Raw genomic sequence first — 56,217 nt, 5'->3', positions numbered from 1 at the left:
CGCTGCGCCGCCGGTGACGCGGAACCGCGCCCCGCGCGCGCGTACGAGGGCCTCGTCGCCGTCCCCCTCGACGGACGGGCGAGCACGGTCGGCTGCTCCTTCCGGCCGCCGGGGCTCCGGCTCGGCGGCGCGGTCGGCGCGGCGGCGCTCCTCGCGCTCGCCGCGACGGGCTTCCTGCACCGCCGACGGCACCGTCGGGGGGCCCGCCGGTGACGGGCTTCGCACCGGATACGACAAGAGTTCACCCGGAGTGCACGCGCGGATCGTTCACCCGGAAAAGTCGCTCGTTACTGTGCCCGCCGTAACGGCGTTAAATTGTTCGATTCAGCGTGGGGATCCCGAGTGCCGAAACTGTCCGTCGTCGTACCGTTCCACAATGTCGGGGCCTACGCGCCCGACACCTTGCGCAGTCTCGCGAACAACGCGGACCCGGAATTCGAGTTCCTGCTGATCGACGACTGCTCGACGGACGACACCCCGGAGATCCTCGACCGCTGGCAGGGCCGCCTGCCGAACGCCACCGTCATCCGGCACGAGACGAACCAGGGCGTGGCCCAGGCCCGCAACACCGGAATCGACGCGGCGCGCGGCGACTACCTCACCTTTCTCGACGGCGACGACTGGTACGCGCCCGGCCACCTGAGCGCCGCCGTGGCCGGAATCTCCCGCCTGGACTGCGATTTCGCCCGGACCGACCACGTCCTGTCGGAAGGCCGGAAGCGACAGATCCGCTATGCCCCGGCCAAGCGCCGCGACACCGTCATGGACCCCAGGGACGGAATCTCGCCGGCCAGCATGGTCACGATGGTCGACTATCCCTTCGTGCCCTTCGGCATTTACAGCGGACGCCTTTTCGAGAACGGCGAATCCCGCTTCGAGACGTCTCTCAGAACCGCCGAGGACCGGCTCTGGATCTGGCGGCTCCACCTCAAGGCGCGCACCTTCGCGGCGCTTTCCCTGCACGGCGTCTTCTACCGGCGGGGCGTCACCACCTCGCTCACCCAGATCACCGACAACCGGCAGCTGGACTTCATTCCCTCGTACGACCTCCTGCTCGACGACGTCTCCCGGGACGCGGAGGCCGACCGCTTCCTCCCGAAGGCGGTCCGCACCTACTGCGCGATGATCGCCTTCCACATGGGGAAGGCGGCCACGTACGAACCCGCCGTCGCCGCGCGGCTGCGCGCCGACGTCCGCGACGCCCTGCACCGCATGCCGCAGGAGGTCCTCGACGAGACCCTCGCCACCATGGACACCCCGCGCAGCACCCTTCTCCGGAGCCTGCGCGACACCGGAAGGATCGCCTGACCCATGGCCACCGCCCCCGAGAAGGCGCCCGCCCCCGACCTGCCGGTCCAGATCTTCCAGGTGTCCACCCTGTACGGCGCGGCCACCCTGGCCGCCGCACTCGACGCCGGACAGTTCGGCCCCCGCGACTCCGCCCGCAGGCTCCTGCTGCTCTCGCACAACGCCGAGATCCCGGAGACCGCGCTGCGCCTGGAGACCATGACCGGGTACGAGCGGATCGCCGCCCGCTTCGACGGCACCCTCGACTGGAACGAGACGATCCACCCGTACCACCCCGCCGCCTGGGCCCCCCGCCCCGAGGAGGCCCCGCTCTGGCAGCGCGTCCTGCGCACCGCCTGGGACCTCGGCGCCGGCCCGGTCGAGCTGATCGTCGAATCCATCCAGGTCAACCCGGCCAAGGCGCTCGCCGGAACCTTCCCCGAGAGCACCGTGCACGTCTATGCCGACGGCCTGATGAGCTACGGCCCGACCCGCTCCGACCTCGCGCAGTCGATCGCCTGCCGCGTCCGCCGGGTCCTCCACCTCGACCTGGTGCCGGGCCTGCGCCCGCTGCTCCTGAGCGAGTACGGGGTCGAGCCCGAACTCGTCCCCGACACCGCCTTCCGCGCCGTCCTCGCCGAGATCGCCGAGGAGGCGGCCGACGACCCGGAGATCGCCCGGGCGGCCGCCGCCGAGCCGACGGCCCTGCTGCTCGGCCAGTACCTCGCCGCCCTCTCCCTGCTCACCGCAGAGGAGGAAGAGGAGCTGCACGTACGGATGCTGCGCGGGGCCGCCGCGGCCGGGCACCGCTCGATCGTCTTCAAGCCGCACCCGACCGCGCCCGCCCGCTACTCCCAGGCGCTGGACGAGGAGGCCGCGCGGAGCGGCGTACGGCTCACGGTCCTGGACGGGCCGCTGCTCGCCGAGACCTTCTACGAGCGCTGCCGGCCCGGGCTCGTCGTCGGCTGCTTCTCCACGGCGATGCTCACCGCCGCCGTCTACTACGGCGTCCCCATCGCGCGCGTGGGCACGGACGAGGTCCTCGAACGGCTCACCCCCTTCGAGAACAGCAACCGGATCCCGCTCACCGTCGTCGACCACCTCGTCGCGGACCTGGAGGCCGGCGAGGAGCCGGCCGTCCCCGGCACGGCCCCGGCCTCGCTCACGCCGCTCGTCCGGGCCGTCGGCTACTGCATGCGGCACAAGGTCCACCCGGGGCTCCGCGAGGAGGCCGCCGCCTTCCTGGCGGAGCACCACGCCGACCCCGGCACCGCGCACCACTTCACCGCCGAACGGCTGACCGAACTCGGCCTGCCGGGCGGCGGGGCCGTCCCGCGGCGCTCGGGCACGTCCCGGCTGCGCCGCGGCCTGGCCCGGAGCCGCCGGGGTTGAGCAGCGGGGATCAACGCCCGGCGGACCTGACCAGGGTGAAGACCGCGCCCTCCGGGTCCGCCACCAGGGCCAGCCGGCCCGCCTTGCCCTCGCGCGGCGGGCGCAGCACCTGACCGCCGAGCTCCCCGACGAGCCGCGCGGCCTCGTCCGTGTCGGCGACCTCGAAGTACGTCATCCAGTGCGGGCCCCGGTCCCGGGGCAGCGCGTTGCCGACGCCGTGCAGCGAGGCCACCGGGGCCCCGGCCACGTAGAGCGTCGCGTAGTCGTGGTCGGCGGAGACGATCGGCTCGACCTCGAAGCCGAAGACCGTCCGGTAGAACTTGCTCGTCGAGGACGTCTCGTACGTCAGGAGCTCGTTCCACACCGGGGTCCCCGGCGGTCCCGCCGTCGCCGTGCCGTGGTGCGCCTCCGCCTGCCAGACCCCGAAGACCGCGCCGGCCGGGTCGGAACAGATCGCCATGCGGCCCGCCTCGCCCGCGTCCAGCGGGCCGACGGCGACGGTGCCGCCGCAGCAGCGGATGTTCTCGGCGGTCTCGTCGGCGTCCTCGGCGGCCAGATAGGGGGTCCAGGCGATGCGCAGGTTCCGGTCGGGCGGCAGCTGGCCGATGCCCGCCACCTCCTTGCCCCCGAGCAGCGCGCGCACGTACGGGCCGAGCTGCTGCGGACCGGGGACGAACTCCCAGTCGAAGAGCGCGTTGTAGAACTCCTGCGTGGCGTCAATCCCGTGCACCATCAAGCTCACCCAGCAGGGTGTGCCGGGGGATCGGGGAGTCGCCTCGGTCATCGTCACTCTCTCCTCGGACCATCGTCGTGGCCGTGCCCTGTCCGATGGTGACACCGACTGCGGCGCGGCGCGCCCCAGCCGCACCGGACGTGGCGCGATCCGGTCGGAGGTCTCCGGGTCAGCCCCACGCGGCCGTGCGGCTGCGCGAGGATGGCTTTATGAAGCCCATCATCTCCGCAAGCGAACTGTTGAGCGAGTCGGCCGGGGCGCGGCCGCCGGTCCTCCTGGACGTCCGCTGGACGCTCGGCGGCCCGCCCGGACGGCCCGCGTACGAGGCCGGCCACCTTCCCGGCGCCGTCTACGTCGATCTGGACGCGGAACTCGCGGGACCGCCCGGGAGCGGCGGCCGCCACCCGCTGCCCGATCCGGAGGCCTTCGGGGCCGCGATGCGCCGGGCGGGAGTCTCGGCGGACCGGCCGGTCGTCGTCTACGACGGCGGTCTCGGCTGGGGTGCCGCCCGCGCCTGGTGGCTGCTGCGCTGGGCGGGCCACCCGGACGTGCGGGTCCTGGACGGGGGCCTCGCGGCCTGGACGGGCGAGCTGACCGAGAAGGTCCCCGACCCGGAGCCGGGCGACTTCCGGCCGGAGCCGGGCGCCCTCGGACTGCTCGACGCCGACGCGGCGGCGGCGCTGGCCGATACGGGGCTGCTCCTCGACGCGCGGGCGGCGGAGCGCTACCGGGGCGACGTGGAGCCGATCGACCGGGTCGGCGGGCACATCCCGGGCGCCGTCTCGGCCCCGACGACCGAGAACGTCGACGCCGAGGGCCTCTTCCTGGCCGCCGACGTCCTGCGGGACCGCTTCACCGCGCTCGGTGCGGCCGAGGGGACCCCGGTGGCCGTCTACTGCGGCTCGGGTGTCTCGGGCGCCCACGAGGTCCTCGCCCTGGAGATCGCGGGGATCCCCGCGGGCCTCTACGCCGGTTCCTGGTCGGAGTGGTCCTCGGACCCCGCCCGCCCGGTCGCCACGGGCCCGGACCCGCGGTAGTACCCCTGTGTACGGGAAGGGCCCGCGCCGCTCGACGGCGCGGGCCCTTCCCGTACAGACGGTCAGTCCTGCTTCTTCCTGCGGGTGCCGAAGACGATCTCGTCCCAGCTCGGCACGGCGGCGCGACGGCCCGGACGGACGCCGTCCGCCTCGGCCTGCCGGTCGGTGGCGCCGTGCAGACGGTCCCGGTGGCCCGACACCGCGCGCGGCATCAGGACGTCGGCGTAGGCCGAACCCGCGCCCGCCGAGGCGGCCGGGGCCGGCGGCTCCTCCGCCTCCGCCTCCTCCGAGGGCTCGGTGTCCGGCGGCTCGGGCACGACCATGTCGCCGCGGAAGCTCGGCACGGCCTCCAGGAGGCTCGTCAGCGAGTCCCGCTCCTCCTCCGGCTCGACGGGCGCGGGCGCCCGCTCCAGCTGGCGGTCGGACCGGTCGATCTGGCGGTCCAGGGCGCGGTCGAGCGGCCTGTCCCGGGGTAGCCGGGCGATGCGCGGCACGAAGGGGAAGCTCGGCTCCGGCGCGGCGGCGATCGTGTCGTCCGTCTCGCCGATCAGCGCCCGCGCCTCGTCGTCGACGGCCTGGACGAGCCGCCGCGGCGGGTCGTAGGTCCAGCTGGCCGTGTGGACCTCGCCCGCGACGCGGTAGACGAGCAGCACTTCCCATGTGCCGTCGTCGCGCCGCCAGGAGTCCCACTGGACGGTGTCCTTCTCGGCGCCGCGCAGCAGCAGCCGCTCCTGCACCGCCTCGCCGAGCTGCGGGCCGCTGTTCTCCCCGGGCCTGCGGACCGGGGTCTTGCGGGCCCGCTCGGCCATGAAGGCACGCTCGGCGAGCACGGGGCCCTCGAAGCGGCGTACGCGGTCGACGGGGATGCCGGCGAGCTGGGCGACCTCCTCGGCGGAGGCACCGGCCCTTATACGGGCCTGGATGTCACGGGGGCGGAGGTGGCTCTCCACCTCGATCTCGATCTGGCCGAGGCGCGCGCGGTCGTTGCGCACGGCGGCACGGAGCCGCTCGTCGATCGGAAGCGTGTACTCCGTGCTGTCAGCAGCCTTCAGCACCAGTCGTGTGCCGTCGTTGGAGACGGCCACGACACGCAGTTCGGGCATGGGGACCTCCCGGGTGGTGCCTGCCGACGTCACGTGCGTCGCTGCTTCCGCTAGTCGAGTGTGGCCTGCCCGGGTGCAGCCTGCCACTACCTTGCCGAGTTGCCCGGCGTGTCGGGCATGGACCCTGGAACGCCGTTATGGCACGGTTACCTGTTCACTACTCGGAGTGACTGGCGGTCACTCTGTGCAGCCGGTTTCCATGCGATGCCGAGGCGCCGCCGGTTCGAGCGCCGTGTCCGGCCCCCTCCCCGTGGTCGCGGGCACCCGTGAGGGCGTCCCGGACCCAGGGTTTGTCAATGTACTCCATTCGGGCCACCTGGGTGGACCGGCGCGCCGCTCAACTTCTCGGGCGGTACGGGAGTTGAGTCTCCGTGATCTTCCCCCGTACGTGTCGCTCTTCACAGAAACAGCAGAAACGGAACTAATCGCTTCTCCTGTTTGTCCCTTCTGGGTGCAAGGCGAACGGATGAACCACACCAGGGGTCGGAGATGCGTCACAGGCCGGAAACCGACGGGGACGAGCCGGAGAAGGGCGGGAAGAGCGACAGGAGAAGGATCGACCTGAGTGTGGCTCAGGTCTCCGGCAGCGCCCTGGCCGCGGTCATCGCCGCCAAACTCGCCTCGACCCTCGGTGTGTACGGCACGATCCTCGGCGCCGGTGTGATCAGTGTCATCGCGACCTGCGGCGGTCCGCTCTTCCAGCACCTCTTCAAGCGCACCGGCGAACAGGTCCGCGACGTGACCGCGGCGGCCAAGCCGAAGGCGCGTCAGGTCCCGGTCCCCGCCGGGCCGCAGGGCGACCGCACCCTCCTGCTCACCACGGTCCCGGCCGCGCCGACGTCCGACGAGGAGTTCGGCGAGGCGACGACCCACGGCACCCGCGTCCGGGGCTGGAAGCGCCCGGCGATCGCCGCCGCCCTGGTCTTCGGCGTCACCATGGGCGGCATCACCGCCTACGAACTGGTCGCCGGGCAGGACTTCAGCGGCAAGCAGGGCACCACCACCTTCGGCTCCGTCGTCCGCGGCGGCGGGAGCACGGGCCAGGACGCGCCCGACCGGGACCGGCAGCCCACGCCCGCCCCGTCGGGGTCCGCCGACGGCACCGGGAAGCAGGGGGACGGCGCCGGCACCCCCACGACGGGAGCCACGCCGACCCGGGAGCCGGTCACCGGGAGCCCGTCGGCGGAGCCGACCCCCTCGGGCTCCGCCGGTGGCGGGACGACCCCCGCCCCGACGCCGACCGGGCCGACGACGGACCCGACCGCGCCGAGCCAGGAACCGACCGGCGGGACGGGGCAGCCCGAGGCCCCGTCCACCGAGGCCCCGGCACCGGCCGCGGCCGACGCCGGAGCCGAGTGACCGTCAGTCGCCCAGGACCCGGCGCAGATAGTCGTTGGCGAACAGCCGGTCCGGGTCGAGCCGGTCGCGCAGCGCCGTGAACTCGGCGAAGCGCGGATAGACCTCGGAGAGGTAGGCGGCGTCGCGGGTGTGGACCTTGCCCCAGTGGGGCCGGCCCCCGTGCGCCGTCATGATGCGCTCCACCGCGGTGAAGTACCCGTGGTGGGGCGTTCCCTTGTAGAGGTGGACGGCGATGTACACGGTCTCCCGCCCCGAGGCCGTGGAGAGCGCGATGTCGTCCGCCGGGGCCGTGCGGACCTCCACCGGGAAGCTCACCTTGAGCGGCGAGCCCTCGATCATCGCCTTGAGCTCGCGCAGCGCGGCGACCGCCGCCTCACGCGGAAGCGCGTACTCCATCTCCAGGAAGCGGACCCGGCGCGGAGAGGTGAAGACCTTGTACGGGATGTCGGTGTACGTACGGGCCGACAGCGCGCGGCTGGAGACCTTGGCGATCGACGGGATGACCGGCGGCACCGCCCGGCCCAGCGAGCAGGCGAGCTGGAAGATCCCGTTGGAGAGGAGCTCGTCCTCGATCCAGCCGCTGATCCGTCCGGGGGGAGCGGCGGGGCCCGCGCTGCGGTTGTTGCGCTTGGTGTTGCAGTTGTCCGTGTGGGGGAACCAGTAGAACTCGAAGTGCTCGTTCTCCGCGTGCAGCGCGTCGAAGTCCGAGGTGACCCGGTCGAAGGTCATCGGCTCCTCGCGCGCGGTGAGCAGGAAGACGGGCTCCACCGCGAAGGTGATGGCCGTGATCACACCGAGGGCGCCGAGCCCGATCCGGGCGGCCGCGAAGACCTCCGGATTCTCCTTCTCCGAGCAGGTGAGGAGCTGCCCGTCCGCCGTCACCAGCTCCAGCTCGCGGATCTGCGCGGCGATGGAGGCCGACTCGCGGCCCGTGCCGTGCGTGCCGGTGGAGGTGGCGCCGGCGACGGTCTGCTCCATGATGTCGCCCATGTTCGTGAGCGACAGGCCCTCCCGGGCCAGCGCCACGTTGAGCCGCTTCAGCGGAGTGCCGGACTCGACCGTCACCGTCATCGCCTCACGGTCGATCCGCCGGATCCCGGTCAGCAGGCCCGGCCGGATCAGCACGCCGTCGGTGGCCGCGATCGAGGTGAAGGAGTGGCCGGTGCCGACGGTCTTGACCCGCAGCCCGTCCTCGGCCGCGCGGCGCACCGCCTCGGCAAGCTCCTCGGCGGAGGCCGGGCTGACCTCCCGTACGGGGCGGGAGGTGACGTTCCCCGCCCAGTTACGCCACGGGCTGCTCGTCCTGGCGCTCCCCGACCCCGCTGTCCCCGCTGCTGTCGTCCCGCCCACGCTGCCCCTCCCGGTTCGGCGCCGGCCTGCGCAGCCGGCGGTGTCCGAGGAGACCCACCGCGACCGCGAGCGCGCCCGAGACGACGGGCACCACGTACCCCGCCTTCGCCCCCGACGCGTCGACCACCCAGCCGGCGGCCGAGGAGCCCAGCGCCACGCCGACCGCGAGGCCGGTACCCGTCCAGGTCATGCCCTCGGTCAGCTTGGTGCGCGGTACGTGCGCTTCGACGAGGGCCATGGTGGTCACCATCGTCGGTGCGATGGACAGGCCCGCGACAAAGAGCGCCACGGCCAGCAACGGCAGGTTCCCGGCCAGTAGGAGGGGGATCATACTCACGGCCATCGCGCAGATGCCCAGGAGCCAGCGGCGGGACGCCTCGCCCTTGAGATGGAGCAGTCCGAAGACGGCACCGGCCAGGCCGGAACCCAGCGCGTAGACGGCCAGGACGAGGCTTGCGGCGGCCTTCTGGCCCCGCTCCTCGGCGAAGGCCACGGTCACCACGTCCACCGAGCCGAAGATGGCGCCGGTGGCGACGAAGGCGAGGGTGAGCACCTGGAGGCCGCGGGAGCGGAGCGCGGAGGCGCCCCGGGCGCCCTGCTGGGGATGGGGTACCGGCTCCGTGGCACGCTGCGAGGTCAGCCAGAAGACGCCGGCGGCGAGGAACGCGCCGGCGAACATCGGACCGGCCTCGGGGAACCAGGCCGTGGACAGGCCGATGGAGAGGATCGGGCCGAAGATGAAGCACACCTCGTCGACGATCGACTCCCAGGAGTACGCCGTGTGCAGGCGCCGCTCCTCGCCCCGGTAGATCTCCGCCCAGCGGGCGCGGGTCATCGCGCCGACGCTCGGCACGCAGCCGATCACGGCCGTGAAGACGAAGAGGGTCCAGTCCGGGGCCTTCTGCTGCACGCAGAGGAGCAGGCCGGTGGCCGCGGCGAGCGAGACCAGCGTGACCGGGCGGAGCACCTTGCGCTGTCCGTGCCGGTCGACCAGGCGCGAGACCAGGGGGCCGAGGACCGCTGCGGACATCGCGAGCGTCGCCGAGAGGGCGCCGGCCAGGCCGTATCGGCCGGTGACCTGCGAAATCATGGTCACGATGCCGATGCCCATCATGGACAGCGGCATCCGGCCGAGGAATCCCGCGACGGAGAACGAGGCGGTTCCGGGCGCCGCGAAGATCGCGCGGTAGGGACTGGGCAAGAGAGGTCCTTGGTCAACACGTGTAATTAACGTCTAAAGCCTACGGTGTTGAAGTCGATCGGTCATCCCCACTTTTTTGGACAAGTACTTCCGGACCGACGCCCCCCGACGGGCCGCGCCCTCCGCCGTCAGTGGCGAGTGGGAGGATCGGTGCCATGTCCGATCAGCACGATCCCGCCCCGTACGACGCCCTGCTGCTGCTCTCGTTCGGCGGCCCCGAGGGCCCGGACGACGTGGTCCCGTTCCTGGAGAACGTGACGCGCGGCCGCGGCATCCCGAAGGAACGGCTCAAGGAAGTGGGGCAGCACTACTTCCTGTTCGGCGGCGTCTCCCCGATCAACGACCAGAACCGCGCGCTCCTCGACGCGCTGCGGACGGACTTCGCGCAGGCCGGGCTCGGTCTGCCGGTCTACTGGGGAAACCGGAACTGGGCGCCGTACCTCACCGACACCCTCCGCGAGATGATCACCGACGGGCGGCGCCACATCGCCGTCCTCACCACCAGCGCGTACGCCTCCTACTCCGGCTGCCGCCAGTACCGCGAGAACCTCGCCGACGCGCTCGCCACCCTCGAGGCGGAGGGGCTCCCGCTGCCCCGGGTCGACAAGCTCCGGCACTACTTCAACCACCCCGGCTTCGTCCAGCCCATGGTCGAGGGGGTCCTCGCCTCCCTCGCCGAGCTCGACCCGTCCGTACGGGACGGCGCCCACCTCGCCTTCACCACCCACTCCATCCCCGACTCCGCCGCCGACAGCTCCGGTCCGGTCACCGAGCACGGCGAGGGCGGGGCCTATGTGCGCCAGCACCTCGACGTGGCCCGGCTCGTCGCCGACGCCGTCCGCGAGGAGACCGGCATCGACCACCCCTGGAAGCTCGTCTACCAGTCCCGCAGCGGCGCCCCCCACATCCCGTGGCTGGAGCCCGACATCTGCGACCACCTGGAGGAGCTGCACGGAGCCGGCGTGCCCGCGGCCGTCATGGTCCCCATCGGCTTCGTCTCCGACCACATGGAGGTCCTCTACGACCTCGACACCGAGGCCACGGCCAAGGCGGCCGAGCTCGGCCTGCCCGTCCGGCGCTCGGCGACCGTCGGGGCCGACCCGCGCTTCGCCGCCGCCGTCCGCGAGCTCGTCCTGGAGCGCGCCGCGAGCGAGCGGGGGACCAGGGTCGAGCGGTGCGCCCTCGGAGCCCTCGGACCCTCCCACGACCTCTGCCCGATCGGCTGCTGCCCGGCCAGGGCGGAGCGGCCCGCCGCGGCCGGCGCCGACAGCCCGTACGCGTAAGGAGCCCGCGTGACCGACGTATCCGATCCCCTGCTCGGCGAACTGCTCGACCTCGCCCTGGAGGCCGCACAGCGGGCCGGAGCGCTGCTCCGCGACGGCCGGCCCGACGACCTGGCCGTCGCGAAGACCAAGTCGAGCCCCATCGACGTGGTCACCGAGATGGACATCGCCGCCGAGAAGCTGATCACCGGCTTCCTCTCCGAGCGGCGCCCGCAGGACGGCTTCCTCGGCGAGGAGGGCGCGTCGAGCCCCGGGACCAGCGGGATCCGCTGGGTGATCGACCCGCTCGACGGCACCGTGAACTACCTGTACGGCCTGCCCACCTGGGCCGTCTCGATCGCCGCCGAACGGGACGGCGAGACCGTCGTCGGCGTCGTCGAGGCCCCGATGCGCGGCGAGACCTACCGCGCCGTCCTCGGCGGCGGCGCGTACGCGGGGGAGCGGCGCCTCGCCGTCCGCCCCTCGCCCGCGCTCGACCAGGCCCTGCTCGGCACCGGTTTCGGCTACATCCAGTCCCGCCGCGCCCACCAGGCGGACGTGGCCCAGCGGATCATCCCGCGCGTCCGCGACATCCGCCGCGGCGGCTCGGCCGCCATCGACCTCTGCGACGTCGCCGCCGGCCGCCTCGACGCGTACTACGAGCGCGGCCTCAACCCCTGGGACCTCGCGGCGGGCGCGCTCATCGCCCGCGAGGCGGGCGGCCTCACCGGCGGGCGCCCCGGTGAGCCGGAGTCCGGCGAGCTGACGCTCGCCGCCTCCCCGGGCCTCTTCGGGCCCCTCCAGGAGCTCCTGGAGGGGCTGGGGGCCTGGCACGACTAGCACGGCCGGCGGGCCGGGAGACGGACGCACGAGGGCCCCGGCGCCGGGAAACGGCGCCGGGGCCCACGCGTACGCGTACCGGTGGGACGGGTCAGGTGCCCGACGTGGCTAGACCTCCACGCCGTGCTCGGCGGCCAGGCGGTGCAGGTCGTCAAGCTCCGCCTGCTCCACCTCCGCCAGGTAGTCGTCGCCCGTCTCACGGGCCCGCGTGAGGTCCGTCTGCGTGGTCCTGATGCGGTGCAGCAGTCCTGCGGTGAAAGCGTCCATCGTGCGCCCCCTCCTCGTGGGTCCGGTGGCACGGGGGTGTGCCGAGGGTGGGTGGATCACACACTGCGAACTCTGGGGGACAGAGAGCGGTAGGTTGCGCGCCACATACAGGGCGTGATCACGGGGTGTGCAGACGTCCTCCCCAGCCCTTTCCTCAGAGAAACCTCAACTGGCCCGAGAATCCGGTGAATTCTTCGTTCCGGGCCGCGCGCCCCCCCGCTCACCACCCGCCTGCCCCGGGCCCCGCACCCCCGTCTTACAGCCGGTTTACGCGCGTACGGGGCAGGATGGACACGCACAGTCAGTGCTTGGATTTCAGCCGGTCCCCACCCCGGACAGCGGCTCAAACGGGAAGGATGTACGACGTGCGCGTACTCGTCGTCGAGGACGAGCAGCTGCTCGCCGATGCGGTGGCCACCGGACTGCGCCGGGAGGCCATGGCCGTCGACGTCGTGTACGACGGCGCCGCGGCCCTGGAGCGCGTCGGGGTCAACGACTACGACGTCGTCGTCCTGGACCGCGACCTCCCGCTCGTCCACGGCGACGACGTCTGCCGCAAGATCGTCGAGCTCGGCATGCCCACCCGCATCCTGATGCTCACCGCCTCCGGCGACGTCAGCGACCGCGTCGAGGGCCTGGAGCTCGGGGCGGACGACTACCTCCCCAAGCCCTTCGCCTTCACCGAGCTCACCGCGCGCGTGCGCGCCCTCGGCCGCCGCACCACCGTCCCGCTCCCGCCCGTCCTGGAGCGCGCCGGGATCAAGCTCGACCCGAACCGCCGCGAGGTCTTCCGCGAGGGCAAGGAGGTCCAGCTCGCGCCGAAGGAGTTCGCCGTCCTGGAGGTCCTCATGCGCAGCGAGGGCGCCGTCGTCTCGGCCGAGCAGCTCCTGGAGAAGGCCTGGGACGAGAACACGGACCCCTTCACCAACGTCGTGCGCGTCACCGTCATGACCCTGCGGCGCAAGCTCGGCGAGCCGCCGGTCATCGTCACCGTCCCCGGCTCCGGGTACCGGATCTGACGCGATGGCCACGACCCCCGCGCCTCACCCCCAGGCGCCCCCGAAACCGACCTGGGACCCCCGGGACCCCGTGCGGCCGCTGCTGCGTCCGACCATCCGGATACGGCTCACGCTGCTGTACGGCGGGATGTTCCTGATCGCCGGCATCCTGCTGCTGTCGATCATCTACCTCTTCACCGCCCAGGCGCTCAGCGACAGCACCTCCCAGCTGCCGTTCAAGGTCGTCAACGGCACGGTCCAGCCCACCACCTCCTGGTGCCGGCTGCCCGAGTCGCCCACCGGCGACCAGCTCAACGACGCCGTCACGCTCTGCCTGCGGCACCAGAGCGACCTCGCCCTGGACGACCTGCTGCGCCGGTCCCTCTTCGCCCTGCTCGGCCTCAGCATCATCGCCTTCGCCTTCGGCTACGCCATGGCGGGACGGGTGCTCTCCCCGCTCGGCCGGATCACCCGGACCGCCCGCCAGGTGGCCGGTTCCGACCTGTCCCGGCGGATCGAGCTGGACGGCCCGGACGACGAGCTCAAGGAGCTCGCCGACACCTTCGACGAGATGCTGGACCGCCTGGAGCGGGCCTTCACGGCCCAGCAGCGGTTCGTCGCGAACGCCTCGCACGAGCTGCGGACCCCGCTCGCGATCAACCGCACGCTCCTGGAGGTCCACCTCTCGGACCCCGGGGCACCGGTGGAGCTCCATCAGCTCGGCAAGACCCTGCTCGCCACCAACGAGCGCAGCGAGCAGCTCGTCGAGGGCCTGCTGCTGCTCGCCCGGAGCGACAACCAGATCATCGAGCGCAAGCCCGTCGACCTGGCCGAGGTCGCCGAGCGGGGCGTCGACCAGGTGCACGCCGAGGCGGAGGCCAAGGGCGTGGAGATCCGCGGCGAGCGCGCGCCGGCCGTCGTCCAGGGCAACGGCGTGCTCCTCGAACGGATCGCGCTGAACCTGCTCCAGAACGCCGTGCGGTACAACGTGCCGGAGGGCGGCTGGGTGGAGGTCACCACCGAGGCCAAGGACGGCCAGGCGGTCCTGGTCGTCTCGAACACGGGACCGGTGGTCCCCGCGTACGAGATCGACAACCTCTTCGAGCCGTTCAGAAGGCTCCGGCAGGAGCGGACCGGCAGCGACAAGGGGGTCGGTCTCGGCCTGTCGATCGCCCGTTCCGTGGCCCGGGCCCACGGCGGCCGTATCATCGCGGAGCCGCGCGAGGGCGGTGGACTCGTGATGCGCGTCACTCTGCCGATCTGACACACTGCACGAGCCGACCGGTTCCGTTCGCTTTGCGCGGAATTCCGGAGCCCCGATTCTGAGACGCTCATGTGTGATCGATCACAGGAGAGGGTGTTCGGCCCTCCACTCTCCGTGACCGGGAAATCCCTCGGAAAACCAGGAAAAGTCCGGGTTTCCGGGGCCCGGAATGACGGGAAGTACACGGGGTGGCGCCCGTGAGGGCCGCCCGGAGGACCGTGTACGGTCCGGTTCGCCACCCGAAGCCGATCACTCGCGAGAGTGCGCGACGGGTGTCGATTGAGTAACAGACCTTGATGTGAGGCAAAATCTCCGCCTCAGGTCGGGCACAAGTCCGACCTCTCACGCGTTACGTGCGCTGGAGACACCGCAACCACCCAGAGGGGGAGAGCGACATGGCAACGGATTACGACACCCCACGCAAGACCGACGACGACGTCGACTCGGACAGCCTTGAAGAACTGAAGGCCCGCCGGAACGACAAGTCGACCTCGACCGTCGACGTCGACGAGTTCGAGGCCGCCGAAGGCCTGGAGCTTCCCGGCGCCGACCTCTCGAACGAGGAGCTGGCCGTCCGGGTCCTGCCCAAGCAGGCCGACGAGTTCACCTGCATGAGCTGCTTCCTCGTGCACCACCGCAGCCAGCTGGCCCGGGAGAAGAACGGCCAGCCGATCTGCCGCGACTGCGACTGAGAACGCTCGGCCGTGGCAGGCGACACACCGTCCCGGAAGCGGCGTCTGCGGCTCCCAGGGAGCCCGGAGACGCACAAGGGCGGCTCGGGCCCGGCAGAGGGCGCCCAGGAGGCACCCGAAGCCGAGCGCAGCGCCTCCCTGCCCTCCCTCGGCGCACGTGACGACGAGCGAGGCCTCCCGGCCTCGCTCGAAGCGGTCATCGAGATCGCCGAGACGGATCCGGCACGCCTGCCGGCGCAGCCGGAACAGGCGGAGCCGGGCGAAGCACGGCAGGGCGGACGACTCGGTGCCGTCCGGCGGCTGGCCAACCCCGCGCGGGCCCAGCTCGACCGGATCAGGATCGACTCCGGTCGGATCGACGCCGTCCGGCGCGGCGTCACGCAGGGCGTCCGGCAGGGCGTGAAGCGTGGCGGAGACAGCGCCAAGGCCGGCCTCGGCCACCTGGCCGACCGGCTGATCGATCTCGCCCCGCGGATCCCCGTCCGCGACCTGGCGACCCTGAGAAAACAGTTCCCCGGGCTCGGCCCCGAGGAGCTCGCCGACAAACTCGTCACCGGCGCGGCGAACGCGAGTTCGACCGTGGGTGCGGGCGTCGGCGCCGCCGCCATGCTCCCGGTACCCCCGGCGCTGCCGGCCGAGCTGGCGGCAGAGATCACCGGCGTCGCCGCCGTGGAGCTCAAACTCATCGCCGAACTGCACGAGGTCTACGGGCTGCGGCCCCCCGGCCGGCTCACCCAGCGTTCGGCGGCCTATCTGACCTCCTGGGCCGAGGAGCGGGGCATCGACCCCACCAAGCCCACCACGGTCAACGCCGCACTCGGCGGTCAGCTCAAGCGCGAACTGCGCCAGCAGATCATGAAACGCATGGTGCGCAACCTGCCGAACCTCATGCCCTTCATGGTGGGCGCCGCCGTCGGCGCCGTCATGAACCGCCGCGACACCAAGAAACTCGCCGGGCACATCCGCAAGGACCTCCGCGCCCGCCAGATCCCCTGGGACGTCCTCCCGGAGCTGCCCCCGCTGGAGCAGCCCGAGAACCCCAAGGAACTGGACTTCTAGCCACCCCGGAGCCGGGTCGGGCCCGGAGCGGGCCCTAGGCCCGCTCCGCCTCCAGGGCCGCGACCAGCGCCTCCGGCTCGCGGCTGGACAGGTACACGTACGGCGTCGGGTCCGCCGGGTCCGTCACCTCGACCCGAACCGCCCCCGGCACGTAGCTGCGCATCAGCATGAAGGCGCGCGGGTCCGCCTTGTGGGTGCGCCAGGCGCGCGCCTCCTCCTCGTCCAGCGCCTCGGCCGCCCCGAGCGCCGAGACCGGGATCCGCGCGTCGCCCGCCACCAGCGAACCGGCCACCACCCGGATCCGGGCGGAGCCGTACGAGGAGACCGCCACCCCGGCGAGCACCGCGGCCACGATCAGGCCGCCCAGCGTCGGGACCGTGCCCAGCGGGAACATGATCAGACCGCCGGAGAGGCCGAGCAGACCCACGATCACCCACCACGAGCGCGGCGCCGTGAGCCGCTCGTCGAAGCGCGGCGCGGCGGCGGGCGCGGGGGAGGAGGCCTGGGACGGTACGGAAGGCTGCATGCGACCAAGCTTGGCACGGCGCGAGCCGGGCCCGTCCGCGTGGGTCGGCAGCGCGTGGGCCGGGCTTGTCCGTGTGGGTCGGCGCCGCGTGAGCCGGGCCTGTCCGCGCGGGTCGGCACCGGGCGAGCCGGGCCTGTCCGTGTGGGTCCGCACCGCGTGAGCCGGGCCCGTCCGCGCGGGTCGGCAGCGGGCGAGCCGGGCCTGTCCGCGTGGGTCGGCACCGGGCGAGCCGGGCCTGTCCGTGTGGGTCCGCACCGCGTGAGCCGGGGCCGTCCGCGTGGGTCCCGGCACGGCGCACCCCTGTCCCTCCGCGTGGTGCCCGGCGCGGCGCGGCCCACCCCCGCCCGCGCGGGGCCCGGCACGGCGCGACCTGCGGGCATCCGCGCGGGTAAGGTCTGCGGCTGTGACTGCAACATCTGCCGCCCTCACCCCGCCGGCCGACGCCATACCGCCGGTACGCCACCCCGACGCGCCGGCCCCCGGCGAGCTGCTCGGTGCGCACTACGAGTACTGCTTCGGGTGCGGCGGCGGGCAGCCCCACGGCCTCCACCTGGAAGCGCGCGCGGGCGAGGGCGTGACCGTCACCGCCGAGTTCACGGTGACCCCCGACCACCAGGGCGCCCCCGGCCTCGCGCACGGCGGCGTGCTCGCCACCGCGCTCGACGAGACCCTCGGCTCCCTGAACTGGCTGCTGCGGGTCATCGCCGTGACCGGACGCCTGGAGACCGACTTCGCCCGGCCCGTCCCGGTCGGCACCGTCCTCCACCTGGAGGCCGCCGTCACCGCCGTCCACGGCCGCAAGATCTACTCGACCGCCGTCGGCCGGATCGGCGGGCCCGAGGGCCCCGTCGCCGTCCGTGCCGACGCCCTCTTCATCGAGGTCAAGGTCGACCACTTCATCGACAACGGCCGCCCGGAGGAGATCCAGGCCGCCATGTCCGACCCCGACCAGGTCCGGCGCGCCCGCGCCTTCGAGGTGAACCCCTGATGCGCAACCCTGTCGACGTACTGATCCGGCGAGTGGACCCGGAGGTGCCGATCCCGGCCTACGGGCATCCCGGCGACGCCGGGGCCGACCTGGTGACCACCGAGGCCGTCGTGCTGGCCCCCGGGGAGCGCGCCGTGCTGCCCACCGGGGTCTCCATCGCCCTCCCGGACGGGTACGCGGCCTTCGTGCACCCGCGTTCCGGTCTCGCCGCCCGCTGTGGAGTGGCGCTCGTGAATGCCCCGGGGACGGTGGATGCCGGGTACCGTGGAGAGATCAAGGTGATCGTGGTCAATCTCGACCCGCGCGAGGACGTGCGGTTCGAACGATTCGATCGGATTGCCCAACTTGTCGTCCAGCAGGTCGAGAAGGTGCGCTTCCACGAGGTGGCGGAGCTTCCCGGTTCGGCGCGGGCCGAGGGGGGCTTCGGTTCCACCGGCGGTCATGCCGCCGTGGACGGCACAACGGGTGGGAATCGATACGCTTCGGTCGTATCCGACCGGGAAGGACAGTGACGTGTTCGGACGTCGCAAGAAGAGCGGTGCCGCCGAGGACGCGGCGAGCGAGGCCGAGCAGGTCGTCGACGCGGTGGAGGGCGAGGACGCGGCCGAGCCGCGCCGAGTGAACCTTCCGCCGGCGCCCCGGCCCGACGGGCCCTGGGACATCTCCGAGGTCGCCAAGCCCGACGAGGGCCGCGTGGACCTCGGCGGGATCTTCGTGCCCGGAGTCGAGGGCATGGAGCTGCGGGTGGAGGTGGCGGGCGACGCGATCGTCGCGGCCACCGTCGTGCTGCGTGACAGCGCCGTGCAGCTGCAGGCCTTCGCCGCCCCCAAGAACGAGGGCATCTGGGGCGAGGTCCGCGATGAGATCGCCACCGGCATCGTCCAGCAGGGCGGTGCCATCGACGAGGTCGAGGGCCCGCTCGGCTGGGAGCTGCGGGCGCAGGTCCCGGTGCAGCTGCCGGACGGCAACCGCGGCGTGCAGCTGGTGCGCTTCGTGGGCGTCGACGGACCCCGCTGGTTCCTGCGCGGAGTGATCTCCGGGCAGGGCGCGGTCCAGCCGGAGGCCGCCGGCCTCCTGGAGCAGATCGTCCGGGACACCGTGGTCGTCCGCGGCGAGGGCCCGATGGCTCCGCGCGACCCGATCGTCCTCAAGCTGCCGAACGACGCGCAGATGGTGCCGGACGGCGTGCAGCAGGAGGAGCAGGAGGGCTCCCGCTTCTCGGGCGGCATGGGTCAGCTTCAGCGCGGCCCGGAGATCTCCGAGATCCGCTGAACCCCGTCGGACCGCTGCGGCGGCCCGGCATGATCGAGACACGGCCGGTGGGCCGCTTCCCGTACCTCTCGTACGGGAAGCGGCCCACCGGCCGTTTTCCATGGGCCGGGAAGGAGACCACCAGCCCTTCTCCAGGGGACAGGAAGGAGACCACCGGCCTGTTTTCCACAGGCCCGGGCCCCGGCTCTGGCCCTCGGGCCCGGCCGCGGACCATACTGACGGCGCAGATGTTCGAGGAGGGGGAGCACAGGGTGAGTGAGAGCAGCACCGGGTCCGCCACGGCCGTCGTCGAGGACCCGGCCGGCCGGCCGATGGTCCGCGTCGAGGACCTGCGCCGTTCGTACGGCACGGGCGAGGCCGCCGTCCATGCCCTGCGCGGGGTCTCCTTCGACATCCCACGCGGCGAGCTCGTCGCGCTCAAGGGCCGCTCGGGCTCCGGCAAGACGACCCTGCTGAACCTCGTGGGAGGCCTCGACGCCGCCGACGGGGGCCGGATCGTCATCGACGGCACCGACCTCTCCATGCTCGGCGAGAACGGGCTCCTGGAGCTGCGCCGCGACCGGATCGGCTTCATCTTCCAGTCCTTCGGGCTGCTCCCGATCCTCTCCGCCGCCGAGAACGTGGGGGTGCCCCTGCGGCTGCGCAAGGCGGACCCCAAGGAGCGCGAGGAGCGGGTCGCCCTGATGCTCGGGCTCGTGGGCCTCGCCGACCACGCGAACCAGCGGCCCGGCGAGCTCTCCGGCGGCCAGCAGCAGCGCGTCGCCATCGCCCGCGCCCTCGCCAACAAGCCGGCGCTGCTGATAGCCGACGAGCCGACGGGCCAGCTGGACGCGGAGACCGGGCTGGCCGTCATGCAGCTGCTGCGCGCCGTGGTCCGCAGCGAGGGCTGCACGGCCCTGGTCGCCACCCACGACCCCCAGCTCCTGGGCCTGGCCGACCGGGTCCTGGAACTGAGCGACGGCGAGATCATCGAGCACTGAACCGGCAGCCGAAGCGGTCGCGGGGTGATATCAGGATCACGTCAATACCGCCCCGGGGCCGCTACCCGTGTACGGAATGTCCGATTGGCTGGACGTATGGTCGAGCCATGGGACGCGGCAAGCTTCGGATCTACCTCGGCGCTGCGCCGGGCGTCGGCAAGACCTACGCGATGCTCGCGGAGGGCCACCGCCGGGTCGAGCGGGGCACGGACTGCGTGGCGGCCTTCGTGGAGCACCACGGACGGCCGCGTACGGAGGTGATGCTGCACGGCCTGGAGCAGGTCCCGCGCCGCACCCTGGAGTACCGGGGGACGACCTTCTCCGAGATGGACGTCGACGCCGTCCTCGCCCGCCGCCCCGCGGTCGCCCTCGTCGACGAGCTCGCCCACACGAACGTGCCGGGCTCCCGGAACTCCAAGCGGTGGCAGGACGTCGCCGAACTCCTCGCGGCCGGCATCGACGTCGTGTCGACGGTCAACATCCAGCACCTGGAGTCCCTCGGCGACGTCGTCGAGGCGATCACCGGGGTACGGCAGCGGGAGACCGTCCCCGACGAGGTGGTGCGCCGGGCGGACCAGATCGAGCTGGTCGACATGTCTCCGGAGGCCCTGCGGCGCCGGATGGCCCACGGCAACGTCTACACCTCGGACAAGGTCGACGCGGCCCTCTCCAACTACTTCCGCCCCGGTAACCTCACGGCCCTGCGCGAGCTTGCCCTGCTCTGGACCGCCGACCGGGTCGACGAGTACCTCCGGCAGTACCGGGGCGAGCACAACATCCGCTCCACCTGGCAGGCCCGGGAGCGCATCGTCGTCGGTCTGACCGGCGGTCCCGAGGGCCGCACCCTCATACGTCGCGCCACCCGGCTCGCCGAGAAGGGCGCCGGCGGCGAGGTCCTCGCCGTCTACATCGCCCGCAGCGACGGACTCACCGCGGCCTCGCCGAAGGAGCTGGCGGTCCAGCGCACCCTCGTCGAGGATCTCGGCGGAACGTTCCACCACGTCATCGGCGACGACATCCCCTCCGCGCTCCTGGAATTCGCCCGCGGGGTCAACGCCACCCAGATCGTCCTCGGCTCCAGCCGCCGCCGGACCTGGCAGTACGTGCTCGGCCCCGGCGTCGGCCAGACCGTGGCCCGCGACTCCGGGCCCGACCTCGACGTCCACATCGTCACCCACGGCGAGGTCGCCAAGGGCCGCGGCCTGCCGGTCGCGCGCGGGGCACGCCTCGGCCGCTCCCGGATCGTCGGTGGCTGGCTCGTCGGCGTCGCGGGGCCGGTGGGTCTCGCGCTGCTCCTCACGCACGTCGACGCGGACCTCGGTCTCGCCAACGACATGCTGCTCTTCCTGGCCCTGACGGTCGGGGCGGCGCTCCTCGGCGGATTCCTGCCGGCGCTCGCCTCGGCGGCCGTCGGCTCCCTCCTCCTCAACTGGTTCTTCACCCCGCCCCTCCACCGGCTGACCATCGCCGACCCTCTCAACATCGTCGCCATCGCCGTCTTCTTCGGCGTCGCGATGTCGGTCGCCTCCGTGGTGGACCTGGCCGCCCGGCGCACCCACCAGGCAGCCCGGCTGCGGGCCGAGTCCGAGGTGCTCTCCTATCTCGCCGGCAGTGTGCTGCGCGGCGAGACGAGCCTGGAGGCCCTCCTGGAACGGGTCCGGGAGACCTTCTCCATGGAGTCGGTGGCCCTCCTGGAGCGCACGGACGAGGTCGAGCCGTGGACGCGGGCCGCGAGCGTCGGCCCCCACCCGGCGGTCCGCCCCGAGGACGCGGACGTGGACATGCCGGTCGGCGACCACCTGGCCCTCGCCCTGTCGGGCCGGGTGCTGCCCGCCGAGGACCGGCGGGTCCTCGGCGCCTTCGCCGCCCAGGCCGCGGTCGTCCTCGACCGGCAGCGGCTCGTCGACGAGGCGGAGGAGGCCCGGAAGCTGGCCGAGGGCAACAAGATCCGTACCTCCCTGCTCGCCGCCGTCAGCCACGACCTGCGGACCCCCCTCGCGAGCATCAAGGCCTCCGTCTCCTCGCTGCGCTCCGACGACGTCGAATGGTCCGAGGAGGACCGGGCCGAGCTCCTGGAGGGCATCGAGGCCGGCGCCGACCGCCTCGACCACCTGGTGGGCAACCTCCTCGACATGTCCCGCCTCCAGACCGGCACCGTCACGCCCCTGATCCGGGCCGTCGACCTCGACGAGGTCGTCCCCATGGCCCTCGGCGGAGTGCCGGACGGCAGCGCCGAGCTCGACATCCCCGAGACGCTGCCCATGGTCGAGGTCGACAAGGGCCTCCTGGAGCGGGCCGTCGCCAACATCGTGGAGAACGCCGTGAAGTACAGCCCCGAGGGCGTGCCCGTCGCCGTCGCCGCCAGCGCGCTCGGCGACCGGGTCGAGCTGCGGGTCGTGGACCGCGGCCCCGGCGTCCCCGACGAGGCCAAGGACGGCATCTTCGAGCCCTTCCAGCGCTTCGGCGACGCCCCGCGCGGCGCCGGCGTCGGCCTGGGCCTCGCGGTCGCCCGCGGCTTCGTGGAGGCCATGGGCGGGACCCTCGGCGCCGAGGACACCCCCGGCGGGGGCCTCACCATGGTGCTCACCCTGCGGGCCGCGCCGGGCGGGCCCCAGGTCGCCCCGGCCGCCGACCTCCCGGCCCACGCCGTGACCTGACCGCGGGGCACGCACCCGCGCCCGCACGCGAATCCGTCCCCGCACTCGCCTCCGTACTCGACACTCGCATCAGTACCCGCACTCGCCTCCGTGCTCGATCCGTACTTCAATCCGTACCCCCCGACACAACGCAGAAGGTAGGCCCCCTCCATGACCCGGGTCCTCGTGGTCGACGACGAGCCGCAGATCGTCCGCGCCCTGGTGATCAACCTCAAGGCGCGGAAGTACGAGGTCGACGCCGCGCCCGACGGCGCGACCGCCCTCCGGCTCGCCGCCGAGCGCCACCCCGACGTCGTCGTCCTCGACCTCGGACTGCCCGACATGGACGGCGTCGAGGTCATCAAGGGGCTGCGCGGCTGGACGCGGGTGCCGATCCTGGTCCTCTCCGCCCGGCAGACCTCCGACGAGAAGGTCGAGGCGCTCGACGCGGGCGCCGACGACTACGTCACCAAGCCCTTCGGCATGGACGAGCTGCTCGCCCGGCTGCGCGCCGCCGTTCGCCGGGCCGAGCCGGTCGGCGGGGCCGAGGACGGCGCCGTCGTGGTCGAGACCGAGGGCTTCACCGTCGACCTGGCCGCGAAGAAGGTCCACCGCGACGGGCGGGACGTCCGGCTCACCCCCACCGAGTGGCACCTCCTGGAGGTCCTCGTCCGCAACAGCGGCCGGCTCGTCAGCCAGAAGCAGCTCCTCCAGGAGGTCTGGGGACCCTCGTACGGCACGGAGACCAACTACCTCCGGGTCTACATGGCTCAGCTCCGCCGCAAGCTGGAGACCGACCCCTCGCACCCGCGCCACTTCGTCACCGAACCGGGCATGGGGTACCGCTTCGAACGCTGAAACGGGGGCCGTACGGGCGGGTGGTCCGCGGCCGCTTCCGGTGACACCGGCGGCCGGTACGCTTTCTGTATGAGTGCTGCACCGCGTACAGAGAAGCCGGCCGGACGATTCCGCCGGATGCTCGACCGGCTCTCCTCCTCCCCGGAGGACCTGGAGTCGGAGGAGCTCCAGGAGGACGCCGAGGCCTCGGGGTGCACGCGTATCAGCGACTGCTCCGACCGCCAGATAGTCAAGGTGACTGGTACCTTGCGCACGGTCACGCTGCGTCCCCGGGCCGGTGTGCCCGCGCTGGAGGCCGAACTCTTCGACGGCACGGCACCGCTCGACGTCGTGTGGCTCGGCCGGCGCTCCATCGTGGGCATCGAGCCCGGCCGCAAGCTGATCGCCTCCGGCCGCATCTCCATGAGCCACGGCCGGCGGGTCCTCTTCAACCCCAAATACGAGCTCCGACCGCTCGGACAGGAGTAGCCGGTGACGTCCCTCGACAAGCCGACCGCGGACCGCTCGACCCCGGACCAGGACGCCCAGGCGGACAAGGCCGTGACCGAGGCCGCGCTCTTCGAGGCCTTCGGCGGTCTGCGGGGCATGATCGAGACGGTCCTGCCCGGCCTGCTGTTCGTCACGATCTTCACGATCAACAAGAACCTGCACGTCTCGGCGATCGCCGCGCTCGCGGTCTCGCTCGTCCTGGTCGCCGTCCGGCTGATCCGCCGCGACACCGTCAAGCACGCCTTCAGCGGCGTCTTCGGCGTCGCCTTCGGCGTGGTCTTCGCGATGATGACGGGCAACGCCAAGGACTTCTACCTGCCGGGCATGCTGTACACCCTGGGCCTCGCCCTGGCGTACCTCATCACCGCGCTCGCCGGAGTGCCCCTGATCGGCCTGATCCTCGGCCCGGTCTTCAAGGAGAACCTCTCCTGGCGCACCCGCAACCCGGGCCGCAAGAAGGCGTACACGAAGGCCAGTTACGCCTGGGGTCTGATCCTGCTCGGCAAGTGCGCGATCCTCTTCCCGATGTACTGGTGGGCCGACACCACCAAGTTCGGCTGGGTCCTCGTCGCCCTGAAGATCCCGCCGTTCCTGCTCGCGGTCTACCTCACCTGGGTGTTCCTCGCGAAGGCCCCGGCGCCGATCGACGTCTTCGCCGAGATGGAGGCCGAGGAGCGCGCCGAGAAGGAGCGCAAGGCGGCCGCCGCGGCGCAGAGCCACCCGGAGGCCTGAGAAGCGGTACGCGAAAGGGCCCGGACCTGTTCGTCAGGTCCGGGCCCTTCCCGTACGCACGTCGGAGGTCAGGACTCCGTGCCGGTCTCCCGGCGGACCTGGAGGAGGTCCTCCAGCTGCTCCTCACGGGCCTGCGCGGCCACGAACAGCAGCTCGTCGCCGGCTTCCAGGGTCTCCTCGGCGCTCGGCGTCAGCACCCGCGAACCGCGGATGATCGTCACCAGCGAGGTGTCCTGCGGCCAGGCCACGTCCCCGACCGCGGTGCCGGCGACCGCCGACTCCGGCGGCAGCGTCAGCTCGACCAGGTTCGCGTCGCCGTGGCTGAAGCGGAGCAGTCGGACCAGGTCGCCGACGCTCACCGCCTCCTCGACCAGGGCCGACATCAGACGCGGCGTCGAGACGGCCACGTCCACGCCCCAGGCCTCGTTGAAGAGCCACTCGTTCTTCGGGTTGTTCACCCGGGCGACCACGCGCGGCACGCCGTACTCGGTCTTGGCGAGCAGCGAGACGACCAGGTTGACCTTGTCGTCACCGGTCGCCGCGATCACCACGTTGCAGCGCTGCAGCGCCGCCTCGTCCAGCGAGGTGATCTCGCAGGCGTCGGCCAGCAGCCACTCCGCCTGCGGCACCCGCTCCACCGAGATGGCGGTCGGCGCCTTGTCGACCAGCAGGACCTCGTGCCCGTTCTCCAGGAGCTCGCCCGCGATGGAACGGCCCACCGCACCCGCGCCCGCAATAGCGACACGCATCAGTGACCGCCCTCCTCGGGACCCTCGGCGAAGGCCGCCTCGACCTTCGCGATCTCGTCCGTACGCATCATCACGTGCACCAGGTCGCCTTCCTGGAGCACCGTCTGCGAGGTCGGCAGAATCGCTTCGCCCAGTCGGGTGAGGAAGGCGACGCGGACGCCGGTCTCCTCCTGGAGCCGGCTCACCTTGTGGCCGATCCACGCCGGGGAGGTGTGCACCTCGGCGAGCTGCACGCCACCGCTCGGGTCGCGCCACAGCGGCTCCGCGCCCGAGGGCAGCAGCCGGCGGAGCATCTGGTCGGCGGTCCAGCGGACCGTGGCGACCGTCGGGATCCCGAGGCGCTGGTAGACCTCGGCGCGACGCGGGTCGTAGATCCGCGCCGCCACGTTCTCGATGCCGAACATCTCGCGCGCGACCCGCGCCGCGATGATGTTGGAGTTGTCGCCGCTGCTCACCGCGGCGAAGGCACCGGCCTCCTCGATCCCGGCCTCACGCAGCGTGTCCTGGTCGAAACCCACGCCCGTGACCCGGCGCCCGCCGAAGCCCGAGCCCAGACGGCGGAAAGCCGTCGGGTCCTGGTCCACGACCGCGACGGTGTGCCCCTGCTGTTCGAGGGTCTGCGCGAGAGCGGCTCCCACTCGCCCGCAGCCCATGATGACGATGTGCACGTCCCCTTACCCCGCACTCCTGATCGCCTTGCTGACCTGCGAATACACCCTGCTCACAACTTTCCTCGCCCGATCGGCCCGGGCCGTGGCGGGCGACACCCTGACGGATCGCCCGGTCCGAGCTTAAGCGGCAACGCTGGCGGGGACCGCACCGGAGGTGGTACTCAGGGAGATTCGGTGCGGATCGGGGGTGCCGGTACGCGTGGCTCTTTTCGAACGCTTACGATCCTCTGCGTGTCCAAACTGACCGACGTGCCCAAACGGATCCTGATCGGGCGGGCCCTGCGCAGCGACAAGCTGGGAGAGACCCTTCTCCCGAAGCGGATCGCCCTCCCCGTCTTCGCCTCCGACCCGCTGTCCTCGGTGGCGTACGCGCCCGGCGAGGTGCTGCTCGTCCTCTCCGTCGCCGGACTGTCGGCCTACCACTTCAGCCCGTGGATCGCGCTCGCGGTCGTCGTCCTGATGTTCACGGTGGTCGCCTCGTACAGGCAGAACGTGCACGCGTACCCGAGCGGCGGCGGCGACTACGAGGTCGCCACCACCAACCTCGGGCCGAAGGCCGGACTCACCGTCGCGAGCGCCCTGCTCGTCGACTACGTCCTGACCGTCGCCGTGTCGATCTCCTCGGGCATCGAGAACCTCGGTTCGGCCGTCCCGTTCGTCGTCGAGCACAAGGTCGCCTCGGCCGTCGCCGTCATCGTGCTGCTCACCCTGATGAACCTGCGCGGGGTGAAGGAGTCGGGCAGCCTCTTCGCCATCCCGACGTACGTCTTCGTCGCCGGCGTCTTCATCATGATCATCTGGGGCGCGTACAAGGGGCTCGTCCTCGACGAGACCATGAAGGCCCCGACCGCCGACTTCGAGATCAAGGCCGAGCACCAGGGCCTGGCCGGCTTCGCGCTGGTCTTCCTGCTGCTGCGGGCGTTCTCCTCCGGCTGTGCCGCGCTCACCGGCGTCGAGGCCATCTCCAACGGCGTCCCCGCCTTCCGCAAGCCGAAGTCGAAGAACGCCGCCACCACGCTCGCCCTCATGGGCGGCCTGGCCGTCACCATGTTCTGCGGCATCATCTTCCTGGCCATGGCCACCGACGTCCGGATGGCCGAGAACCCCGGCGAGGACCTGCTCCACAACGGCCAGCCGCTCGGCGCGAGCTACGTCCAGGACCCGGTCATCTCCCAGGTCGCGGCCGCCGTCTTCGGCGACGGAACGTTCTTCTTCGTCGTCCTCGCCGCCGCCACCGCGCTCGTCCTGTTCCTGGCCGCCAACACCGCGTACAACGGCTTCCCGCTCCTCGGCTCGATCCTCGCCCAGGACCGGTACCTGCCGCGCCAGCTGCACACCCGCGGCGACCGCCTCGCCTTCTCCAACGGCATCGTGCTCCTCGCCGGCGCCGCCGCCCTGCTCGTCTGGATCTACGGAGCCGACTCCACCCGGCTGATCCAGCTCTACATCGTCGGCGTCTTCGTCTCCTTCACCCTGAGCCAGATCGGCATGGTCCGGCACTGGAACCGGCACCTGAAGACGGAGCAGGACCCGGCCAAGCGCCGCCACATGATCCGCTCCCGCGCGATCAACACCTTCGGCGCCTTCTTCACCGGTCTCGTCCTCGTCGTCGTCCTCGCCACCAAGTTCACGCACGGCGCCTGGGTCGCCCTGCTCGGCATGGTGATCTTCTACGGGACGATGACCGCGATCCGCAGGCACTACGACTCCGTGGCCGACGAGATCGCCGCCGCCGAGGAACGCCCCGACGAATACGTGCGCCCCTCCCGCGTCCGCTCGGTCGTCCTCGTCTCCAAGCTCCACAAGCCGACGCTGCGCGCACTGGCCTACGCCAAGCTGCTGCACGCCAGCGAGCTGGAGGCGCTGACGGTGAACGTCGACCCCGCCGAGACCAAGGCCCTCAAGGAGGAGTGGGAGCGGCGCGGCATCAACGTCCCGCTCAAGATCCTCGACTCGCCGTACCGCGAGATCACCCGGCCGGTCATCGAGTACGTGAAGAGCATCCGCCGCGAGAGCCCGCGCGACGCCGTCTCCGTCTACATCCCCGAGTACGTCGTCGGCCACTGGTACGAGCACCTGCTGCACAACCAGAGCGCCCTGCGCCTCAAGGGCCGGCTCCTCTTCACCCCGGGCGTCATGGTGACCTCCGTCCCGTACCAGCTCCAGTCCTCCGAGGCCGCGAAGAAGCGGGCCAGGAAGCGCCAGGAGTGGAACGCTCCGGGCTCGGTCCGCCGCGGCCCGGTGGAGAAGCGCCAGAAGGAACCGGCCGCGAAGAACAACTGAGCCGCGAAGAACAACTGAGCCGCGAAGAACAACTGAGCCGCGAAGAACAACTGAGCCGCGAAGAACAACTGAAAAAGAACAACTAGACTGGTGGGCTGCCGTCCGGACCGAGGTCCGCAGGCAGCCCACCTTCTTCTTTCTCTGGAGTCCCCGGTCATGCAGAACACCCCTGTTACGTCGCTGGTCGGGGCGGAGTACGAGGTAGAGGTCGGCCCGGTGGCCCACGGCGGGCACTGCATCGCCCGTACGGAAGCCGGTCGGGTCCTCTTCGTCCGCCACGCGCTGCCCGGCGAGCGGGTCCGGGTCCGGGTCACCGAGGGCGAGGAGACCTCCCGCTTCCTGCGCGCGGACGCGATCGAGATCCTGGACGCCTCCAAGGACCGCGTGGAGGCCCCCTGCCCCTTCGCCGGACCCGGCAAGTGCGGCGGCTGCGACTGGCAGCACGCCAAGCCCGGCGCCCAGCGCCGCCTCAAGGGCGAGGTCATCGCGGAACAGCTCCAGCGCCTGGCCGGGCTCACCCCGGAGGAAGCCGGCTGGGACGGCACGGTCATGCCGGCCGAGGGCGACAAGCTCCCCGCGGGCGAGGTCCCGCAGTGGCGCACCCGCGTCCAGTACGCCGTCGACGCCGAGGGCCACGCGGGCCTGCGCAAGCACCGCTCCCACGAGGTCGAGATCATCGACCACTGCATGATCGCCGCCGAGGGCGTCTCGGAGCTGGGCATCGAGAAGCGCAGCTGGGAAGGCATGGCCGCGATCGAGGCCATCGCCGCCTCGGGTTCGAACGACCGCCAGGTCATCCTCACCCCCCGCCCGGGCGCCCGCCTCCCCCTGGTGGAGCTGGACAAGCCGGTCTCGGTCATGCGGGTCGACGAGAAGGACGGCGGGGTCCACCGCGTCCACGGCCGCGCCTTCGTCCGCGAGCGCGCCGACGACCGCACCTACCGCGTCGGCAGCGGCGGCTTCTGGCAGGTCCACCCGAAGGCCGCGCAGACCCTCATGCTCGCCGTCATGCAGGGCCTCACCCCCCGCAAGGGCGAGACGGCCCTCGACCTCTACTGCGGCGTCGGCCTCTTCGCGGGCGCCCTCGCCGACCGCGTCGGCGACCAGGGCGCGGTCCTCGGCATCGAGTCCGGCAAGCGCGCGGTCGAGGACGCCCGCCACAACCTGGCCGGCTTCCCGCGCGTCCGCATCGAACAGGGCAAGGTCGAGTCGGTCCTCCCGCGCACCGGCATCACCGAGGTCGACCTCATCGTCCTGGACCCGCCCCGCGCGGGCGCCGGCAAGCAGACGGTCCACCACCTGGCCGGCCTGGGCGCCCGCCGCATCGCCTACGTAGCCTGCGACCCGGCGGCCCTGGCCCGAGACCTCGCCTACTTCGCGGAACGCGGCTACAGGGTGCGGACGCTGCGGGCTTTCGACCTGTTCCCGATGACCCACCACGTGGAGTGCGTGGCGATTCTGGAGCCGGTGAAGAAGGACGCCTGAGCTGCGGTTTCTCGGCTTCGGGAGGCGCCCCGACCTGTTTTCGGACCGGCGACAGGTGGAAGCTGCTGTTCAACAACTACAGTCCCCTGACCTGCGGTTGAGTGGCCAAGCGGGTGGCCCGGCCGTAGCCCCGCCGGATCGTTCACTGGAGGCTCGGATGACGCCCGTCCAGTGCCATCGCCGGCGGCCGGCAACGGCCGGCTTGGAGTGTGGCCGTGCTGATTTCGGCAGGCCCCAGTGTGCAGAAGTCACTGCGTGTGATGGCGCGCTGGGTAGGCGAGTGCCCGGCTCGGACGAAAGCGGGCTCTGGCGGTGCCGCCCGAGCCGCCTGCCAACGGACTGGGCCGACGGCGGGACTGCGCGGAGCGCCCACAGATTTCGCCGACCCCCGCTGGACAGGTAGTGATTTCATCGGGTCGTATGAGAGCCACCGCTCCGGTGTGAACGGGAGCCAGGTGTAGGCCGTTCGTGGCGTCGATGTGCTCGGCAGTGGGCAGTGCCCTCCGGCGAGATCGGGAGCCACTGATCGGGTGACCTGGCGGGTCCGGGCGGAGTGTCCGAGGAGAGCTGTGCGGGAGCGTCGGTAGCTTGTCGGTGCGGGCCCGGGTCGCCTCCCTGACAAGTCGCGGCCAGGGCCTCGTTCTCTCTCTGGGGTTCAGCGGATGAGGCCCACGGTCAGCGATCAGACAGAGTGCCTACTCAAGGTCCATGGCCGAGTCGGCCGATGGCTGACGTCCCATCGCCTCGGACGGCGTGGTCTTGATGCTGCCCGGAGCCCAGCCGAGGACTTCCTCGAAGCTGCGGGCAACGGTCGGGGTGGGTAGGTCCCCGCGGTCGCTTTCGAAGGTCCTGATGGTCGCCTCACTCAGCCAGGTGCGGTGCGCGAGCTCACGCTCTGATATGCCTTCGGCCTCACGGAACTCGATGAGGGCCTTCGCCAGCCGCGCCGATTCCTCAGTCATGACCGCAGTATGTCGCAGAGCCCAGGCCGGGACAGCCCTCGGACTCGATCCCACGCCTCCCCAGGGGCAACGGCCGCGGTACGAGGCTGAACCTGGGGCGATTTGGTCGTCCTCGCCATGCAACTGGTGCTCGTAACAGCTCTCACCTGCAGGCCAATCCCACGACAGAGTCAGATACCAGGAAAAACCTCGCGTGCTGTCCTCTCAGCCCGGGGTGGGAAAGAGCGATTCCTGGGTGGTCTGGAGGCGGTAGGACTCGGTGCCGGTCTGGATCAGCGTGCAGCGGAAGGTGATCCGGTCGGCGATGGCCGCGCAGAGGCGGGCGTCACCGAAGGTCTTGTCCCACTCGGTGAAGGGCGAGTTCGTGGCGACCGCCGTGGCCTTGCGTTCCTCGCGCTCCGTGAAGATCTGGAACAGCAGCTTCGCACCCTTGCGGTCGAGGTTGAGGTAGCCGAACTCGTCCAGACACAGCAGGTCGATCTTGCTGTAGCGGGCGATGACCGAGGACAGGCGGCGGGCCGCGTCGGCTTCGGCGAGTTCGTTCACCAGCGCGCTGGTGGTGGTGTAGCGGACCGAGAGGCCGGCCTCGGCGATCGCGGTGCCGATTCCGATCAGCAGGTGGGACTTGCCGGTGCCGGAGTCGCCGATCAGCACCAGCGGGCGGCCCTCACGGACCCAGGTGGGGGATTTGAGGTCCGCGACGACCTCGGGGGTGACGTTGGGGTTCTTCGCGAAGTCGAAGTCCTCCAGCCGCTTGGGCCTGGGGAAACGGGCCAGCCGCAGCAGCCGCTGCTGACGGCGTAGGTCGCGGTCGGCGAGCTCGACCTGCAGCAGGTCGAGCAGGAACTGCTTGTAGGTGGCCTGCTCGCGCCGGGCGGTGGCGGCCAGGTCGATGAACCGCTCACGGAACGCCGGCAGGCGGAGCTCGCGGCACGCCTCGTCGATGAGCATGTCCTCCGGGTCGCCGGGCAGCGACATCCTGCGCGGGGGGACCTTGTCGGTCCCTGGCTCCTCGTCCTGGTCGGTGACGGTGATGGTCGGGCTCATGCGCCGTGGCCTTTCTGGGTCTGGCTGGTGCGGCTGGGAAGTGGGCTCAGCAGCCGGTCGTACTTGCTCATGTCGGGCAGTGCCTGGCGCGGGTCGGGCGGCAGACGGCGCGCGTGCAGCGAGATCACCTGCGCTTCTTGTTCCCCGGACACGGGTGACGAGCTGTCCGGCGGCGCCTCGCCGGGGCCGGCCAGGAGCTCGGCGTCGTCCGCGTCGGTGCCTTCCATCGCCTTGCGGGCCTCGATCGCGACCAGATCGGTGGAGACCGACCCGATCCGCAGACAGGTCTGCATCGCCTTGACCAGTGCCTCGGCGGGAAGCTGGCGGTGCAAAAGCAGCACCTCGATCAGCATCCGGGTGCCCTCGCGGTCCCCGGCCTTGGCCTTCGCCGCCGCCCAGAACGCCTCGTGGACCTTGGTGAAGCCGCCCTCCGCGCGGGCCTGCGCAAGCGCGGAGGCCCCGGCGAACGCGCCCGGCTTGACCAGCAGGATCTCCAGGTAGTGGTCCAGGATGTCGTGGTAGGTGTAACGCCTGGTCAGCCTGGGGTGGCGGGTGACGACCTTGCGCCCGTCGAACACCCACAGCTCGTTCGCCCGCAGCTTGACCCGCACCTTCGTGCCGATGAACTTCGCCGGCACCGAGTAGTAGCACTGCCTCACCGTGATCCGGGAGTTCCGGGCGACCGTCGGCGTCAGGTCGATCCCGCAGTCATAGTCGTCCGCCGGCAGCGGCCGCAGCTTCTCCCGCTCGGCCTCGAAGTCGAACCCGATCGAGGTGGGTCGGCCGTGGATGTGCCGGGCGTCCTCCGCGACATCGATGGCTGCCAGCCGCTCGTTCAGCTCCGCCAACGAGTCCACCTGCGGCGGCGGGACCAGATGCTTGCGGCGGAACCGGCCGCCCTCGTGCTCCACCCCGCCCTTCTCATGGGCGCCGTCCTCACCAGGAGCGCAGTAGAACGCCGAGAACTGATACCAGGACTTGAACGACGCCCACCTGGCCGACTCCAGCCTGGACCGGCCGAACAGCACCTGCTTGACCGCGGGCTTGAGGTTGTCGTATCGGATGTGGACCGACGGCACCCCGCCCAGCACCGCGAACGCCTCCACGTGCCCTTCCAGGAACGCCTCCTGGGACGCGGTCGCGTAGACCCGGTGCACCGCCTTGCCCGAATACGACAGCCGCAGCGTGAACAGCACGCACTTGCGCCGCTGCCCGGCCAGGTCCAGCCAGAAGTCCGCGAAGTCGACCTCCGCCTCCTCGCCCGGCCTCTTCGCTGCGGGACCATGCCCTCCAGATGCCGGCGGCCCTCCAGAGCCTCCGCCCGGATCTGCGGGCGCCGCTTGGCCACGTAGTCGTAGACCGTCGTCAGCCCGGCCAGCTCGAAATCATGCTCCGCCGCCAGACGCTCCCTGATCCTCGGGATCGTGTGCTTCTGCTTCGCCGGCGCGTCCAGATCCTCGCGCAGCATCGCGTCGATGAAGCCCTTCACCGGCTCCAGCACGCTCGGCCGTGGCGGCGGCGACTTCCGTTTCGGCGGCACCGGCGACTCCAACGCCTTCCGCACCGTGTTCCGCGAGACCTTGAACCGCGCGGCAAGCTCCCGCCCCGACAGCCCTTCCTCGCGATGAGCCCGGCGAATCCTCTCGAACAGCCACTCACGTGACCTGTGCACCAGCGGTCTCCCTGACCTGGACCGTGATCAACAGGCACAGCGTGACGGCCAAGCGGCGCAACCCTCCGCGATTACTCCGAAAGCGGCATGTTCCACACCATCACACCGACTGGCTCCCGATCTCACCGGAGAACAACCGGCTCCCCAACAGGCCGGAGTTGTGGCTCTCCTTCACCCCGATAAAAACACAGGTAGACCTCGGAGAAGCCGGATCAGCTAAAGGCCGTGCTGGTCGAGCATCGCCATCAGTTTGCGTTTGCGCCTCTGGTCGGTGCGCAGGGTGGTCATGTATGCGGTGAAGGCGTCCCGCGTGCCGAGGGCGCGGTGGCAGATGCGGGCGCTGAGCAGGAGTTCGGTCAGGTGCTTGTACGTCACGTCGCCCGTTTGCGTGAGCAGGGGGCCGATGAGCCGGAGGTACACGGCCAGGGCGTCGGCAGGGCGAGCTTCGCGTGTGCGGTCGGCGAGGGTGAGCCATTGACCGGCGTCGGCGTGGCCTTGAGTGGCCGCATCCCAGGCCGCGTCGAGGTCGCCGTCGTCCAGCAAGGCGGAGACCAGGGCAGAGCCCGGGTGTCCGAGGCTCTTGCGGGGCCGGGCATCTGCGCGGAGTGCGTCCAGTGCCTGTGTCCGCTCTGCCTCGTCCCAGCAGCCGATTGCGAGGGCTGCCGTACGCAGGTGCTGGTACGCGGACAGGGAGCGGCTGCGCAGTAGCACCTCACGGCGGATCCGTACCACTTCGGCCGGGCGGCGGGCCCGGATGTAGCGCTCGCACACGAAGTCCACCAGGCGGGGATCCGGGCCGTGGTCGGGTTCGGCCTCACGCAGGCCCCGCTCCGCCCACTCCAGGGCTTCGGCCGGGCGGGCCGCCCGCTCCAGCTCTTGGGCGATGAGCAGGTGGGTGGCGCCCGACGGGGCCAGGTCCGCGGAGTGGAGGGCGATCAGTGCGTCCACGCTGCCTTCCATGCGCAGCAGTTGTTCCATGAGGTCTTTCGCCGCCCAGTCCTTGGGGTTCTCGCGCAGGACGGCCGCGGCCCGTTCGTGTGCCCGTGTCCAGCCCGCCGCCTTCAGGACGTCTGCGTACTCGGACAACAGGATGTCCGTGGTGTGGCTCAGGTCGCTCACGAGGTGGTCCACCAGCCAGTCGGCGGTCTGCGCCGGATCGGGGTGGGCCACCAGGCAGGCCTCGAGGTGAGCTGCGGCCAGTCCGTTCGCCACCTCGCCGATGAACCCGTCCGAGTCGTCGATCTCTTCGTAGGTCCGGGTGAGACTTTCGATCGCGTCACGTGCCACCTCCACCGCTTCCGCCGCCCGGCCGACTTTCGTCAGTGTGCGCAGCGCAGAGACCGCCTCTGCGGCCTGGAGGCCGTAGGCGCGGGCGTCCGCGTACTCGACGTAGCCGTAGCGGGCGAAGGGCCGCGTGTCGAGCAGCGCCAGGATGCGCCCTCGTACGGCGCCGGGATCGTCGCCGGCGGCTGACGCTCGCAGTTCCAGCCGACGGCGCAGGTCGCGGTCGGCCGCGATGTGCTCCTTCACCAGGGCCAGGAGTTCGTCCCGGCTGCGGTTCTCCAGCCAGGTGGCCAGTTGTCGGCCGCGGGATGCGGCGGCAGCACGCTGCTTCGGTACCGACTCCGATTGCTGCAGGACGGCCAGGCCCACTGCCACGCAGTGCTTGCAGAAGTTGCCTTCCTGCCCGTACGGGCAGTCGCACCACCCGGTGAGGCCGTCCTCGTGCTCCGTCAGTTCGACCTCGTAGACGTCGGTGCCGTCGACGGTCGCGGTGATCGTCCTCTCTCCGATCTCCAGAGCGGACACACGGGACAGGTATCCGAGGCCGCGATCGAACGACCGAGCCCCAGCCAGTCGGCGCAGATCGTCCCTTCCGAAACCCAGCGCGTTGCTCATGGCTCCCATTCAACGGGATCGGGGGCACCTGGGTAGACGGATCGTGAAGAGCACCGGTCGTCTGGCGAACGGCGACCGGTGGCCTTTCGTTCGGCAGCAGACTCAGTTCACGATGAGTGCTGTGGCCGGCCAGTGGCAAACGCCGGCGCGTCACGTGGAGTGCGTGGCGATCCTGGAGCCCGTGAATTGGGGCGGTGCCCTAGAGAAGGCCGTGAGCGTGTGCCGGCACGCCGCGGCCTTCTTGTTCGGGGTGACGTGCTGCTGTGATCAGCGTCACGTGGTTTCTCCGTGATGTTTCCCCAGGTGGATCCGCTGGGTCTGCCGGCGGATTCCGCCACTCCTATGGGGAAGGGTGGTCATCAGTGGACTGCGAGAGCCTGGCGTTGTGCGCGGACGGTATGGAGGGGTGTGCGGCGGAGTTCGTCGAGCGGGTGGGGCTGCGGGTGCGGCTGCCCCTGGACTACTCCGTGGGGAGTCTGCGGGTGGTCGACCGGCTCATCGACGGGCTGCGGCGGGGCGGTGCCGGGCGGGAGAGCGTCGCCGGGACCCTGCTCGGGCTCGGTGCCTACGTGGGGGAGGTGCTGGTGCGGGAGGCCGGGGGCGTCTGGGTGGATCTGCCCGCCGAGCATCTGTTGCGGTCGGTCTTCGGGCACCCCGTCGCGGTGCGGATGCCGGACGGGCGGGTGTGGAATCCGCTGGGCCGGACCGTGAACCGCTTCGAGCTCGGACCCAAGGAGTCCCTGCACACCTACTTCCTCACCCTGCACGGGCGGCGGTCCGCCCGTGTGCGCCGCGGGCTGACCCGTATCCCGGACACGGTGTCGGGAAAGGCCTGTTGATGGTCTGAAAGGATGTACGTCCTCCGGTTGTTCCATGGGGGCCGGAGTTCGTAGGTGTACGGGGTGTGAAGAGGTCGGTGGGCGAGGGAACGGGGCATGCGCCCGCCACGGCACGGGGACAGGAGCACGAGGCTCCCTCCGGTGTGGGTCGTGACGCTCGGCTCGGCTCGGTCGTCGAGCGGGCCCAGCGGGGGGACGAGGAGGCCTTCGCCGAGGCCTATCGGATGGTTCATCCCGGGCTGCTGGGCTACCTGCGGGGGATCGTCGGCGAGGACGCCGAGGACGTCGCCTCCGAGGCGTGGCTGGAGATCGCCCGGGACCTCGGACGCTTCCGCGGTGACGGCGCCGGCTTCCGCGGCTGGACCGCGACCATCACCCGCCACCGGGCCCTCGACCATCTGCGTCGCGTACGGGCGCGGCCCCGCCCCGCCCGCTTCGAGCAGGACCTTTACGAGCTCCCGGCCGCCGGAGACGCCGCCGGCGAGGCGCTGGACGCGCTGTCGACGGAGCACGCGCTCGCCCTCATCGCGGGTCTCCCGCAGGACCAGGCCGAGGCCGTGCTCCTCCGTGTCGTCGTCGGTCTCGACGGTCCTTCGGCCGCCCGAGTACTGGGCAAGCGTCCCGGTGCGGTACGGTCCGCCGCACATAGGGGATTGAGGCGACTTGCGAGACAACTCAAGGGGAAAGGGAGGTGACGGATGCCTGACGAGCTGTGGGACAGCCAGGCGGGAAGGCTGTTGCGGGCTGCTCTGAGCGCCGAGCCCGGGGCGGGTGGTGACGTCGTCACCGCAGGGGAGTCGGGTGCTCGTGCCGCCTTCCGGGCCGCCCGTGACTCCGGGCTCCATGCGACATCGGCTGTCCGTGAGGCGGACGACTGGACCCCCGTCGTCGGTACGCCGTGGACCTCCCGGCGCCCCCTCAAGGCCCTCGTGGCCACGCTGGCCGCCAGCGTGACCCTCGGCGGTGTCGCCGTCGCCGCCGGCGGCCTCCCCGGGAACTTCCTCGGCACGCCCGCCCCGACCTCCGAACCCCAGCCCACCCGCTCCCTGCCCCACCCGGCTTCCGTACCCACGGACGCCGTTGGGAAGGGTGTCGCCACGCGGTCCGCCCCTCCGGGGACCCCTGCCCCCCTGCGTCCGGAGAAGGACCCCCCGGAGCTCCCCGGCCAAGGGCAGGACGCCCTCTGCCGTGCCCTGGAAAAGGGGGGCCGGGACAGCGGCAAGGCGTCGAAGTCCGCTGCCTGGCAACGGCTCGTGGCCGCCGCCGGGGGCGAGGAGCTCGTTCCCGAGTACTGCCGGAACCACTCTCTCCCCGCCCCGGCCCCGTCCGCTGCTTCCCGCCCGAACGAGGCCGGCGGCCGAGGCGCACCCTCCGCCAATTCCGGCAGAAGGCCCGAACGGTCGCGCTCCGAAAAGCCCTGACGGCTTCCCGGGGACGCCGGGCCGGTGTGACCCGTACCCGGCGTTCCCGGGGACGCCGGGCCGGTGTGACCCGTACCCGGCTAGAGGTCGAACTCGTGCGGCGGCAGTTCGAGGGTGAAGCACGCCTCGCGGACCACCGCCTGCTCGGTCTTGTCGAAGTCGCCGTCTGCGCCGCCGATCACGATGCCGATCTGCACGACGGCCCGGGCCTCGGCCGGCTTCTTCTTCGCCTTGGCGATCTCCTGGAGCACGCTCACCTTGCCGAAGTCGAAATCGGCGGTCAGTTTGTCCAGGTTGGCGTCGAACCGGCGCTGGAGATCGATCGCGTCGAAGTTCTGCAGCACCTCGTTGCTCGCGATGAGCTGGGCGACCCGGCGGCGCTCGGCGGGGTCGACGGTGCCGTCCGCGGCGGCGACGAGCGCGCACATGGCCATGCTCGCGTCGCGGAACGCGCCGCTCTTGAGGTCGTTCTTCCTCGCCACCAGCTGGGTCTGCATCGTCGATGCGGATTCCTTGACGCGGTCCCACAGGGCCATGTGCACTCCAGACGTCGTCGAGCGTCGCTTCGGTCGGTTGCTTCTACGTGCTTGTAGAACGTAGTGGTGGGGTCTGGGGTTCCCGAGTGCGGGAGAAGGGCGTGCCGCTCACCCGCCCAGGAGCCGGAGCGAGGCCCACAGCGCCACCGTCGAGGCGATCAGGGCGGCCGGGGTCGTGAGCAGTCCGAGCCGCGTGAACTCGCCGAGGGTGACCGGGTGGTCGTGGTCCTGGGCGATGCGCCGCCAGAGGAGCGTGGCGAGCGAGCCGGCGTACGTGAGGTTGGGGCCGATGTTCACGCCGAGCAGCACCGCGAGTACCGCACCCGGGCCGGAGGCGGCCGCCAGCGGCACCAGAGCCAGGGTCGCCGGCAGGTTGTTGATCAGGTTGGCCAGGACCGCGGCGAGCGCGGCCGTGCCGAGCAGGGCCGGGAGCGAGGTGCCGTCCGGGAGGACGTGGGCGAGTGCGGTGCCGAGGCCCTGGTCGACGACGGCGCGGACGACGACCCCCAGTGCCAGGACGAACGCCAGGAAGGGCAGTGCCGCCGAGCGGACGAGCGCGCGCGGGGTGGTGCGGCGCCGGGCCAGGGCGCGTACGGCCAGGACCGTGGCGCCCGCCGCGGCCGCCCAGGCCGGGTCGAGACCGGTCGCCGAGGCGAGGCCGAAACCGGCGAGCGTCGCGGCCACCGTGCACAGGGCGAACAGCGGCAGAGCGACGGGTTCCGGAGGCTCGGCGGAGGGGGCCGGGGCGGTGAGGTCGCGGCCGAAGAAGCGGCGGAAGACCCCGTACTCGACCGTGATGGCGGCGAGCCAGGGGAGCAGCATCAGGAGCGCGAACCGGGTGAAGCCGAGCCCGGTGGCGGTGAAGGCGAGCAGGTTGGTGAGGTTCGAGACGGGCAGGAGCAGCGAGGCCGTGTTGGACAGGTGGGCGCTCGCGTAGGAGTGAGGTCCCGGCCGGACCCCCATCCGGGCCGCGGTCGCGAAGACGACCGGGGTCAGCAGGACGACCGTCGCGTCCAGGCTCAGGACGGCGGTGATCAGCGAGGCGAGGCCGAACACGGCGCCGAGCAGCCGTCGGGGGCGGCAGCGGGCCCAGCGGGCCATCCAGGCACCGCAGGCGTGGAAGAGCCCCTCGTCGTCGCAGAGCTTGGCGAGGACGAGCACCGCCGCGAGGAAGCCGATCACCGGTCCGAGGCGCTCGGCCTCCTCCCGCACGGCCTCGGGCGTGACCGCGCCCACGGCCAGGACGGCTCCGGCGGCGGGGACGGCGAAGGCCGCCTCGGGCAGGCGGAACGGGCGGGCGACGGCACCGGCGAGAACCACGGCCAGGGCGAGGACGGAGACGGCCGGCACGAGGGCGGAGGCGGACGGGGCGAGGGCGAGCACGGAGGCGGATGGGGCCGGGGTGAGCACCGAGGCTGATGGGGCCAGGGCGAGCGCGGCGACGGGTGGAGCGAGGGCGAGCATGTGTTCGATCATCCGGGTCGGCTGCGGCGGATCTTGAGGGGGGTGTCCCGCCCCGGCTGATCGGTCGTCAGAACTGATCCCCTGCCGGACCCTTGTGGACCTCGCCCTCATCAATAAAATGTCACACACCACACAAGGGAGTCCTCATGGTCCACGCGCAAGTCCCCGTGCACCGCGCCCACCCCTGGCACGGGATCATGGTCGCCACCGCCCTCCCCTTCCGCGAGGACGGCTCCGTCGACCACGACGCCTACGCGCGGCACGTGGCCCGGCTCATCGCCGACGGCTGCGACGGGGTCGTCCCGAACGGCTCCCTCGGCGAGTACCAGACCCTCACCGACGCCGAGCGCGCCCAGGTCGTCCGTACCGCCGTCGAAGCGGCCGGAGACGGCGCGCGGGTCATGCCGGGCGTCTCCGCCTACGGCAGCGCCGAGGCCCGCCGCTGGGCCGAGCAGGCCGCCGAGGCCGGCGCGGGCTCGGTCCTGCTCCTGCCGCCCAACGCCTACCGGGCCGACGAGCGGTCCGTCCGCGCCCACTACGCCGAGGTCGCCGAGGCCGGTCTGCCGGTCGTCGCGTACAACAACCCCTTCGACACCAAGGTCGACCTCACCCCCGCCCTCCTCGCCCGGCTGCACGCCGACGGCAGCATCGTCGCCGTCAAGGAGTTCAGCGGCGACGTCCGCCGCGCCTACGAGCTCGCCGAACTCGCCCCCGGCCTCGACCTGCTCGTCGGCGCCGACGACGTCCTCCTCGAACTCGCCCTCGCCGGCGCGGTCGGCTGGATCGCCGGCTTCCCCAACGCCCTCCCGCGCGCCTGCGCCACCCTCTACCGGGCCGCCGTCGCCGGCGACCTCGCCCTCGCGCTGCCGCTCTACCGCTCGCTGCACCCGCTCTTCCGCTGGGACTCCAGGATCGAGTTCGTCCAGGCGATCAAGCTCTCCATGGACCTCGCCGGCCACACCGGGGGAGCCACCCGTCAGCCCCGCCTCCCGCTGACGCCCGAACAGGAGGCCGTCGTGCGCTCCGCCACCGAGAAGGTCCTCGCCGAGGGCCACGCGTAGAGCCCATCACTCACACATCAGAAGGGGACCCCATGCGCACCCGCCACGTCTACCACGCGGTGGACTCCCACACCGAAGGCATGCCCACCCGCGTCATCACCGGCGGTTTCGGGATCATCCCGGGCGCCACGATGGCCGAGAAGCGGCTCCACTTCGCCGAGCACCTCGACCACGTCCGCACCCTCCTCATGTACGAGCCGCGCGGCCACGCGGCGATGAGCGGCGCGATCCTCCAGCCGCCCACCCGCCCCGACGCCGACTACGGCGTCCTCTACATCGAGGTGTCCGGCCTCCTCCCGATGTGCGGCCACGGCACCATCGGCGTCGCCACCGTCCTCGTCGAGACCGGCATGGTGCCGGTCGTCGAACCGGTCACCACGGTCCGCCTCGACACCCCGGCGGGGCTCGTCAGCGTCGACGTCCGCGTCGAGGACGGCCGGGCGTGCTCCGTCACCCTCACCAACGTGCCCGCCTTCTCCGTCGGCCTCGACCTCAAGGTCGACGTGCCCGGCTACGGCACGGTCACCTACGACCTCGCGTACGGCGGCAACTTCTACGCCTTCGTCGACCTCGACGCCCTGGGCCTGCCGTTCGACCGCGCCCACAAGCAGGAGCTGCTCGCCGCCGGGCTCGCCGTCATGGACGCGGTCAACGCCGGCCCCGACCGGCCCGTCCACCCCGAGAACCCGGCCTTCGCCGGGGTCAAGCACGTCTATCTCACCGCCCCCGGCTCCGACGCGACCCGCTCGCGCCACGCCATGGCCATCCACCCCGGCTGGTTCGACCGCTCCCCGTGCGGTACCGGCACCAGCGCCCGCATGGCCCAGCTGCACGCGCGCGGACTGCTCGCCCCGCACACCGACTTCGTCAACGAGTCCTTCATCGGCACCGAGTTCACCGGGCGGATCGTCGACGAGACGACCGTGGGCGGACTGCCCGCCGTCGTCCCGACCGTCACCGGCCGCGCCTGGATCACCGGCACCGCCCAGTACTTCCTCGACCCCGACGACCCGTTCCCCGCCGGGTTCCTGCTCTGAGACCCCGTACCGGTGGCTGGAGAAACGTGACATTGTACGATGCTCCCCCGTGACTTCTCGGAGGACGCACGATGGGTGACCTGAAACAGTACGGTCTCGTCAGGGCGCAGGAACGGCTCCGCGACCAGGTCGGCCACGCCCTTCGCGCCGCCCTGATCGCCGGGGAACTGCGCCCCGGCCAGGTCTACTCGGCCCCCGGGCTCGCGAGCGACCTCGGCGTCTCCGCGACCCCGGTCCGCGAGGCCATGCTCGACCTGGCCCGGGAGGGCCTGGTCGAGCCCGTCCGCAACAAGGGCTTCCGCATCACCGAGGTCAGCGAGCGGGACCTCGACCAGTACACCGAGCTCCGCACCCTCATCGAGGTCCCCACCATCGGCCGGGTCACCCGCAGGGCCACCCGGGAGCAGCTGGAGGAGCTGCGCCCGGTCGCCGAGGAGATCGTCTCCCGCGCCCGCGAGCACGACCTCATCGGCTATCTGGAGGCGGACCGCCGCTTCCACCTCGCGCTGCTCGCCCTCTCCGGGAACGAGCGGCTCGTCGAGACCGTCGGCGAGCTGCGCAAGCGCTCCCGGCTCTACGGCCTGACCGGCCTCGACGAGGCCGGCAAGCTGGTCTCCTCCGCCGAGGAGCACGTCGAACTCCTCGACCTGATGATCGCCGGGGACGCCCCCGGCGCCGAGGCCTGTATGCGCCGCCACCTCGGCCATGTCCGCTCCCTGTGGGCGGACGCGGACGCCGATCAGGCCTGACCGCACGTCTCCAGGCCCTCCGGCGGGACGATCTCCCGCTTGAGGACCTTCCCCGTCGGACCCTTCGGCAGGGCGTCCGTGAGCCAGATCCGGCGCGGGTACTTGTACGGGGCGAGCCGCTCCCGCACATGGGCGCGCAGCTCGGCGGGGGAGACCCGGCTGCCGGGCCGCAGGACGACCGCCGCGGCGACCTCCTGGCCGTGCACCGGGTGCGGGACGCCGAGGACGGCGGCCTCCGCCACGCACGGGTGGAGGTGGAGGACCTCCTCCACCTCCCTCGGGTACACGTTGAACCCGCCCCGGATCACGACGTCCTTGAGGCGGTCGACCACCCGGAAGTCGCCGGACGCGTCCCGGGTGCCGAGGTCGCCGGTGTGCAGCCAGCCGTCCCGTACCGTCTCGGCGGTGGCCTCGGGGCGGCGCCAGTACCCCTTCATGACGTTGTGGCCCCGGATGACGAGCTCGCCGACCTCGCCTTCGGGGACCTCCTTGCCGTCCCGGTCCACCACACGCATCTCCACGCCGTCGACGGGGATGCCGATCGTGCCGGGGAAGCGCGGCCGGTCGATCCGGTTCACGCAGGCCAGCGGGGACGACTCGGACAGCCCGTACCCCTCCAGTACCGCGCAGCCGAACTCGGCCTCGAAGCCGGTGAGGACCGCCACGGGGAGCGGTGAACCGCCGCACAGGCAGACCCGCAGCGAGGAGACGTCGTGGAGCGCGCGGTCCGGGTGCCGCAGCAGCAGCCCGTACATGGTGGGGACGCCGAGGAAGACCGTGACGCCGTCCCGGGCGACGAGCGCGAGCGCGCCCGCCGGGTCGAACCGGGCCATGAGGGTCAGACAGGCGCCTACGGACACGGCCGAGTTGAGCCCCATCACCTGACCGAAGGAGTGGAAGAGTGGCAGCCCGCCGAAGACCACGTCCGAGGGGCCGAGCCCCAGGACCCGCACCCCTTCGTCGACGTTGCGCCGGATGTTGCGGTGGGTGAGCTCGGCGCCCTTCGGCGCCCCGGTCGTGCCGGAGGTGTAGAGCACGACCGCCGTGTCCTGGGGGGTGCGGGACGCCGCTCGCACGCGCGCGTGGTCCGCCAACAGCCCTGTGAAGGCGTCCGGTTCGACCGCGAGGTGCGGGACGCCCGCGAGCCGGGCGCCCTCGGCGGCCTCCTCGCCGTCCTGGTGCCATGCGAGGAGCAGCGCCGCCTCGGCGTCCGCCAGACAGTGCCGGACCTCGCCCGCCCGCAGCAGCGGGTTGAGCGGCACGACGATCGCGCCCGCGCGCAGGACGCCGTAGTAGAGCACGGCGAACAGCGTGCTGTTCGGGAGCATCAGCGCGACCCGGTCGCCGGGCCCCACCCCGCGTGCGTGGAGCAGCGCGCAGGCCCGGTCGGCGAGCTCGTCGAGCGCGCCGTACGTCAGCGTGTCGGTGCCGAGCCGCAGCGCGTTCCGTTCGGGGTGCGCGGCCGCGCTCCGGGCGAGGAGTGCGGGGACGGTGCCGTCGTCGACGCTCATCAGGGGTGCTCCTTCGGGGCCGTACGGTGCGGAGTCGGTACGGGGCGGGGGACGGCGACCGCGGTCAGCAGCAGGCCCTCGCGGACGAGCCAGCGACCGGGCAGCACGCGCGGGAAGGGGGACGGCCCCGCGGGCGACGGGACCAGAAGCCGCGCCCGGAACCGGCCCACGGTCCCGGACGGCGCCGTACGCGCGCGTGGGGGTGGACACGGGCGCACTTCGGCGTCCTCGAAGCCGAGCCACGCACCGCCGTACCCGCTCCAGGCCTTGTAGACGGACTCCTTGGCGCTGAACAGCAGCCGGTCCCAGGCGATGTCCGGGCGCCGGGCGGCCAGTTCGCGCAGCCGCGCCTCCTCCGGGCCGAGCACCACCGCCTCATGGACCCCGGACGGCAGCGGCGCGTGCGGCTCGGCGTCGATGCCGAGGGCGAGGAAACGGGCCGCCGGCGCGACCGCCGCGCCCCGGTATCCCGCGCAGTGGGTGATGCTGCCGACGGTTCCCTCGGGCCACGCGGGCGCACCGCGCCGCCCCCGCAGGAGCGGGGACGCCGGGACCCCGAGGGCGGCGAGCGCCCGGTGGGCGCAGAGCCGGCCCGTCGCGAACTCGCGGCGCCTGCCGGGCACGGCGCGCGCCATCAGCGCCGCCTCCTCGGCGAAGAGCCACACCGGGGCGTGCTCGTGCGTCTCCTCGGCCCAGTGCACCCGATCGGGCAGCAGCGCGCCGAGCAGGAGACCTCCCTCGCGCCGCACGCTCACGCCCGGGCACCCGAGGGGGCGGGGGCGGGTCCGGCCGGGACAGGGGGGAACTCCGCCCACGCCGCGATCCGTTCGACCAGGCCCGCGTTGTGCCGGATCCAGCGGAAGTGGTCCAACGGCCGCCCTCCGGCGTCCGACGCCCGGTAGCTCCAGCGCCGGACCCGCGCCGAGGGCAGCTTCCCGCACAGGTGGTCCACGGCCCGGGGCGGTGCGAGCGCGTCGCCCTCGACGTCGACGGCGAGCACCGGCAGGTCCACGGCCCGCAGCGCCTCCTCGTAGTCGGCGACGGCGCCCACGGCCCCGTACCGCCCGGTCCTCATCTGCCGGGCCCAGTCCCGCATCAGGCCCACCGACTCGCGCCCGCCGAAGCCGAACCGGTGCCCCGGCCAGTACCCGAGCAGCTCCGCTCCGGCCACGCACAGCAGGCTCCGTACGAGCCACCGCGCACCCGGCCGGGGATCCGCCCCCGTACCGAGCGCGCGCCACCAGCCCGAACCGCTCGCGACCAGGACCACCCCCGCAAGACGCGGCCGGAACAGACCGCAGTGCACCAGCCCGAGCTGCCCGCCGAGGCTGTGCCCCAGAAGCAGCCGCGGCGCCTCGGGGAACGCGCGCTCGACCGCGTCGAGGACGGCGCCGACGTCGTGCTCGACGAGCTCGCGGTAGCCGAAGCGCACCCCGCGCGCCGGGACCGGGGTGCTCTCTCCGTGGCCCCGCAGGTCCGTCGTCACCACGGTCGCACCCCGCCGGTGCAGTGCCCGCGCCAGCGGGGTGTAGTGACGGGCGGCGGTGCCCATCGCCGGCAGGACGACCACGACCGGGGCGGCCGGCTCGGGGCGGGCGTGGACGCGGACCACGAGCGTGGCGCCGTCCGGGGCGGTGAGCTCGGCCAGTACGGGGAAGGGGGAGGTCTTCATCGGCGTCCGGGTTGCTCGGAGCCCTCGGAGCCCACGTCCGTCAGGCTCCAGCCGATCACGCCCGCGCCCCAGGTGACGCCCGCGCCGAACGCGGCCACCCCGAGCAGGCCCTTCGGGCCGAGGCGGCCCTCCTGCCAGGCCTGGTGGAGGGCGAGCGGGATGGAGGCGGAGGAGGTGTTGGCGACCCGGTCGACGTTCAGGTACAGCCGCTCCGGCGTGACGCCGAGCTCCTTGCCCACCGCCCGCACGATGCGCGCGTTCGCCTGGTGCGCGACGAACAGGTCGACGTCGTCGGCGGTCAGCTCCCGCCGCGCGAGGACGTCACGGGCCGCCTCGCTCATCCTCTCCACGGCCTGCACGAAGATCTCGGGGCCGTCCATCCGGAGCTTCCGGTCGTACCGGTCGGCGTACAGGAGCGGGATCAGGTCCCCGTCCGAACCGAGCCGGAACGCCGGTTCGGGAACGCCGGCCATGTCCACGTCCGCGAGGACCACCGCCCCCGCGCCGTCCCCGAGCAGGACCGCCGTCGACCGGTCCTCCTGGTCGGTGATCCGGGTCAGCGCCTCGGCGCCGCACACCAGGACGGTGCCGGCCCGGCCCGACTCGATCAGGGCGACGGCGTGGTCCAAGGCGTACACGAACCCGGCGCAGGCCGCGTGCAGGTCGAACGCGGCGGCCCGGTCCGCCCCGAGCCGGGCGGCCACCTCCACGGCGAGCCCCGGGGTGGTCCGGTCGGGGGTCGTGGTCGCCACGACGACGTGCCCCACGTCGCGCGCGGTGCGTCCCGCCTGGGCCAGGGCGGTCCGGGAGGCGGCGAGCGCGAGATCGGCGAGGTGGCCGTCCTCCGGCAGGAAATGCCGCTGCCGGATGCCGGTCCGCTTGACGATCCACTCGTCGGAGGAGCCGATGGCGGCGAAGTGGCTGTTGGGCACGGCCTGTTCGGGCAGCGCGGAGCCGATGCCGACGATCGCCGCGGTCATGAGCGGTCCTCCTTCGGTGCGGACCGGATCTCGACGATCGCCGCGCTCATGAGCGGTCCTCCTTGCCGGCGCGGGGCGGGGCGCCGATGCCCGGGGGTTCGCCGACGGCGCCGACCCCCATGCGGACGGCGTGCATCCCGCCGTCCGCGTGCACGATCTCCCCGGTGACGGTGGCCGCTAGGTCCGAGAGCAGGAACAGCACGGGGCCGACGAGCCGGGCCGGGTCCGCGCGGCTCCAGCCGAGCGGCGCCTCCTGCTCCCAGCGGTCGGCGATCCGGTCGAAGGTGCTGATGGCCCGCCCGGCCACGGTCTCGACCGGGCCGGCGGCGACGAGGTTGACGCGGATGCCGGAGTGCCCCAGATAGAGCGCGAGGTAGCGGCAGACCGCGCCCAGCGTGGCCTTGCCGACCCCCATCCAGTCGTATCCCGGCCAGGCCCCGGACGAGTCGAAGTCGAGCCCGACGACACTGCCCCTGGCCGCGCCCGCGCCGCCGCCCTCGTGCAGCAGCGGGGCGAGCGCGGTGGTCAGCGCGTGCAGCGAGAACGCCGCCGTGCGCAGGGCGAGGGTCGCGCTCTCGACCGGGGTGGTGAGGAAGTTGCCGCTGAGCGCGGACTGCGGGGCCGCGGCGATCGCGTGCAGGACGCCGTCGACCGCGCCCCAGCGCCGCTCCAGCTCCTTGGTGAGCGCGTCGAGGTCCTCGGGGCGCGTCACGTCGAGTTCCAGGACGTCGGCCGGGTACGGGAGACCGGAGGCCGCCGCCTCCGTGATCCGGCGGGTCCGCCCGAAGCCCGTCAGCAGGACCTCCGCGCCCGCCTCCTGGAGCGCCCGCGCCGTGTGCCAGGCGATCGAGTCGTCGTTGAGGACACCGGTCACCAGATAGCGGCGCCCCGAGAAGCCGAGCAGGTCGGGAATGCCGTGGGGGTCGCGGCTTTGGGGGCCGCGGGTGCCGTGGGGTTCGCGGCTTCGGGGGTCGCGGGTGCCGTGGGGTTCGCGGGGCGCGCGCATCAGGACCGTCCTTCCACGGCCAGGACCAGGGCCGCGTTGTGTCCGCCGAAACCGAAGGAGGTGGAGAGCCCGAACAACCGGCCCCCACGCGCGCGTGTGACGAGCTTTCTCGCCGTACGCACGAGGTCAAGACGGCCGAGCGCCGGGTCCGGCCGGCTCAGCCCCGCCGTCGGAGGCGCGACGCCGTGCCGCAGCGCCTGGAGGGTGGCAATGGCCTCGACCGCGCCCGCCGCCCCGAAGAGGTGCCCGAGGGCGCCCTTGGAGGAGGAGAGGGGCAGCTCGGCGAGGACGTCGGCCCCGAGGGCCTGCCGCAGGGCCTCGCACTCCAGACGGTCGTTGAGGGCGGTGCCGGTGCCGTGCGCGTTCACGTACGCCAGCTCGTCGGGCGCCACCTCGGCCTCCCGGAGGGCGAGCGCGACCGCCCGGCCCGCGGGCCCGCCGCCGGGGTCGGGCGCGGTGACGTGATGGGCGTCGGAGGTCGCCCCGTACCCCCGTACGACTCCGAGGACCTCGGCCCCGCGCCGGGCGGCGCCCTCCGCCGTCTCCAGGACGAGGATCCCGGCGCCCTCGCCGATCACGAAGCCGTCGCGGTCCCGGTCGAAGGGGCGGGCGGAACCGCTCGGCGAGAGCGCACCGGCGTTGGCGAAGGCGGCCGCCACGAGGTCCGAGGAGGAGGCCTCCGCGCCGCCCACGACGACGGCGTCGGCCGCCCCGGCGGCCAGCAGCCGCATCCCCGTGCCGACGGCCTGGGCGCCGCTGCTGCACGCGGACGCGACGCAGAGGCTCTCGCCCCGGAATCCGTGCCGCATGGAGAGGTGGGCGGCGGCCGCGTTGGCCATCATCTGCGGGATCATCAGCGGCGACACGAAGCCGGCGCCCTCCCGCTCGTACACCTCCCGCTGCGTCTCGAAGGAGGACGTTCCGCCGAGGCCGCAGCCGATGACGCAGGCGACGCGCTCGGGCGTCCAGGGTGTCCGTCCGTCGGCCCGGTGCCCGGCCTGTGTCAGGGCCTCCTCGGCCGCCACCAGGGCCAGCTGCGTGAACCGGTCGGTGCGGCGCACCAGGTTCCGCGGCAGATGGTCGGCGGCGGTGAAGTCGGCGTGCCGGACGGCCGGACGGCCGCCGGGGGCCGCCGTGTCCGCGGCGACGGCGCGCGCGTGGAGCACGCCGGCGCCGACGCCGAGCGGGGTGACCGCGCCGAAGCCTGTGACGACGACCTCACGGCCCCGCCGCGGATCACTCAACTCCGGCCTTCTCGTAGCACAGTTCGAGGATCTGGCCGACGGTGTCGATGCCGTCGAAGTCCTTCGTGCGGACCGGCACGCCGAGGTCCCGCTTGACGGACTGCGCGAGTTCGACCATGTCGAGCGAGTCGATCTCCAGGTCGTCGAGCGCGGCCCCGGGCAGGACGTCGTCGGCGTCGACGCCGAGTTCGACGAGGGCGTCGGTGATGAACTGCTCGATGGTGGCGCGGTCCAGTGTCTCGGACATGACTCTCCCGTGCGGTGTTCGGACGGCCGGATGAGGGGACGCGGTGCGCGGTGCGGTCAGGGGGTGAGCTTCGAGGCGTGGTACGGGGACCAGTGCCACTGGCGCCAGTAGCTCTCCGCGATGTCCACCCACTCCTCCAGGCGTGTGGCGCTGTCCAGGAAGCGGGAGGCGCTGACCACCAGCCAGCTGTAGACGGCCTGGCTGTCGCGGCAGCCGCCGCACTCCCCGGACGTGCAGCAGAACTGCAGCGACTCGTAGTCGGCGCCCCAGGCGGCGAAGCCCGGGATCACCGGGTTGCCGTTGGCCACCCGCTCCTCGTGGTCGGGGTGGTCGACGCTGAGGCTCGGGCAGACGTCGTACCCGAAGCGCGCGCCCCAGTGCGAGGTGCCGGTGATGAGGCTGCGGATGAAGTACGGGTGGCTGACCACGGCCTCCGGATACGCCTCCTTGACCCGCAGGGCCTCTTCGAGGACGCGACGCTCGTTCTCGATCCGCAGCGGGTTGTCGGTGCCGTGCTCGCTGTAGAAGTTGAAGGTGACGATGTTGCCGTTCTCGGCGATCTTGCGGACGGTCGGTTCGAGGTACGGCAGCCCGTCCTCGGCGAGCGCGAAGATGAACAGGACCCGCGGATCGTCCTTGTAGTGCGAGAGCGCCGTGTCGAACAGGCCGGTGAACTTGGAGCCGTTGACCCGGATCGCCCGCAGGTCGTCGTCGAGCGGCCCGCCGCCGAAGATGCTGACGGCCACCGCGATGTGCTCGAAACCCTGCACGGGCATCGGACGCAGACCGTTGGTCGAGATCGTGATGTACGGCAGCTCCTCGACGAAGGCCTCCACCCGGCGCAGCACCAGGGTCGGCTCGCCGCCGATGAGCGTGGCCTGGTTGACCCCTTCGTCCCGCAGCCGGCGCGCGAAGGCGCGGATCTTGTCGACGTCGGACAGCTCGCGCACGGCGGTGTCGAAGCCGCCCTCGAAGTACCAGCAGCCCTTGCAGCGGATGTTGCAGGTGTTGGTGAGGTGGACCTCGCACGAGCGGACCTCACGGCCGAGACGGCGCAGCCGGTGCAGGCGCTCGGCGAGATCGGGGCGTTCGGCCAGGAGGGCGGCGGTGCGCTCCTTCGCCTCACGGCGGCCGAGCGGGCGCGGGGTGATGGTCAGGGGGGTGGCCATGGGGGTGCGGACTCCTCGGTCGGACTGCTGCTCGGTGTCTCTCTCTCGCGCTCGCGCTCTCTGGCCGTACGGGCGGGCTTCTCGGCGTACGGGGGGCTGCTCGGGATCGGCGGCGCCGACGGCCCGGCGGACGGGGGCTGTACGGTGTGCGGGGCTTCTTGGCGTACGCGGCCTTCTTGGCGTACGGGGGCTGTTCGGGATCTGCGGCGCCGACGGCTCGGCGGACGGGGCTGCTCGGCGTACGACGCTGCTCGGCGTACGGGTTGTTCGATGTGCCGGTTACTCGGGGACCTTCAGGCCGAGGTTCTCGATCCGCGGGGTGACCTTCGCCCGCCAGATGTCGCGCGCCTCCCCGTTGGTGGTCTGCCGGAGCCCGAAGCGGACCGCGAGCTTCGACCTCTCCGAACGCGCGCTCCCGAAGATCCGGTTGAATCCCGGCCACAATCGGTCCAGACCCTGCTGGAGTTCCTCACGGCCCTCCTCGGTGCGGGCGAGATTCCGGCAGACACGCGCGCCGTGCGCGATGTGCACCTTCTCGTCGAGAATGATCGTGCGCACCGCCTCGGCCCACGGCTTGTAACTGCTCTGCGCGAATTCCGAGATCATCACCATCGCGGTCTCCTCGCCGATGTACGAGAAGATTCCGCGCTCGGCCCAGGTCGTGCAGGTGTGGAACTCGTGGCCGGCGAAGAGATCACGGTCGGCGAGCCGCTGCTGTTCCATGTATCCGGTGTCCACACCGATGTCGGCCAGGATCCTTTTGCCGATCTTGTAGTGGTCGTACTCCTCGACGGCGCGCTCCGCGCACACCTGCCGTTCCTCCGCGTTCGGCGCGAGCGGCAGGAACACCTGGATGTAGTCGTCGGCGCCGGACAGTTCACCCTCGGTGTTGACGATCATTCCCCGGACGGCGATCTCGCGGTAGTCCTCGGGCATGGCGAGGAATTCCTCGGGGGTGCGGACGACGACTGCCTCGTCGACGGGAACGGAAGATGCCATGGTGATCCACTCGCCTCGCTCGTTCGACTTCGACCCGAAAGACCGCCGCCATCGCGGCGGAGACCGCGGACATCGCGCTGGAGACCGCGGACATCGCGGTGGTGGAACGGTCGAACGCTATCCACGGGGCAGCCGCTGCATCAATGAGACCGAGGACCGGAATGGCCGATTTCCCCGAGTCGTTCACGGCGTGCGGAGAACCGGATCAAGAACCGCTCGCGGCGCGTCGGACAAGGCCGAGAAAGATCACCCCGGCCTTCCTCCCCGGTATCGACCAGCGAGAAGGGCGGGGGAGGGCAATCCTCCGAATTAGTCGCCCGCGGCCGATTTTCCACGGCCCGCAGAGTGGCCGGATCGCACCCGAATCAGGCCTGGAATTCACCTTGCAACGGCCTCGAAGAGTGTCAACTCGGCCACGCCCGGCGGGAATCGAACGACCTGGACACCGTCTTGAATCTCTATATGCTGGCGCCATGCTTTCTGCCGCCTCCGCGCCCGCGAACGCCACCCCCTCCACGTCTGCCGCCCCCTCCGTGCCCGCGCCGGCCACCGCCTCCCGGCTGGCCAACGTCGGCTCGTCGCCGGTACGGGAGATCCTGGCGCTGACGGCACGGCCCGAGGTGATCTCGTTCGCCGGAGGCCTGCCCGCCCCCGAGCTGTTCGACATCGCCGGGATCCACGCGGCGTACGACCGGGTGCTCACGGAGAACCCGCAGGCGGCCCTCCAGTACTCGACGACCGAGGGCGACCCGGAGCTGCGCACCGCCATCGCCGCCCGGCTCACCGCGCGCGAACTGCCCACGGACGCCGACGACCTGCTCGTCACCACCGGCTCGCAGCAGGCCCTCACGCTCCTCACCACCGCGCTCGTCGAACCGGGCAGCGTGGTCCTCGTCGAGGACCCCTGCTACCTCGCCGCCCTGCAGACCTTCGGCTTCGCCGGCGCCCGCGTCGTCCCGGTGCCCACCGACGACCAGGGCATCCTCCCGGACGCCCTGGAGGAGATCGCGGCCCGCGAGCAGGCCACCCTCCTCTACATCGTCCCCACCTTCCAGAACCCCACGGGCCGCACGCTCCCCGCCGAGCGCCGCCACGCGGTCGCCGAGGCCGCCGCACGGCACGGGTTCTGGATCGTCGAGGACGACCCGTACGGCGAGCTGCGCTACGACGGCGAGCGCGTCCCCGCCATCGCGGCCGACCCGGTGGCGGCCGACCGCACCGTCCTCCTCGGCTCCTTCTCCAAGGTGATGGCCCCCGGCCTCCGGCTCGGCTTCCTGCGCGCTCCCGCCGGGCTGCGCCGCGCCTGTGTGATCGCCAAGCAGGCCGCCGACCTGCACACCTCGACCATCGACCAGGCCGCCGCCGCACGCTATCTGCGCGACAGCGACCTCGACGCGCACGTCGCGGTGATGCGCGCCGCCTACCGGGAGCGCCGCGACGCGATGCTCGAAGGCCTGCCGACCGCGCTGCCCGAGGGCAGCCGCTGGAACAGGCCGGAGGGTGGCATGTTCATCTGGGTGACCCTCCCCGCCGGCCACGACGCGACGGCCCTCCTGAAGACCGCCGTCGGCCACGAGGTGGCGTACGTGCCGGGGGCGCCGTTCTTCTGCGGCGAACCGGACCCGGGCGCGATGCGGCTGTCGTTCACGACGCACTCGGCCGACGAGATCGGGGAAGGGCTCCGCCGGCTGGCGAAGAGCTTCGTCCGATGAGGGACGCCGGGGCTCCGACGGGGCAGGTGCGCGTTCCGGCCCCGGCTGCCTCCTTCGAGGCTCCGGGCACGCTGTCGCCGGACGAGCTCAACGCCCTCGTCCAGCGGCAGTTCCCGGACTACGCGGCCTGCCGGGTCACCGACGCGAGCGGGACGCACCTGCTCATGGAGGCGGACGGGGCCCGGCTCCGCACCCGGCCCGGCGGCACGATCTCCGGCCCCGAACAGGCCGGTCTCGTCGATCTCGCCGCCTTCCTCCTGATCAACGCCCGGCTCGGCCGCCCCACTCCGATGGCGCTCACCACCTCGCTCCAGATCAGCTACCTCAACCGCCCCCGGCCCGGGCTGCTCCGCACCCACGCGCGCATGGCCAAGTTCGGCCGCCGCCTCTGCGTGGTCCTCGCCGAACTCACGGACGAGGCAGGCGATCTGGCGGCCTCCGCCACCGTGACGTACTCCGTCCCCCCGGCGGACGCGGGCCGGCGTACCGGCTGACGCCGGGCCGCCCGCCGTCCGCCACCCGGGTCATCACCTCGTGTCGTTGTTGGGCCGAACGGGTGAGGAGCGGGAGGATGGGCCCATGAGTAGGTACGAGAGGTACGACGTCACCGACGAGCAGTGGGAGGGCCTCGCCCAGGTCGTGCCCCTGCGCGGCCGTGACGAATGGCCGTCCAGGGTCGACCACCGCACGATCCCCGAGCAGTACGAATCCGCCGAGCAGCGCCGTATGGTCGTGCTCCGCGTGCAGGTCTTCGCCGACGCCCGCGAGGTCGCCGAGTACCTCATCGCCCAGATCCCGGTGCTCCTCGATCTGACGAGCGCCGACACCGAGGTCGCCAAGCGGATCCTCGACTTCAGCAGCGGCGTCGTCTTCGGCCTCGGCAGCGGGATGCACCGCGTCGACCGGAACGTCTTCCTGCTGGCCCCGGCCGGCACGGAGGTCGAGGGAGCGGAGGGCGAGGACGAGGACGGTGTCGTGGGCGGCCGGACCGCCGGCGTCCCCCGATCGTAGGAAGGTCATCTCGCCGTAACGGTTCGTCAGGGAATGATCTGCGTACGGTCCGGGCATGGACCTCACCGGCGGCTCCACGCTCGCCCGCACGTCAGACACCTCCTCCTCCGACGTCGTTCCTTCCTCAGTTCGTTCTTCAGCCGCCAGTGCCGGCTCGGCCGGTACTGACTGCGCCAGTAGCGCCTCTGCCAGTACTGCCTCTGCCGGTACTGCCTCGGTCGGCTCTTCCTCCGTTGGCTCTTCCTCCGTCGGCTCTTCGTCCGTCGGCTCGTTGCCGGTCGGTGATCCGCCTGCCGGCGCTTCGCCTGCGGGTGTTTCGCCCGCCGGGTCCTCGTTTGCCGGGTCTTCGTCCGTCGCCCCTGCTTCCGGGGCGCTTGGTTCCGGGTCCGGCGCCGCAGGGCCGCGCGTGTCCGGACCGCGTACGTCCGGACCCCGTGCCTCCGTCCCCGAGGCGCGGCGTCCGGTCGCGGCGGAGGGGCGGGGCGGCGGGCCGCGTGCCGCCCGGCCCGCCGTCACCGAGCTGCGGCTGTCCGCGTTCGCCGGCCACCGGTCCGCCGTGCACGCACTCGGACCGGTCACCCTCTTCACCGGGCCCAGCGGCAGCGGCAAGTCCACCACCCTCCGGGCGTACGAGGCTCTGGCCAGGCTCGGCGCGGGCGACACGCTCGACGAGGTGTTCCCCGACGCCGCCGACTGCGTCCCCGAGCGCGCCCGGCCCGACGCCCAGGGCAGGCGCGGCTTCCGGATCGGCTGCACGGTCGACGGACCCGAAGGCCCCGTCCACCTGGACCTCGCCGTGCAGGCCGAGCCACGGCTCAGGATCGTCGGCGAACGGCTCACCGGCCGGGGCCGCACCCTGCTCGCCACCGCGCTCCGCGACCCCGGCCGGAGCGCCGTACAGGCCGAGTGGCACACGGCGGGCGCCACCCCCGTCACCCGGGCCCCGTTCCCCGACGACCTGCTCGGCACGGCGCTGCTGCCCCTGCGGGTCGCGGGCAAGACCCAGGGGCAGCGGGAGGTCCTGGCCGCCGCCGAGCAGGTGGTCATCGGGCTGCACTCGGCCTTCGCCTGCGATCCCCGGCCCGAAGGGATGCGGACCCCGGTGCCGCCCGGCGAGGGGCGGCTGCGGCGCGGCTGCGACAACCTGGCCGAGGTCCTGCACCGCACCCACACGGCCTGCCCGCGCCGCCACCACCGCCTCGCGGCCGTCGCCGGAGCGGGCTGCACGGGACCCGTCACCGGCGTCGGCGTGCAGGAGCTCCCGGAGGGGACCGTCCGCGCGGTCCTCGAACGCGGCGGCCGGCCCGCGACCCCGCTCGGCCGCCTCGGTGACGGCGAACTCCGCTACCTGGCCCTTGCGCTGACCCTGCTCACCGGCCCCGGAGTCCTGGAGATGGACCGGATCGCCGAGGTCCCGGACGCCATGCAGAGCCTCACGCTGCTCACCGACGGCCTGGACCGGGGTCTCGACCGGCGGCAGGTGGGGGAACTGCTGCGGCTCGCGACGGGCATCGCCGCCGACGGTCACATCCGGCTGACGGGCACGGTCGGCGAACGGGCGGCGGAGGAGGCGCGCCGGACGCCCGGGGTGACGGTGGTAGACCTGAGCGGGTGACGGACGACAAGGACATGAGGGGCGGTGGCCCGGTGGGCCACGACGTGGCGGGGCTGCAGCGCAGGCTGGCCGAGTTCGCGGCGGCGCGGGACTGGCAGCCCTACCACACGCCGAAGAACCTGGTGGCGGCCCTCAGCGTGGAGGCGGCCGAACTCCTGGAGATCTTCCAGTGGTTGACGCCCGAGCAGGCGGAGCGGGTGATGGACGACCCGGAGTCGGCGCACCGGGTCGCCGACGAGGTGGCGGACGTGCTCGCCTACCTCCTCCAGTTCTGTCAGGTGCTCGGGGTCGATCCGCTGGAGGCGCTCGCGGCCAAGATCGACCGGAACGAGGTCCGATTTCCGGTCCGGAGGCGGGACGGAGGGGGTGAGGGCGGAGCCGCGGAGGGGGATCGTCACTCTTCGGAGTGATCGACTTTTCCCCGTCAGGCTTCCTGTCCACAGATTTCCGAATTCCTCTGGTGTCGGGGCTCAGGCGGCCTCACGCTGGGTAGTGGACTGAGTGGGCAGTAAGTCGTACGAACGGGGGCGGCGTTGATGGAAGCGGAGCGACTCATCGCGCTCGGCCGGCACGCACTGGCGGAGAGCGGGACAGCGCAGGACATCGTGGCGGAGGCCTGGCAGGCCCAGGCGCTCGCCCAGGCGATAGGGAGTCATCTCGCGCTCTGTGGACCGATGGAGCTGCGTGGCGAGGCGCGGGGGCTGAGTGAGATCGGGGAGTACCCGACCTGGGGCGCGGCTGGGCCGCGTGCGGCCCAGCTGACCGAAGTCGCCGACCCGAGCGGGGCGTTGACCGCGCTCGGGGAGCTGCTCGGGGAGGTGGGGATCGCGCTCGTGGGAGTGGCCTGCGCC

55 protein-coding genes and 1 pseudogene (2 of these 56 running past the window's edge) are annotated in these 56,217 nt (G+C 72.2%); 33 read left to right on the top strand and 23 right to left on the bottom strand.

Annotated features, from left to right (window positions below; translation table 11 throughout):
* From AC07AW_RS29670 to AC07AW_RS29660, 3 genes are all read left to right on the top strand, one after another.
* A protein-coding gene (locus AC07AW_RS29670; RefSeq protein ID WP_478818515.1) for a YfhO family protein crosses the window boundary here: on the top strand, positions 1–213 show its 3' end. Its footprint begins 2,325 nt before the window's first position; the window shows 213 of its 2,538 coding nt (coding positions 2,326–2,538); its start codon lies beyond the left edge, outside the window; the stop codon is at positions 211–213.
* Positions 214–342: 129 nt separating this feature from the next.
* A complete protein-coding gene (locus tag AC07AW_RS29665; RefSeq protein WP_478818514.1) occupies positions 343–1,308 on the top strand; it encodes a glycosyltransferase family 2 protein in 966 nt (321 codons plus the stop codon).
* Positions 1,309–1,311: 3 nt separating this feature from the next.
* The gene (locus AC07AW_RS29660) at positions 1,312–2,679 is read left to right on the top strand and encodes a polysialyltransferase family glycosyltransferase (protein ID WP_478818513.1); all 1,368 of its coding nucleotides are present in this window, start codon (positions 1,312–1,314) and stop codon (positions 2,677–2,679) included.
* A 10-nt stretch (positions 2,680–2,689) separates the two neighbouring features.
* Here AC07AW_RS29660 and AC07AW_RS29655 read toward each other — a convergent pair whose 3' ends face one another.
* Positions 2,690–3,463, bottom strand: a complete 774-nt coding sequence (locus tag AC07AW_RS29655) for a VOC family protein (RefSeq protein WP_478818512.1) — start codon at positions 3,461–3,463, stop codon at positions 2,690–2,692.
* Positions 3,464–3,621: 158 nt separating this feature from the next.
* Here AC07AW_RS29655 and AC07AW_RS29650 point away from each other — a divergent pair, with 158 nt between their 5' ends.
* The gene (locus AC07AW_RS29650) at positions 3,622–4,449 is read left to right on the top strand and encodes a sulfurtransferase (RefSeq protein ID WP_478818511.1); all 828 of its coding nucleotides are present in this window, start codon (positions 3,622–3,624) and stop codon (positions 4,447–4,449) included.
* A 62-nt stretch (positions 4,450–4,511) separates the two neighbouring features.
* Here AC07AW_RS29650 and sepH read toward each other — a convergent pair whose 3' ends face one another.
* Positions 4,512–5,552, bottom strand: coding sequence for a septation protein SepH (gene sepH, locus AC07AW_RS29645; RefSeq protein WP_351186904.1), 1,041 nt, complete (start codon positions 5,550–5,552; stop codon positions 4,512–4,514).
* A 489-nt stretch (positions 5,553–6,041) separates the two neighbouring features.
* Here sepH and AC07AW_RS29640 point away from each other — a divergent pair, with 489 nt between their 5' ends.
* A complete protein-coding gene (locus tag AC07AW_RS29640; protein ID WP_478818510.1) occupies positions 6,042–6,911 on the top strand; it encodes a hypothetical protein in 870 nt (289 codons plus the stop codon).
* 3 nt (positions 6,912–6,914) lie between these two features.
* On the opposite strand, the gene AC07AW_RS29635 is transcribed toward AC07AW_RS29640, so the two are convergent.
* Positions 6,915–8,261, bottom strand: coding sequence for a D-arabinono-1,4-lactone oxidase (locus AC07AW_RS29635; protein ID WP_478818509.1), 1,347 nt, complete (start codon positions 8,259–8,261; stop codon positions 6,915–6,917).
* Positions 8,194–9,462 (bottom strand): MFS transporter, encoded by a 1,269-nt coding sequence (locus AC07AW_RS29630; RefSeq protein WP_478818508.1) that lies wholly within the window; start codon positions 9,460–9,462, stop codon positions 8,194–8,196. The genes AC07AW_RS29635 and AC07AW_RS29630 overlap by 68 nt, the downstream gene beginning before the upstream one ends.
* A gap of 155 nt (positions 9,463–9,617) precedes the next feature.
* On the opposite strand from AC07AW_RS29630, the gene AC07AW_RS29625 reads away from it, so the two are divergent.
* Together AC07AW_RS29625 and AC07AW_RS29620 are read left to right on the top strand one after the other, a co-directional pair.
* A complete protein-coding gene (locus AC07AW_RS29625) occupies positions 9,618–10,745 on the top strand; it encodes a ferrochelatase (protein ID WP_478818507.1) in 1,128 nt (375 codons plus the stop codon).
* A 9-nt stretch (positions 10,746–10,754) separates the two neighbouring features.
* Positions 10,755–11,564 carry an inositol monophosphatase family protein gene (locus AC07AW_RS29620; RefSeq protein ID WP_478818506.1) on the top strand — a complete coding sequence of 270 codons (810 nt, stop codon included), beginning with the start codon at positions 10,755–10,757 and terminating at the stop codon, positions 11,562–11,564.
* A gap of 108 nt (positions 11,565–11,672) precedes the next feature.
* Here the strand turns inward: AC07AW_RS29620 and AC07AW_RS29615 are convergent, their stop codons facing one another.
* Complete coding sequence (locus AC07AW_RS29615; RefSeq protein ID WP_366039256.1) at positions 11,673–11,831, bottom strand: hypothetical protein; 159 nt, start codon at positions 11,829–11,831, stop codon at positions 11,673–11,675.
* 365 nt (positions 11,832–12,196) lie between these two features.
* Between AC07AW_RS29615 and AC07AW_RS29610 the strand changes: the two genes are divergently transcribed.
* From AC07AW_RS29610 to AC07AW_RS29595, 4 genes are all read left to right on the top strand, one after another.
* Entirely contained in the window at positions 12,197–12,850 is a 654-nt protein-coding gene (locus AC07AW_RS29610) for a response regulator transcription factor (RefSeq protein WP_189804626.1), read from the top strand.
* A gap of 4 nt (positions 12,851–12,854) precedes the next feature.
* Positions 12,855–14,093, top strand: a complete 1,239-nt coding sequence (locus AC07AW_RS29605; RefSeq protein WP_392157416.1) for a sensor histidine kinase — start codon at positions 12,855–12,857, stop codon at positions 14,091–14,093.
* Positions 14,094–14,488: 395 nt separating this feature from the next.
* Positions 14,489–14,785 carry a DUF4193 domain-containing protein gene (locus AC07AW_RS29600; protein ID WP_003955561.1) on the top strand — a complete coding sequence of 99 codons (297 nt, stop codon included), beginning with the start codon at positions 14,489–14,491 and terminating at the stop codon, positions 14,783–14,785.
* A gap of 12 nt (positions 14,786–14,797) precedes the next feature.
* Entirely contained in the window at positions 14,798–15,844 is a 1,047-nt protein-coding gene (locus tag AC07AW_RS29595) for a hypothetical protein (RefSeq protein ID WP_478818505.1), read from the top strand.
* A 34-nt stretch (positions 15,845–15,878) separates the two neighbouring features.
* On the opposite strand, the gene AC07AW_RS29590 is transcribed toward AC07AW_RS29595, so the two are convergent.
* On the bottom strand, positions 15,879–16,370 hold the full coding sequence (locus AC07AW_RS29590) for a DUF3093 domain-containing protein (RefSeq protein ID WP_478818504.1): 492 nt from the start codon (positions 16,368–16,370) through the stop codon (positions 15,879–15,881).
* 403 nt (positions 16,371–16,773) lie between these two features.
* Between AC07AW_RS29590 and AC07AW_RS29585 the strand changes: the two genes are divergently transcribed.
* The 8 genes from AC07AW_RS29585 (at position 16,774) to AC07AW_RS29550 (ending at position 24,325) form a co-directional block, all read left to right on the top strand.
* On the top strand, positions 16,774–17,358 hold the full coding sequence (locus AC07AW_RS29585; RefSeq protein WP_041131652.1) for a PaaI family thioesterase: 585 nt from the start codon (positions 16,774–16,776) through the stop codon (positions 17,356–17,358).
* Positions 17,358–17,870: a dUTP diphosphatase gene (gene dut / locus AC07AW_RS29580; protein WP_116158406.1), complete on the top strand. Its 513-nt coding sequence runs from the start codon at positions 17,358–17,360 to the stop codon at positions 17,868–17,870. Before AC07AW_RS29585 ends, dut begins: the two co-directional genes overlap by 1 nt.
* 1 nt (position 17,871) lies before the next feature.
* Complete coding sequence (locus AC07AW_RS29575) at positions 17,872–18,630, top strand: DUF3710 domain-containing protein (protein WP_478818503.1); 759 nt, start codon at positions 17,872–17,874, stop codon at positions 18,628–18,630.
* 251 nt (positions 18,631–18,881) lie between these two features.
* A complete protein-coding gene (locus tag AC07AW_RS29570; protein ID WP_478818502.1) occupies positions 18,882–19,610 on the top strand; it encodes an ABC transporter ATP-binding protein in 729 nt (242 codons plus the stop codon).
* Positions 19,611–19,717: 107 nt separating this feature from the next.
* Positions 19,718–22,267: a DUF4118 domain-containing protein gene (locus AC07AW_RS29565; RefSeq protein WP_478818501.1), complete on the top strand. Its 2,550-nt coding sequence runs from the start codon at positions 19,718–19,720 to the stop codon at positions 22,265–22,267.
* A gap of 150 nt (positions 22,268–22,417) precedes the next feature.
* A complete protein-coding gene (locus AC07AW_RS29560) occupies positions 22,418–23,104 on the top strand; it encodes a response regulator (RefSeq protein ID WP_478818500.1) in 687 nt (228 codons plus the stop codon).
* A 69-nt stretch (positions 23,105–23,173) separates the two neighbouring features.
* Positions 23,174–23,572 carry an OB-fold nucleic acid binding domain-containing protein gene (locus tag AC07AW_RS29555; RefSeq protein WP_015036728.1) on the top strand — a complete coding sequence of 133 codons (399 nt, stop codon included), beginning with the start codon at positions 23,174–23,176 and terminating at the stop codon, positions 23,570–23,572.
* A gap of 3 nt (positions 23,573–23,575) precedes the next feature.
* A complete protein-coding gene (locus AC07AW_RS29550; protein WP_478818499.1) occupies positions 23,576–24,325 on the top strand; it encodes a DUF3159 domain-containing protein in 750 nt (249 codons plus the stop codon).
* Positions 24,326–24,393: 68 nt separating this feature from the next.
* Here the strand turns inward: AC07AW_RS29550 and AC07AW_RS29545 are convergent, their stop codons facing one another.
* Together AC07AW_RS29545 and AC07AW_RS29540 are read right to left on the bottom strand one after the other, a co-directional pair.
* A complete protein-coding gene (locus tag AC07AW_RS29545) occupies positions 24,394–25,074 on the bottom strand; it encodes a potassium channel family protein (RefSeq protein ID WP_392157403.1) in 681 nt (226 codons plus the stop codon).
* Complete coding sequence (locus AC07AW_RS29540; RefSeq protein WP_041131658.1) at positions 25,074–25,742, bottom strand: potassium channel family protein; 669 nt, start codon at positions 25,740–25,742, stop codon at positions 25,074–25,076. The genes AC07AW_RS29545 and AC07AW_RS29540 overlap by 1 nt, the downstream gene beginning before the upstream one ends.
* Before the next feature lie 234 nt (positions 25,743–25,976).
* Here AC07AW_RS29540 and AC07AW_RS29535 point away from each other — a divergent pair, with 234 nt between their 5' ends.
* Both AC07AW_RS29535 and AC07AW_RS29530 read left to right on the top strand, forming a co-directional pair.
* Entirely contained in the window at positions 25,977–28,028 is a 2,052-nt protein-coding gene (locus AC07AW_RS29535; protein WP_478818498.1) for an APC family permease, read from the top strand.
* A gap of 156 nt (positions 28,029–28,184) precedes the next feature.
* A complete protein-coding gene (locus AC07AW_RS29530) occupies positions 28,185–29,513 on the top strand; it encodes a class I SAM-dependent RNA methyltransferase (protein WP_478818497.1) in 1,329 nt (442 codons plus the stop codon).
* 695 nt (positions 29,514–30,208) lie between these two features.
* On the opposite strand, the gene AC07AW_RS29525 is transcribed toward AC07AW_RS29530, so the two are convergent.
* The 4 genes and pseudogenes from AC07AW_RS29525 to AC07AW_RS29510 all read right to left on the bottom strand — a co-directional run bounded on the left by AC07AW_RS29525 (position 30,209) and on the right by AC07AW_RS29510 (position 35,003).
* Positions 30,209–30,475: a helix-turn-helix domain-containing protein gene (locus AC07AW_RS29525; protein WP_478818496.1), complete on the bottom strand. Its 267-nt coding sequence runs from the start codon at positions 30,473–30,475 to the stop codon at positions 30,209–30,211.
* A 204-nt stretch (positions 30,476–30,679) separates the two neighbouring features.
* The gene (istB, locus tag AC07AW_RS29520) at positions 30,680–31,453 is read right to left on the bottom strand and encodes an IS21-like element helper ATPase IstB (protein WP_478818621.1); all 774 of its coding nucleotides are present in this window, start codon (positions 31,451–31,453) and stop codon (positions 30,680–30,682) included.
* A 65-nt stretch (positions 31,454–31,518) separates the two neighbouring features.
* Positions 31,519–33,194: pseudogene (gene istA, locus AC07AW_RS29515) on the bottom strand (IS21 family transposase).
* A 216-nt stretch (positions 33,195–33,410) separates the two neighbouring features.
* A complete protein-coding gene (locus AC07AW_RS29510; RefSeq protein ID WP_478818495.1) occupies positions 33,411–35,003 on the bottom strand; it encodes an SWIM zinc finger family protein in 1,593 nt (530 codons plus the stop codon).
* A gap of 452 nt (positions 35,004–35,455) precedes the next feature.
* On the opposite strand from AC07AW_RS29510, the gene AC07AW_RS29505 reads away from it, so the two are divergent.
* The 3 genes from AC07AW_RS29505 (at position 35,456) to AC07AW_RS29495 (ending at position 37,353) form a co-directional block, all read left to right on the top strand.
* A complete protein-coding gene (locus AC07AW_RS29505; protein WP_478818494.1) occupies positions 35,456–35,932 on the top strand; it encodes a hypothetical protein in 477 nt (158 codons plus the stop codon).
* 143 nt (positions 35,933–36,075) lie between these two features.
* On the top strand, positions 36,076–36,627 hold the full coding sequence (locus AC07AW_RS29500) for an RNA polymerase sigma factor (RefSeq protein ID WP_478818493.1): 552 nt from the start codon (positions 36,076–36,078) through the stop codon (positions 36,625–36,627).
* 3 nt (positions 36,628–36,630) lie between these two features.
* Positions 36,631–37,353 (top strand): hypothetical protein, encoded by a 723-nt coding sequence (locus AC07AW_RS29495; RefSeq protein WP_478818492.1) that lies wholly within the window; start codon positions 36,631–36,633, stop codon positions 37,351–37,353.
* Between the two features lie 80 nt (positions 37,354–37,433).
* Here the strand turns inward: AC07AW_RS29495 and AC07AW_RS29490 are convergent, their stop codons facing one another.
* Together AC07AW_RS29490 and AC07AW_RS29485 are read right to left on the bottom strand one after the other, a co-directional pair.
* Positions 37,434–37,889, bottom strand: coding sequence for a tellurite resistance TerB family protein (locus tag AC07AW_RS29490; protein WP_478818491.1), 456 nt, complete (start codon positions 37,887–37,889; stop codon positions 37,434–37,436).
* A 108-nt stretch (positions 37,890–37,997) separates the two neighbouring features.
* Positions 37,998–39,365, bottom strand: a complete 1,368-nt coding sequence (locus AC07AW_RS29485; RefSeq protein ID WP_478818490.1) for an SLC13 family permease — start codon at positions 39,363–39,365, stop codon at positions 37,998–38,000.
* Positions 39,366–39,499: 134 nt separating this feature from the next.
* Between AC07AW_RS29485 and AC07AW_RS29480 the strand changes: the two genes are divergently transcribed.
* The 3 genes from AC07AW_RS29480 (at position 39,500) to AC07AW_RS29470 (ending at position 42,200) form a co-directional block, all read left to right on the top strand.
* Positions 39,500–40,414: a dihydrodipicolinate synthase family protein gene (locus tag AC07AW_RS29480; protein ID WP_478818489.1), complete on the top strand. Its 915-nt coding sequence runs from the start codon at positions 39,500–39,502 to the stop codon at positions 40,412–40,414.
* Positions 40,415–40,446: 32 nt separating this feature from the next.
* Positions 40,447–41,451, top strand: coding sequence for a proline racemase family protein (locus tag AC07AW_RS29475; RefSeq protein WP_478818488.1), 1,005 nt, complete (start codon positions 40,447–40,449; stop codon positions 41,449–41,451).
* A gap of 71 nt (positions 41,452–41,522) precedes the next feature.
* Positions 41,523–42,200: a GntR family transcriptional regulator gene (locus AC07AW_RS29470; RefSeq protein WP_478818487.1), complete on the top strand. Its 678-nt coding sequence runs from the start codon at positions 41,523–41,525 to the stop codon at positions 42,198–42,200.
* On the opposite strand, the gene AC07AW_RS29465 is transcribed toward AC07AW_RS29470, so the two are convergent.
* The 9 genes from AC07AW_RS29465 to AC07AW_RS29425 all read right to left on the bottom strand — a co-directional run bounded on the left by AC07AW_RS29465 (position 42,191) and on the right by AC07AW_RS29425 (position 51,028).
* On the bottom strand, positions 42,191–43,711 hold the full coding sequence (locus AC07AW_RS29465) for a long-chain-fatty-acid--CoA ligase (protein WP_478818486.1): 1,521 nt from the start codon (positions 43,709–43,711) through the stop codon (positions 42,191–42,193). The two genes, AC07AW_RS29470 and AC07AW_RS29465, sit on opposite strands and share 10 nt — an antisense overlap.
* A complete protein-coding gene (locus tag AC07AW_RS29460; protein WP_478818485.1) occupies positions 43,711–44,466 on the bottom strand; it encodes a 4'-phosphopantetheinyl transferase family protein in 756 nt (251 codons plus the stop codon). The genes AC07AW_RS29465 and AC07AW_RS29460 overlap by 1 nt, the downstream gene beginning before the upstream one ends.
* Positions 44,463–45,383, bottom strand: coding sequence for an alpha/beta hydrolase family protein (locus AC07AW_RS29455; protein ID WP_478818484.1), 921 nt, complete (start codon positions 45,381–45,383; stop codon positions 44,463–44,465). The genes AC07AW_RS29460 and AC07AW_RS29455 overlap by 4 nt, the downstream gene beginning before the upstream one ends.
* The gene (locus AC07AW_RS29450) at positions 45,380–46,363 is read right to left on the bottom strand and encodes a beta-ketoacyl-ACP synthase III (protein WP_478818483.1); all 984 of its coding nucleotides are present in this window, start codon (positions 46,361–46,363) and stop codon (positions 45,380–45,382) included. Before AC07AW_RS29450 ends, AC07AW_RS29455 begins: the two co-directional genes overlap by 4 nt.
* A gap of 46 nt (positions 46,364–46,409) precedes the next feature.
* A complete protein-coding gene (fabI, locus tag AC07AW_RS29445) occupies positions 46,410–47,267 on the bottom strand; it encodes an enoyl-ACP reductase FabI (protein ID WP_478818620.1) in 858 nt (285 codons plus the stop codon).
* Between the two features lie 101 nt (positions 47,268–47,368).
* Entirely contained in the window at positions 47,369–48,613 is a 1,245-nt protein-coding gene (locus tag AC07AW_RS29440) for a beta-ketoacyl-[acyl-carrier-protein] synthase family protein (RefSeq protein WP_478818482.1), read from the bottom strand.
* On the bottom strand, positions 48,606–48,860 hold the full coding sequence (locus tag AC07AW_RS29435; protein ID WP_392157372.1) for an acyl carrier protein: 255 nt from the start codon (positions 48,858–48,860) through the stop codon (positions 48,606–48,608). Before AC07AW_RS29435 ends, AC07AW_RS29440 begins: the two co-directional genes overlap by 8 nt.
* Positions 48,861–48,916: 56 nt before the next feature.
* Positions 48,917–50,029, bottom strand: coding sequence for a radical SAM protein (locus AC07AW_RS29430; protein ID WP_478818481.1), 1,113 nt, complete (start codon positions 50,027–50,029; stop codon positions 48,917–48,919).
* 279 nt (positions 50,030–50,308) lie between these two features.
* Entirely contained in the window at positions 50,309–51,028 is a 720-nt protein-coding gene (locus AC07AW_RS29425) for a Phenylacetic acid catabolic protein (RefSeq protein ID WP_177181612.1), read from the bottom strand.
* Positions 51,029–51,501: 473 nt separating this feature from the next.
* Here AC07AW_RS29425 and AC07AW_RS29420 point away from each other — a divergent pair, with 473 nt between their 5' ends.
* From AC07AW_RS29420 to AC07AW_RS29395, 6 genes are all read left to right on the top strand, one after another.
* The gene (locus AC07AW_RS29420; RefSeq protein ID WP_478818480.1) at positions 51,502–52,740 is read left to right on the top strand and encodes an aminotransferase-like domain-containing protein; all 1,239 of its coding nucleotides are present in this window, start codon (positions 51,502–51,504) and stop codon (positions 52,738–52,740) included.
* Complete coding sequence (locus tag AC07AW_RS29415) at positions 52,737–53,234, top strand: PaaI family thioesterase (protein ID WP_478818479.1); 498 nt, start codon at positions 52,737–52,739, stop codon at positions 53,232–53,234. The genes AC07AW_RS29420 and AC07AW_RS29415 overlap by 4 nt, the downstream gene beginning before the upstream one ends.
* Before the next feature lie 85 nt (positions 53,235–53,319).
* Entirely contained in the window at positions 53,320–53,751 is a 432-nt protein-coding gene (locus AC07AW_RS29410; protein ID WP_392157365.1) for a cell division protein SepF, read from the top strand.
* 406 nt (positions 53,752–54,157) lie between these two features.
* Positions 54,158–55,366 (top strand): AAA family ATPase, encoded by a 1,209-nt coding sequence (locus AC07AW_RS29405; protein ID WP_478818478.1) that lies wholly within the window; start codon positions 54,158–54,160, stop codon positions 55,364–55,366.
* A gap of 14 nt (positions 55,367–55,380) precedes the next feature.
* Positions 55,381–55,776: a nucleotide pyrophosphohydrolase gene (locus AC07AW_RS29400; RefSeq protein WP_478818619.1), complete on the top strand. Its 396-nt coding sequence runs from the start codon at positions 55,381–55,383 to the stop codon at positions 55,774–55,776.
* A 126-nt stretch (positions 55,777–55,902) separates the two neighbouring features.
* On the top strand, positions 55,903–56,217 hold the 5' portion of the coding sequence (locus tag AC07AW_RS29395; RefSeq protein ID WP_478818477.1) for a DUF6099 family protein. 174 nt of this gene lie beyond the right edge of the window; only the first 315 of its 489 coding nucleotides appear in the window; it begins with the start codon at positions 55,903–55,905; the stop codon falls past the right edge of the window.

The sequence above is a fragment of the Streptomyces sp. NPDC044003 genome, assembly GCF_056435185.1.
The sequence above is the reverse complement of the archived record's forward strand: the minus strand, read 5'-3'. Positions and strand labels throughout refer to the sequence as shown.

Bases quoted from the DNA above. Each gene is read 5' to 3' on its own strand.
- AC07AW_RS29660 (WP_478818513.1), top strand. From the start codon at position 1,312: ATGGCCACCGCCCCCGAGAAGGCGCCCGCCCCCGACCTGCCGGTCCAG.
- AC07AW_RS29655 (WP_478818512.1), bottom strand. From the start codon at position 3,463: ATGACCGAGGCGACTCCCCGATCCCCCGGCACACCCTGCTGGGTGAGC.
- AC07AW_RS29650 (WP_478818511.1), top strand. From the start codon at position 3,622: ATGAAGCCCATCATCTCCGCAAGCGAACTGTTGAGCGAGTCGGCCGGG.
- sepH (WP_351186904.1), bottom strand. From the start codon at position 5,552: ATGCCCGAACTGCGTGTCGTGGCCGTCTCCAACGACGGCACACGACTG.
- AC07AW_RS29640 (WP_478818510.1), top strand. From the start codon at position 6,042: ATGCGTCACAGGCCGGAAACCGACGGGGACGAGCCGGAGAAGGGCGGG.
- AC07AW_RS29625 (WP_478818507.1), top strand. From the start codon at position 9,618: ATGTCCGATCAGCACGATCCCGCCCCGTACGACGCCCTGCTGCTGCTC.
- AC07AW_RS29615 (WP_366039256.1), bottom strand. From the start codon at position 11,831: ATGGACGCTTTCACCGCAGGACTGCTGCACCGCATCAGGACCACGCAG.
- AC07AW_RS29605 (WP_392157416.1), top strand. From the start codon at position 12,855: ATGGCCACGACCCCCGCGCCTCACCCCCAGGCGCCCCCGAAACCGACC.
- AC07AW_RS29600 (WP_003955561.1), top strand. From the start codon at position 14,489: ATGGCAACGGATTACGACACCCCACGCAAGACCGACGACGACGTCGAC.
- AC07AW_RS29590 (WP_478818504.1), bottom strand. From the start codon at position 16,370: ATGCAGCCTTCCGTACCGTCCCAGGCCTCCTCCCCCGCGCCCGCCGCC.
- dut (WP_116158406.1), top strand. From the start codon at position 17,358: ATGCGCAACCCTGTCGACGTACTGATCCGGCGAGTGGACCCGGAGGTG.
- AC07AW_RS29565 (WP_478818501.1), top strand. From the start codon at position 19,718: ATGGGACGCGGCAAGCTTCGGATCTACCTCGGCGCTGCGCCGGGCGTC.
- AC07AW_RS29560 (WP_478818500.1), top strand. From the start codon at position 22,418: ATGACCCGGGTCCTCGTGGTCGACGACGAGCCGCAGATCGTCCGCGCC.
- AC07AW_RS29555 (WP_015036728.1), top strand. From the start codon at position 23,174: ATGAGTGCTGCACCGCGTACAGAGAAGCCGGCCGGACGATTCCGCCGG.
- AC07AW_RS29545 (WP_392157403.1), bottom strand. From the start codon at position 25,074: ATGCGTGTCGCTATTGCGGGCGCGGGTGCGGTGGGCCGTTCCATCGCG.
- AC07AW_RS29530 (WP_478818497.1), top strand. From the start codon at position 28,185: ATGCAGAACACCCCTGTTACGTCGCTGGTCGGGGCGGAGTACGAGGTA.
- AC07AW_RS29525 (WP_478818496.1), bottom strand. From the start codon at position 30,475: ATGACTGAGGAATCGGCGCGGCTGGCGAAGGCCCTCATCGAGTTCCGT.
- istB (WP_478818621.1), bottom strand. From the start codon at position 31,453: ATGTCGCTGCCCGGCGACCCGGAGGACATGCTCATCGACGAGGCGTGC.
- AC07AW_RS29495 (WP_478818492.1), top strand. From the start codon at position 36,631: ATGCCTGACGAGCTGTGGGACAGCCAGGCGGGAAGGCTGTTGCGGGCT.
- AC07AW_RS29490 (WP_478818491.1), bottom strand. From the start codon at position 37,889: ATGGCCCTGTGGGACCGCGTCAAGGAATCCGCATCGACGATGCAGACC.
- AC07AW_RS29485 (WP_478818490.1), bottom strand. From the start codon at position 39,365: ATGATCGAACACATGCTCGCCCTCGCTCCACCCGTCGCCGCGCTCGCC.
- AC07AW_RS29480 (WP_478818489.1), top strand. From the start codon at position 39,500: ATGGTCCACGCGCAAGTCCCCGTGCACCGCGCCCACCCCTGGCACGGG.
- AC07AW_RS29475 (WP_478818488.1), top strand. From the start codon at position 40,447: ATGCGCACCCGCCACGTCTACCACGCGGTGGACTCCCACACCGAAGGC.
- AC07AW_RS29470 (WP_478818487.1), top strand. From the start codon at position 41,523: ATGGGTGACCTGAAACAGTACGGTCTCGTCAGGGCGCAGGAACGGCTC.
- AC07AW_RS29465 (WP_478818486.1), bottom strand. From the start codon at position 43,711: ATGAGCGTCGACGACGGCACCGTCCCCGCACTCCTCGCCCGGAGCGCG.
- AC07AW_RS29455 (WP_478818484.1), bottom strand. From the start codon at position 45,383: ATGAAGACCTCCCCCTTCCCCGTACTGGCCGAGCTCACCGCCCCGGAC.
- AC07AW_RS29450 (WP_478818483.1), bottom strand. From the start codon at position 46,363: ATGACCGCGGCGATCGTCGGCATCGGCTCCGCGCTGCCCGAACAGGCC.
- AC07AW_RS29435 (WP_392157372.1), bottom strand. From the start codon at position 48,860: ATGTCCGAGACACTGGACCGCGCCACCATCGAGCAGTTCATCACCGAC.
- AC07AW_RS29430 (WP_478818481.1), bottom strand. From the start codon at position 50,029: ATGGCCACCCCCCTGACCATCACCCCGCGCCCGCTCGGCCGCCGTGAG.
- AC07AW_RS29425 (WP_177181612.1), bottom strand. From the start codon at position 51,028: ATGGCATCTTCCGTTCCCGTCGACGAGGCAGTCGTCGTCCGCACCCCC.
- AC07AW_RS29420 (WP_478818480.1), top strand. From the start codon at position 51,502: ATGCTTTCTGCCGCCTCCGCGCCCGCGAACGCCACCCCCTCCACGTCT.
- AC07AW_RS29415 (WP_478818479.1), top strand. From the start codon at position 52,737: ATGAGGGACGCCGGGGCTCCGACGGGGCAGGTGCGCGTTCCGGCCCCG.
- AC07AW_RS29410 (WP_392157365.1), top strand. From the start codon at position 53,320: ATGAGTAGGTACGAGAGGTACGACGTCACCGACGAGCAGTGGGAGGGC.
- AC07AW_RS29400 (WP_478818619.1), top strand. From the start codon at position 55,381: ATGAGGGGCGGTGGCCCGGTGGGCCACGACGTGGCGGGGCTGCAGCGC.